This window comes from Acinetobacter terrae, assembly GCF_013004375.1.
Lineage (GTDB): Bacteria > Pseudomonadota > Gammaproteobacteria > Pseudomonadales > Moraxellaceae > Acinetobacter > Acinetobacter terrae.
On the sequence record NZ_JABERI010000002.1, the window covers coordinates 1 to 57,671 of the forward strand.

General features: G+C 40.7%; 56 protein-coding genes and 1 pseudogene (1 of these 57 running past the window's edge). 28 read left to right on the forward strand and 29 right to left on the reverse strand.

The genetic code is table 11. The features are described 5' to 3' along the window. The 3 genes from HLH14_RS01810 to dxs all read right to left on the reverse strand — a co-directional run. Positions 1-1,585: DEAD/DEAH box helicase (locus HLH14_RS01810; protein ID WP_171532516.1), on the reverse strand; the 1,585-nt coding region annotated here is incomplete at its 3' end. A gap of 546 nt (positions 1,586-2,131) precedes the next feature. Beyond that, the gene (locus HLH14_RS01815) at positions 2,132-2,962 is read right to left on the reverse strand and encodes an inositol monophosphatase family protein (protein WP_171532517.1); all 831 of its coding nucleotides are present in this window, start codon (positions 2,960-2,962) and stop codon (positions 2,132-2,134) included. A gap of 113 nt (positions 2,963-3,075) precedes the next feature. Next, on the reverse strand, positions 3,076-4,986 hold the full coding sequence (gene dxs / locus HLH14_RS01820) for a 1-deoxy-D-xylulose-5-phosphate synthase (protein WP_171532518.1): 1,911 nt from the start codon (positions 4,984-4,986) through the stop codon (positions 3,076-3,078). Positions 4,987-5,299: 313 nt separating this feature from the next. Here dxs and ribA point away from each other — a divergent pair, with 313 nt between their 5' ends. Continuing rightward, positions 5,300-5,902, forward strand: a complete 603-nt coding sequence (gene ribA / locus HLH14_RS01825; protein ID WP_086194145.1) for a GTP cyclohydrolase II — start codon at positions 5,300-5,302, stop codon at positions 5,900-5,902. A gap of 117 nt (positions 5,903-6,019) precedes the next feature. Here the strand turns inward: ribA and hemN are convergent, their stop codons facing one another. Further along, positions 6,020-7,393: an oxygen-independent coproporphyrinogen III oxidase gene (hemN, locus tag HLH14_RS01830; protein WP_171532519.1), complete on the reverse strand. Its 1,374-nt coding sequence runs from the start codon at positions 7,391-7,393 to the stop codon at positions 6,020-6,022. A gap of 243 nt (positions 7,394-7,636) precedes the next feature. Here hemN and hemF point away from each other — a divergent pair, with 243 nt between their 5' ends. From hemF to HLH14_RS15885, 6 genes are all read left to right on the forward strand, one after another. Next, positions 7,637-8,578: an oxygen-dependent coproporphyrinogen oxidase gene (gene hemF / locus HLH14_RS01835; protein ID WP_171532520.1), complete on the forward strand. Its 942-nt coding sequence runs from the start codon at positions 7,637-7,639 to the stop codon at positions 8,576-8,578. A 301-nt stretch (positions 8,579-8,879) separates the two neighbouring features. Then, the gene (locus HLH14_RS01840) at positions 8,880-9,086 is read left to right on the forward strand and encodes a hypothetical protein (protein ID WP_067726711.1); all 207 of its coding nucleotides are present in this window, start codon (positions 8,880-8,882) and stop codon (positions 9,084-9,086) included. Between the two features lie 146 nt (positions 9,087-9,232). Continuing rightward, entirely contained in the window at positions 9,233-10,021 is a 789-nt protein-coding gene (gene aroE / locus HLH14_RS01845) for a shikimate dehydrogenase (protein WP_171532521.1), read from the forward strand. 391 nt (positions 10,022-10,412) lie between these two features. After that, positions 10,413-12,236 (forward strand): acyl-CoA dehydrogenase C-terminal domain-containing protein, encoded by a 1,824-nt coding sequence (locus HLH14_RS01850; protein WP_171532522.1) that lies wholly within the window; start codon positions 10,413-10,415, stop codon positions 12,234-12,236. Between the two features lie 126 nt (positions 12,237-12,362). Further along, the gene (locus HLH14_RS01855) at positions 12,363-13,322 is read left to right on the forward strand and encodes a phage baseplate protein (protein WP_171532523.1); all 960 of its coding nucleotides are present in this window, start codon (positions 12,363-12,365) and stop codon (positions 13,320-13,322) included. Positions 13,323-13,558: 236 nt separating this feature from the next. After that, positions 13,559-13,981 (forward strand): hypothetical protein, encoded by a 423-nt coding sequence (locus tag HLH14_RS15885; protein ID WP_235940447.1) that lies wholly within the window; start codon positions 13,559-13,561, stop codon positions 13,979-13,981. Positions 13,982-14,436: 455 nt separating this feature from the next. On the opposite strand, the gene hemW is transcribed toward HLH14_RS15885, so the two are convergent. Next, a complete protein-coding gene (hemW, locus tag HLH14_RS01865) occupies positions 14,437-15,591 on the reverse strand; it encodes a radical SAM family heme chaperone HemW (protein ID WP_171532524.1) in 1,155 nt (384 codons plus the stop codon). Between the two features lie 124 nt (positions 15,592-15,715). On the opposite strand from hemW, the gene HLH14_RS01870 reads away from it, so the two are divergent. From HLH14_RS01870 to HLH14_RS01885, 4 genes are all read left to right on the forward strand, one after another. Further along, a complete protein-coding gene (locus HLH14_RS01870; protein WP_171532525.1) occupies positions 15,716-16,177 on the forward strand; it encodes a DMT family transporter in 462 nt (153 codons plus the stop codon). Between the two features lie 36 nt (positions 16,178-16,213). Then, positions 16,214-17,569 (forward strand): MATE family efflux transporter, encoded by a 1,356-nt coding sequence (locus HLH14_RS01875; RefSeq protein WP_328703806.1) that lies wholly within the window; start codon positions 16,214-16,216, stop codon positions 17,567-17,569. Between the two features lie 223 nt (positions 17,570-17,792). Continuing rightward, positions 17,793-19,091 (forward strand): ABC1 kinase family protein, encoded by a 1,299-nt coding sequence (locus HLH14_RS01880; protein ID WP_171532526.1) that lies wholly within the window; start codon positions 17,793-17,795, stop codon positions 19,089-19,091. Between the two features lie 120 nt (positions 19,092-19,211). Further along, positions 19,212-19,466 carry a type B 50S ribosomal protein L31 gene (locus tag HLH14_RS01885; protein ID WP_171532527.1) on the forward strand — a complete coding sequence of 85 codons (255 nt, stop codon included), beginning with the start codon at positions 19,212-19,214 and terminating at the stop codon, positions 19,464-19,466. A 119-nt stretch (positions 19,467-19,585) separates the two neighbouring features. On the opposite strand, the gene crcB is transcribed toward HLH14_RS01885, so the two are convergent. After that, the gene (gene crcB / locus HLH14_RS01890; protein ID WP_171532528.1) at positions 19,586-19,966 is read right to left on the reverse strand and encodes a fluoride efflux transporter CrcB; all 381 of its coding nucleotides are present in this window, start codon (positions 19,964-19,966) and stop codon (positions 19,586-19,588) included. Between the two features lie 178 nt (positions 19,967-20,144). Here crcB and HLH14_RS01895 point away from each other — a divergent pair, with 178 nt between their 5' ends. Next, on the forward strand, positions 20,145-20,477 hold the full coding sequence (locus HLH14_RS01895; RefSeq protein ID WP_171532529.1) for a HopJ type III effector protein: 333 nt from the start codon (positions 20,145-20,147) through the stop codon (positions 20,475-20,477). Between the two features lie 133 nt (positions 20,478-20,610). Here the strand turns inward: HLH14_RS01895 and HLH14_RS01900 are convergent, their stop codons facing one another. Then, complete coding sequence (locus HLH14_RS01900) at positions 20,611-21,171, reverse strand: hypothetical protein (protein ID WP_171532530.1); 561 nt, start codon at positions 21,169-21,171, stop codon at positions 20,611-20,613. A 173-nt stretch (positions 21,172-21,344) separates the two neighbouring features. Here HLH14_RS01900 and HLH14_RS01905 point away from each other — a divergent pair, with 173 nt between their 5' ends. Next, positions 21,345-21,968, forward strand: coding sequence for a class I SAM-dependent methyltransferase (locus HLH14_RS01905; protein ID WP_171532531.1), 624 nt, complete (start codon positions 21,345-21,347; stop codon positions 21,966-21,968). A gap of 86 nt (positions 21,969-22,054) precedes the next feature. Here the strand turns inward: HLH14_RS01905 and HLH14_RS01910 are convergent, their stop codons facing one another. Then, entirely contained in the window at positions 22,055-22,522 is a 468-nt protein-coding gene (locus HLH14_RS01910; RefSeq protein WP_067726735.1) for a Holliday junction resolvase-like protein, read from the reverse strand. Positions 22,523-22,642: 120 nt separating this feature from the next. On the opposite strand from HLH14_RS01910, the gene HLH14_RS01915 reads away from it, so the two are divergent. From HLH14_RS01915 to HLH14_RS01935, 5 genes are all read left to right on the forward strand, one after another. Next, positions 22,643-23,287 (forward strand): ParA family protein, encoded by a 645-nt coding sequence (locus HLH14_RS01915; RefSeq protein ID WP_067726737.1) that lies wholly within the window; start codon positions 22,643-22,645, stop codon positions 23,285-23,287. Between the two features lie 139 nt (positions 23,288-23,426). Further along, positions 23,427-24,557, forward strand: a complete 1,131-nt coding sequence (locus HLH14_RS01920; protein ID WP_171532600.1) for an AI-2E family transporter — start codon at positions 23,427-23,429, stop codon at positions 24,555-24,557. 109 nt (positions 24,558-24,666) lie between these two features. After that, on the forward strand, positions 24,667-25,218 hold the full coding sequence (sodC, locus tag HLH14_RS01925; protein WP_171532532.1) for a superoxide dismutase family protein: 552 nt from the start codon (positions 24,667-24,669) through the stop codon (positions 25,216-25,218). A gap of 166 nt (positions 25,219-25,384) precedes the next feature. After that, positions 25,385-27,535, forward strand: a complete 2,151-nt coding sequence (gene yccS / locus HLH14_RS01930) for a YccS family putative transporter (protein WP_171532533.1) — start codon at positions 25,385-25,387, stop codon at positions 27,533-27,535. Between the two features lie 122 nt (positions 27,536-27,657). Continuing rightward, entirely contained in the window at positions 27,658-27,954 is a 297-nt protein-coding gene (locus HLH14_RS01935; protein ID WP_171532601.1) for a DUF3817 domain-containing protein, read from the forward strand. 115 nt (positions 27,955-28,069) lie between these two features. Here HLH14_RS01935 and craA read toward each other — a convergent pair whose 3' ends face one another. The 5 genes from craA to HLH14_RS01955 all read right to left on the reverse strand — a co-directional run bounded on the left by craA (position 28,070) and on the right by HLH14_RS01955 (position 32,945). After that, positions 28,070-29,299 carry a chloramphenicol efflux MFS transporter CraA gene (gene craA / locus HLH14_RS01940; protein ID WP_171532534.1) on the reverse strand — a complete coding sequence of 410 codons (1,230 nt, stop codon included), beginning with the start codon at positions 29,297-29,299 and terminating at the stop codon, positions 28,070-28,072. Between the two features lie 253 nt (positions 29,300-29,552). Continuing rightward, positions 29,553-30,596, reverse strand: coding sequence for an AbiH family protein (locus HLH14_RS01945; RefSeq protein WP_235940448.1), 1,044 nt, complete (start codon positions 30,594-30,596; stop codon positions 29,553-29,555). Positions 30,597-30,620: 24 nt separating this feature from the next. Then, positions 30,621-30,953, reverse strand: coding sequence for an AbiH family protein (locus HLH14_RS15890; protein WP_235940449.1), 333 nt, complete (start codon positions 30,951-30,953; stop codon positions 30,621-30,623). 93 nt (positions 30,954-31,046) lie between these two features. Further along, positions 31,047-31,424, reverse strand: a complete 378-nt coding sequence (locus HLH14_RS01950) for a hypothetical protein (RefSeq protein ID WP_067726749.1) — start codon at positions 31,422-31,424, stop codon at positions 31,047-31,049. Positions 31,425-31,535: 111 nt separating this feature from the next. Beyond that, positions 31,536-32,945: an FAD-binding oxidoreductase gene (locus tag HLH14_RS01955; RefSeq protein WP_171532535.1), complete on the reverse strand. Its 1,410-nt coding sequence runs from the start codon at positions 32,943-32,945 to the stop codon at positions 31,536-31,538. 355 nt (positions 32,946-33,300) lie between these two features. Between HLH14_RS01955 and serA the strand changes: the two genes are divergently transcribed. From serA to HLH14_RS01970, 3 genes are all read left to right on the forward strand, one after another. Then, positions 33,301-34,533, forward strand: a complete 1,233-nt coding sequence (serA, locus tag HLH14_RS01960; RefSeq protein ID WP_067726753.1) for a phosphoglycerate dehydrogenase — start codon at positions 33,301-33,303, stop codon at positions 34,531-34,533. Positions 34,534-34,639: 106 nt separating this feature from the next. Then, positions 34,640-35,521, forward strand: coding sequence for an EamA family transporter (locus tag HLH14_RS01965; RefSeq protein WP_171532536.1), 882 nt, complete (start codon positions 34,640-34,642; stop codon positions 35,519-35,521). A gap of 178 nt (positions 35,522-35,699) precedes the next feature. Next, entirely contained in the window at positions 35,700-36,575 is an 876-nt protein-coding gene (locus HLH14_RS01970) for an EamA family transporter (protein ID WP_171532537.1), read from the forward strand. Between the two features lie 358 nt (positions 36,576-36,933). Here the strand turns inward: HLH14_RS01970 and HLH14_RS01975 are convergent, their stop codons facing one another. The 3 genes from HLH14_RS01975 to truB all read right to left on the reverse strand — a co-directional run bounded on the left by HLH14_RS01975 (position 36,934) and on the right by truB (position 39,243). Then, positions 36,934-37,392, reverse strand: coding sequence for a hemerythrin domain-containing protein (locus tag HLH14_RS01975; RefSeq protein ID WP_171532538.1), 459 nt, complete (start codon positions 37,390-37,392; stop codon positions 36,934-36,936). 158 nt (positions 37,393-37,550) lie between these two features. Then, complete coding sequence (locus tag HLH14_RS01980; protein ID WP_171528341.1) at positions 37,551-38,318, reverse strand: sulfite exporter TauE/SafE family protein; 768 nt, start codon at positions 38,316-38,318, stop codon at positions 37,551-37,553. Positions 38,319-38,334: 16 nt separating this feature from the next. Next, on the reverse strand, positions 38,335-39,243 hold the full coding sequence (truB, locus tag HLH14_RS01985; protein WP_171532539.1) for a tRNA pseudouridine(55) synthase TruB: 909 nt from the start codon (positions 39,241-39,243) through the stop codon (positions 38,335-38,337). A gap of 150 nt (positions 39,244-39,393) precedes the next feature. Between truB and HLH14_RS01990 the strand changes: the two genes are divergently transcribed. From HLH14_RS01990 to HLH14_RS02005, 4 genes are all read left to right on the forward strand, one after another. Continuing rightward, a complete protein-coding gene (locus HLH14_RS01990) occupies positions 39,394-40,422 on the forward strand; it encodes a lipase secretion chaperone (RefSeq protein ID WP_171532540.1) in 1,029 nt (342 codons plus the stop codon). Positions 40,423-40,542: 120 nt separating this feature from the next. After that, a complete protein-coding gene (locus HLH14_RS01995; RefSeq protein WP_171532541.1) occupies positions 40,543-41,523 on the forward strand; it encodes a lipase family alpha/beta hydrolase in 981 nt (326 codons plus the stop codon). Between the two features lie 182 nt (positions 41,524-41,705). Continuing rightward, positions 41,706-42,671, forward strand: coding sequence for a lipase family alpha/beta hydrolase (locus HLH14_RS02000; RefSeq protein ID WP_171532542.1), 966 nt, complete (start codon positions 41,706-41,708; stop codon positions 42,669-42,671). Positions 42,672-42,886: 215 nt separating this feature from the next. Further along, a complete protein-coding gene (locus HLH14_RS02005) occupies positions 42,887-43,858 on the forward strand; it encodes an esterase/lipase family protein (protein ID WP_171532543.1) in 972 nt (323 codons plus the stop codon). Between the two features lie 71 nt (positions 43,859-43,929). Here HLH14_RS02005 and rplS read toward each other — a convergent pair whose 3' ends face one another. From rplS to ispH, 13 genes and pseudogenes are all read right to left on the reverse strand, one after another. Next, positions 43,930-44,304: a 50S ribosomal protein L19 gene (gene rplS / locus HLH14_RS02010; protein ID WP_067726772.1), complete on the reverse strand. Its 375-nt coding sequence runs from the start codon at positions 44,302-44,304 to the stop codon at positions 43,930-43,932. A 150-nt stretch (positions 44,305-44,454) separates the two neighbouring features. Beyond that, entirely contained in the window at positions 44,455-45,195 is a 741-nt protein-coding gene (gene trmD / locus HLH14_RS02015) for a tRNA (guanosine(37)-N1)-methyltransferase TrmD (RefSeq protein ID WP_171532544.1), read from the reverse strand. Positions 45,196-45,237: 42 nt separating this feature from the next. After that, entirely contained in the window at positions 45,238-45,786 is a 549-nt protein-coding gene (rimM, locus tag HLH14_RS02020; protein ID WP_171532545.1) for a ribosome maturation factor RimM, read from the reverse strand. 31 nt (positions 45,787-45,817) lie between these two features. Next, positions 45,818-46,075, reverse strand: coding sequence for a 30S ribosomal protein S16 (gene rpsP / locus HLH14_RS02025; protein WP_067726777.1), 258 nt, complete (start codon positions 46,073-46,075; stop codon positions 45,818-45,820). Positions 46,076-46,219: 144 nt separating this feature from the next. After that, complete coding sequence (locus HLH14_RS02030; RefSeq protein WP_171532546.1) at positions 46,220-46,639, reverse strand: type IV pilin protein; 420 nt, start codon at positions 46,637-46,639, stop codon at positions 46,220-46,222. Then, positions 46,639-47,130, reverse strand: a complete 492-nt coding sequence (locus tag HLH14_RS02035; protein ID WP_235940455.1) for a pili assembly chaperone — start codon at positions 47,128-47,130, stop codon at positions 46,639-46,641. The genes HLH14_RS02030 and HLH14_RS02035 overlap by 1 nt, the downstream gene beginning before the upstream one ends. Next, positions 47,130-47,229, reverse strand: a pseudogene (locus HLH14_RS16240) (type IV pilin protein); the annotation flags it as partial. The gene HLH14_RS02035 and the pseudogene HLH14_RS16240, both read right to left, overlap by 1 nt. Before the next feature lie 8 nt (positions 47,230-47,237). Further along, positions 47,238-50,603, reverse strand: a complete 3,366-nt coding sequence (locus HLH14_RS02040; RefSeq protein WP_413228124.1) for a pilus assembly protein — start codon at positions 50,601-50,603, stop codon at positions 47,238-47,240. A gap of 553 nt (positions 50,604-51,156) precedes the next feature. Next, positions 51,157-51,843 (reverse strand): pilus assembly protein PilX, encoded by a 687-nt coding sequence (locus tag HLH14_RS02045; protein ID WP_171532549.1) that lies wholly within the window; start codon positions 51,841-51,843, stop codon positions 51,157-51,159. Continuing rightward, a complete protein-coding gene (locus tag HLH14_RS02050; RefSeq protein ID WP_171532550.1) occupies positions 51,843-52,832 on the reverse strand; it encodes a PilW family protein in 990 nt (329 codons plus the stop codon). Before HLH14_RS02050 ends, HLH14_RS02045 begins: the two co-directional genes overlap by 1 nt. Further along, positions 52,822-53,307: a type IV pilus modification protein PilV gene (gene pilV, locus HLH14_RS02055; protein ID WP_171532551.1), complete on the reverse strand. Its 486-nt coding sequence runs from the start codon at positions 53,305-53,307 to the stop codon at positions 52,822-52,824. The genes HLH14_RS02050 and pilV overlap by 11 nt, the downstream gene beginning before the upstream one ends. Before the next feature lie 19 nt (positions 53,308-53,326). Then, positions 53,327-53,758, reverse strand: coding sequence for a pilus assembly FimT family protein (locus HLH14_RS02060; protein WP_171532552.1), 432 nt, complete (start codon positions 53,756-53,758; stop codon positions 53,327-53,329). Positions 53,759-53,920: 162 nt separating this feature from the next. Next, positions 53,921-54,871, reverse strand: a complete 951-nt coding sequence (gene ispH / locus HLH14_RS02065) for a 4-hydroxy-3-methylbut-2-enyl diphosphate reductase (protein WP_171532553.1) — start codon at positions 54,869-54,871, stop codon at positions 53,921-53,923. A 134-nt stretch (positions 54,872-55,005) separates the two neighbouring features. Between ispH and gmk the strand changes: the two genes are divergently transcribed. From gmk to HLH14_RS02080, 3 genes are all read left to right on the forward strand, one after another. Continuing rightward, positions 55,006-55,629 carry a guanylate kinase gene (gene gmk, locus HLH14_RS02070; RefSeq protein WP_067726793.1) on the forward strand — a complete coding sequence of 208 codons (624 nt, stop codon included), beginning with the start codon at positions 55,006-55,008 and terminating at the stop codon, positions 55,627-55,629. A 76-nt stretch (positions 55,630-55,705) separates the two neighbouring features. After that, positions 55,706-55,987, forward strand: a complete 282-nt coding sequence (gene rpoZ, locus HLH14_RS02075; protein ID WP_004650579.1) for a DNA-directed RNA polymerase subunit omega — start codon at positions 55,706-55,708, stop codon at positions 55,985-55,987. Between the two features lie 220 nt (positions 55,988-56,207). Further along, positions 56,208-57,671: the 5' portion of a RelA/SpoT family protein gene (locus HLH14_RS02080; RefSeq protein ID WP_171532554.1), read on the forward strand. It continues 642 nt past the right edge of the window; the window shows 1,464 of its 2,106 coding nt (coding positions 1-1,464); it begins with the start codon at positions 56,208-56,210; its stop codon lies off the right edge, out of view.

Sequence of the window (57,671 nt, forward strand, 5' to 3'; positions counted from 1 at the left end):
GAGCTGGAGCTGGACGATCACCAAAATCACGTTTTGGACGATCATCAAACGAACGTTGTGGACGATCACCGAAACCGCCTTCACGACGAGCTGGAGCTGGACGATCACCGAAATCACGTTTTGGACGATCATCGAAAGAACGTTGTGGACGATCACCAAAACCGCCTTCACGACGTGGAGCTGGACGATCACCGAAATCACGCTTAGGACGATCATCGCCATAAGAAGGACGTTCGCCACGTGGTTTGTCATCAAAGCTACGTTGTGGACGATCACCGCCACGACCGCCATCACGACCACCGCTGAAACCGCCGCCGCTACGACCGCCGCCATCACGACCACGACCACCGCCGAAACCGCCACGACCACGACCACCGCCATCACGACCGCCGCCATCACGAGCACCGCGTGCAGGAGGTGGAGATGGCTCAAGACCTTCAATTTCAGACACGTTCAAACGTGCATCTAGGAAGTCTTCAAGCGCACGGATTTTACCGCGTTCACGGTAAGTCGCTAAAGTAATTGCATTACCTGTACGACCGGCACGACCTGTACGACCGATACGGTGTACATAGTCTTCGTTTTTCATCGGTAAACCGAAGTTGATTACGTGTGAAATTGTTGGTACGTCAAGACCACGCGCCGCTACGTCTGTAGCAACAAGGATTTTTGCACGACCTTCACGGATGCTGCGTAAACGACGGTTACGAACAGTCTGTGGCATAGCACCATGAAGTGCTACAACTGATAGACCTGCTTCAGCAAGTTCTTCAGCCAGCATATCTGTATCTTCTTGAGTGCTTGCAAACACAACTGCTTGATCTACTGATTCATCAGATAACCAGTGAGTAAGCAATTTTTTCTTGTGTTCAAAACCATCAGTCCAATGCAATGTTTGAGTGATGTCTGTATTTGTAGAGTGACCAGTTTCGATCGCAATACGCATAGGATCATTCATCATGCGTTCTGCAAGCGTAATGATACGCGGTGCAAAAGTTGCAGAGAACATTAATGTTTGTTTACGGTTAGCTGCTAATTCACCAATTGCTTCTAGGTCTTCAGAGAAACCCAAGTCAAGCATACGGTCAGCTTCGTCGACGATTAACGCGTCAACCATGTCAAGTTTAAGTTGACGACGGTTTACAAGATCAAGTAAACGACCTGGAGTCGCAACTACAACTTGTGCACCTTTTAATTGTTGAATTTGTTTACCGAAAGGCATACCACCCATGATCGCAGCAACACGAACACCTTTCATATGACGAACCAATGCAATCGCATCTTGACATACTTGTTGTGCTAATTCACGAGTAGGAGAAATCACAAGGATATTCGGTTGAGTCACCGCTTTCATGCGGTCTTTAAATGATATAAGCGAATCTTGATTTGCTAAACCATTTAAAGTAGGTAACAAGAATGCAGCAGTTTTACCAGAACCTGTTTGGCTTGATACTAAAAGGTCTTTACCTTCTAGTGCAGCTGGAATTGCTTGTTCTTGTACAGGAGTTGGCGTAGTAAAGCCTAAACCTTCGATAGCTAGTGTTAAAGACTCATCGAGGGAAAAATCAGCAAAAGTTTTGCTCATAGAGAGTGTTCACCCTGAAGTGGGTGCTCCATTTAATAAATTACAATATGGACATCGGCAAAAAGCGGCACAGCAAATAGAGCTGAAAAAATAAGGATTCAGCAGCGATCCGAATAACGTCGATGTGGATATAACGCACGTATATGATTACGGCCGCAAACCTGAAGGAATCGCTTAAGCGATTGGGGCGCGAAGGATATGTCCTCTCTATGGACAGGACGCGCATACAATGATTAGAAGATAATGTTCAGGTAAAGAACGGAAATTTAAGTGCGTGGCGGCATAATAACAGAATAATTTTAAAAAGTAATCATTTTTTTCGATTGAATTATGCATTGGTACTGTTTTTTTCAGTAACAGTCTATTTTACAACTTAATTTTGTTTATTTTTTAATCGTAAATTTCTCAGTAATCATACCGTTTTTAATAAAGTCTCTTTAAAAGCGATCAAAACCAGCGTTAAAGATGAATATCAACTTTGCCTGACAATAAAAAAGCCCTCACATGGAGAGCTTTTCTTTGTCATATCACTCGATTAAATCGGTATTACTTTGCGGCTTCACCCCAAGCTGGAACGACAGCTTGCATTAAAGGTTTTAGCATTTTCATAGAGCAAGCAATTACTTGACCATTGTCCATAGAATCGGCACCACCACGTGCATCCACTACAGTACCACCTGCTTCTTTTACGAGTAACTCGCCTGCAGCGATGTCCCAAGGCTTCAAACCAAGTTCGAAGTAACCATCAAAACGACCGGCAGCAACATAAGCCAAGTCTAACGCAGCAGAACCTGAACGACGGAATTGTGCACCCGCTTCAGTCACGTTTAATAATGAATCAAAATGGTTTTTCGCATAAGAAACCACTTCACCGTTACGTTTATTACGGTAAGCATGGCCTACAGCCAAGAACGTCTTGTCTAGGTTGTCTTTAATATTTACGCGAATACGACGTTGATTCATCATGGCACCGCGGCCACGACTTGCAGAGAAAAGCTCGTCTTTCACAGGGTCATAAATAACACCGTGTTGAGTTACGCCTTTATGTTGAACTGCAATTGAGATACAGAAATGTGGAAAACCGTTAATGAAGTTTAAAGTACCGTCCAAAGGATCGATCACCCAACACCAATCAGCGTCGTGACCTTGACCTTCTTGCATACCAAACTCTTCACCAAGGAAGCTGTGGTTTTTATAGCTTTTACGTAGAGTATCGATAGTCAACTGTTCCAAATAACGATCTACACGCGTTACCGGACCATCAATCCCTTTTTCTTCGACTTGTAGATCGAGTTTATGACGATTTTGATGCGCTTTTAAAAGCTCTTGACCAACTAATTGAGCCGCACGCGCAGCCATAACCACCATAGGTTCCATTGAACACCCACTACAAATTTAAAGAAACTGATAAAGAATAATGCATAAAAGCCCGCACATTTTAGCAAATATGAGGGCTTTTAGGGGAAAAAATGTTTCTAAAATTTAATTCATCATGATGAAACGGTTTGCACAAGCTTTAGCCAGGCTAATTCAATTGATTTTTCAATGCCTTTGGCATCAAGTCCAGCCTGTTGCAACATTTGTGCATGTGAAGCTTGATGCATGAAAATATCAGGTAAACCTAAATTTAAAGTCGGTTTAACAATTTGTGCTTGAGCCAGATATTCATTTACCGCACTACCCGCACCTGCCATAACCGCATGTTCTTCGACTGTCACAAATAAACTGGTGGTACTCGCTAATGCTGCAATCATCTGTTCATCTAAAGGTTTCACAAAGCGCATGTTGACGACACGAACGCCCACATCATGTACTTGTGCCAATGCTTGTGCTGCTTCAATCGCAACCGTTACACGACTGCCAAATGCCAGAATACTAATTTGTTCATCTTGTTGTTCATTAAAACTGGCCACAATTTCCGCTTTACCAATCTCTAAAGCAGTCAATTGTTGTTGTATTTCAACACCGACACCATTGCCACGCGGATAACGCACAGCCGCAGGACCATTGTATTGATAAGCTGTATGTAACATCTGGCGACATTCATTTTCATCTTTAGGCGCCATAACCACCATATTCGGTACAGTGCGCATAAAAGCGTAGTCATAAGCACCTGCATGGGTTGGGCCATCTTCACCGACCAAACCGGCACGGTCGATGCCAAAGGTCACATCCAGATTTTGCAAGGCAACATCGTGAATCAGTTGATCATAACCACGTTGCAAGAAGGTCGAGTAAATGGCAACAACCGGTTTTAAGCCTTCACATGCCATACCGGCAGCCAAAGTCACAGCATGTTGTTCAGCAATCGCCACATCAAAAAAGCGCTCAGGGAACTGCTTGGCGAACTGTACCATGCCCGAGCCTTCACACATTGCCGGTGTAATTGCGAGTAAGCGGTCATCTTGTGCTGCTTCGTCACACAGCCATTGCCCAAATACATCCGAATATTTAGGGGCTGTATTTAATACAGGCGTTGAATTTATTTTGCTGATCGCATGATATTTAATTTGATCTGCTTCCGCTGGTGCAAAGCCTTTACCTTTTTTGGTATAGACATGAATTAAACGTGGCCCTTTACGTTTTTTCAGTGCATCAAAGACTTGTACCAGTTGATTGACATCATGACCATCGAAAGGACCAAAGTAGTCAAAACCAATGGCTTTAAATAAGTTGTCTGCAGCATCTGTTGCTGCACTATGTAAACGGGAATTATAGGTCCATGCAGGATGCGGCTGAATATAAGCGTCACCCTCATCGGACACATTTACCGAATGACCACGTTCCCAAATGGCAGCCAAATGCTTGGCAAAACCGCCGGTACTGCATGAAATAGACATGTCGTTATCATTCAGCACCACGATTAAATCGGCATTGTGTGCCACCGCATCATTCATGGCTTCAAAAGCCATACCTGCGGTCATTGCGCCATCACCGATAATCGAAACCACTTCACAGGGGTCTTTTTGATAACGACGAGCCAGTGCCATACCCAGTCCAGCTGAAATTGCTGTTGAGGAATGGCCTACACCAAAGGTATCAAAAACTGATTCTTCACGAGATGGGAAAGCTGCCAAGCCATCTTTGGCGCGAATGGTGATCAATTGCTCACGGCGACCGGTTAAGGCTTTATGCGGGTAAGCCTGATGACCAACATCCCAAATAAGGCGGTCATGCGGGGTATTAAAACAATAGTGCAAAGCCACCGTCAGTTCGATCACACCCAGATTGGCACCAAAATGCCCGCCACTTTGTCCTGCTGCATACAAAATGTACTGACGTAACTCATCCGCCACTTTTTCTAATTGGCTGCGCTCGAGCAATCTTAATTGTTGCGGATGATCAATCGTATCCAGCAACGGTGTTACAGGGCGATGAGTCGGTATTTCTGTATACAACATAAATGGCAAAGCCTTCTAAAGCCTGGCAAATCCTAAGCTAGGTAAATGGGTTATTCGAGCACAAGTAAGTGTCGAATTGTATCACCTTTAAATCAGCCACATTTCTAGCGATGCAGTTTAGAGGCAGATCTCTACACTGGGTGTTTGTTCATGAGCGAGATTATCCTGAATAATCTTACTATTTATCAACCATTATCGTTCGCTTTATACAAAAAAGAAAATCTTCTGCATAATTTCATCATAGCAATTCTACCAATGTCCAAGCATTACGCTATACTTTAGCCAATTAATGAACTATTTGACGGGTTAAGCAGTGCCTATAGAATTTGTCGCAACTTCAAGATTACCAACCGCTTTTGGTGAATTTAAAATCACTGTATTTCAAGATCCTCAAACCGGTGAAGAACATGTCGCACTTTCTAAAGGACTCGATACCCCACCGACCGATCCGGTACTGGTTCGGATTCACTCTGAATGTTTAACCGGTGATGCCTTTGCCTCACTGAAGTGTGATTGTGGACCACAACTGCAGGCCACCATGAAACTCATTAATGAAGTCGGTCAAGGCGTGATTTTATACTTGCGCCAAGAAGGTCGTGGCATTGGACTGACCAATAAAATTCGCGCCTATGCCCTGCAAGATCAGGGGCATGATACCGTGGATGCCAATCTGATGTTGAATTTACCTGCAGATGCGCGACGTTATGACATGTGCACGATCATGCTTGATCATTTAAAGATCAAACAAGTTAAACTTGTCACCAACAATCCTTCAAAAATTGCAGCATTAGAAGAACTGGGTATTGATGTGGTAGATCGTGTTCCCCTCACTGTCGGCTTAAATCCGTTCAATGCAGAATATCTAAAAACCAAACATGAACGCATGGCGCATATGTATAAAAAAGGCGATTTTTAAAAATCTGTTTTTCTACAAATCCACCCCAACCCTCCTTTAGTAAAGGAGGGAGTTCCGCCCCTCTTTGTTTAAGATAAGTGAAGTCTCCCTTTATCAAAGGGAGGTTTGGAGGGATTATTAAATCGTCATCGAGAAAATCCGGTTTTCAGGCTTTTTACGCTTTAAGTGCAAATCAAACGCCATACAGATATTGCGTACAAAGGGTTTGCCTTTTTCTAAAATTGTGACTGATCGGTTTTCGATTTTAATCAATTCATCCTGTTGCATTTCTTCAAGTTGCATCAACACTTCATCAATTTCAGGAAATTGCATCTCGGCATCCAACCATGAAGTTGTAAACGTACACATCAAGTTCAGGATATGTTTACGAATCATTAAATCTTCTGTGTTGAGCACATGTCCTCTATACACCGGAATTTCATTATTTTCCAATCGTGCATAATAATCTTCCAGTTTCTTTTCATTCTGGGCAAAGCTATACCAGCTGTCGCTAATCGATGATATACCCAAGCCAATCATCACTTGCGTTTTTGACGCGGTATAGCCCATAAAGTTGCGATGCAAAGTCCCTTGTTGAAAAGACTGATACATGCCATCTTTTTCCAAGGCAAAATGATCCATGCCAATTTCATGATAACCGTGTGCGAGTAATTTCTTTTTACCCTCCTCATAGCATTGGCGCTTCAACTCATCTTTAGGTACATCGCCATCTTTAAAACCACGCTGACCATTGCCCTTAATCCAGGGCACATGTGCATAGCTATAAAAGGCCAAACGGTCAGGCATTAAACGGTTGGTCTGGTCGATGGTATTCAGCACATCATCCAGATTCTGGAACGGCAAACCAAATACCAGATCATGCGAAATCGACTCATAGCCAATCTCTCTCGCCCATTGGGTGACCCGTTCTACATGTTCAAACGGCTGAATGCGGTGAATGGCTTTTTGCACTTTTTCGTTATAGTCCTGCACCCCATAACTGACCCGACGAAAGCCCAAATCATACAGGGCTTGTAAATGCTCTTTGGTCGTATTGTTGGGATGTCCTTCAAAGCTAAATTCGTGCTGTGCTGCAATCTCGGCTTTAGACAGAATGCCTTGAATCAGTTGTTGTAAATGTTGCACTGAAAAAAACGTCGGCGTTCCCCCGCCCAAGTGAATTTCCTTGATGACCGGTTTGTCTTGCAACAACTGGCAATATAAATCCCATTCTTTCACCACTGCCTGTATATAAGGCTGTTCCACCTCATGGCGTTTAGTGACCCGTTTATGACAGCCGCAGAAGGTGCATAAACTTTCACAAAATGGCAGATGGATATAAAGACTAATCCCCTCGCTTTGATTAGATTCATCAAAAGATCGTTTTAATGTTTCTTTCCAAAGCTGCAAAGAAAACAAATCCTCTTGCCAATATGGCACCGTTGGATAACTGGTATAGCGTGGCCCCGGAACATTATATTTTTGAATTAAAGAACTTGCCAGCTTTGACATCAAGATTGCCCCATTTGAATTAACCACGCTGACCGAAGATAAACGGTCGGCTTTTCCTTATTGTGCTGAGCTTGATCAATGAATTCAACCCAGCCTTTTAGTCGGAATATCTTGAATTCATTTTCCATTTTGAAAAAGCATTACCGCTTTTCCCAGTGAGATCAATTGGTAAAAATCCCTTAATTTTTTTATGATTTTATGTTTTGATGTATGCATTCTCTATCTTTCCCCATGAGGGTTCTGATGCAGCATCCTAATTCCGCTGATATTCAACGCGTTCGCGAATTTCTCCTCGATTTACAGGCACGTATTTGTGCAGGTCTAGAACAACGAGAATTAGAGAGCGGTGGCACTGCTCATTTTGAGATTGATGATTGGGAACGCCCGGAAGGTGGCGGCGGCCGTTCACGTGTTTTGCAAAATGGCACCGTGATTGAAAAAGGTGGTGTGATGTTTTCTCACATCAACATTTCAAAATTACCGGCGTCTGCAACTGAGCGTCATCCCCAAATTGCAGGTGCCAAAGCGCAGGCCATGGGTGTGTCGTTGGTGATTCATCCAAAAAATCCCAATGTTCCAACTTCACATGCCAACGTGCGTTTGTTTGTTGCAGAGTCTGAAGGACAAGATCCAGTATGGTGGTTTGGAGGCGGTTTTGACTTAACCCCCTTCTATCCGGATGATCAAGATGTATTGGCCTGGCACCAAAAAGCCCATGATCTTTGTGCGCCATTTGGTGACACGGTTTATGCGGAACACAAAAAATGGTGTGATGACTACTTCTATTTAAAACATCGTGATGAACAACGTGGCGTGGGTGGATTGTTCTTTGACGATTTAAATCAGTGGGACTTTGAAACCTGCTTTAAATACATTCAAGCAGTCGGTAATGGTTATTTGGAAGCGATCTTGCCAATTTTCCAGCGCCATCAAAATCAACCTTATACCAAAGCGCAACGTGATTTCCAGCTCTACCGTCGTGGGCGTTATGTGGAATATAATTTGGTTTATGACCGTGGCACTCTATTTGGTCTACAAACCGGTGGTCGGATTGAATCGATTTTAGTCAGTATGCCGCCGCTTGCTGCTTGGTCGTATCGTCCGGAATGGGAAGAAAATTCTGCTGAAAAACGCTTAACTGACTATTATTTAAAACCACAGGATTGGTTGACTGAACTTCAATAATTAAAAATATATTTAAAATCTTTAATCCCTTTTTCCATTTTGGATGAAGGGATTTTTTATATTCATTATTTTCTTTGTACATAAAATTAGATACTTAGAACAATAAAAAATTAAATCCATATTTTCATGTCATAAAAAATTCATCATATTTTACTTATAATAATTCTACTGACATATTTCCTTACAGCACTAGACTCTGTAGATTTTACAAAATCGTTTAGACTAAGAAATTCAATTTACTATTCACACATATTTAAAAAGCACATATCAATTAAAAAAATCGTGCTTTAGGAAGCCAACAATGTTAGATAAAATTTTAAATCACAAAGTGATTTTATTTTGGTCCATATTCACCCTAATCCTATGTTCCATCGCCATCACATTCTCATCAGACAATAGCCTTTCTGATAGTTTATCGATTACATTTAGTGTCTTTGCAGGGTTTGCCTTGTTTTTTACCGCAGCAATGTGGCTAGAAGATATGGTTCACGAAATCTGTAATCCTTAATATTATTTCAATCCGCTTTAATTCTCTGAACCTCACTAAATTGCTTTTTATGCCTGCTTAACTTTTCTTTTTTCCCTTCTTCTGACTTTAGCCTTGTTTAAAAATCACGTATATTGAATGCCATTTCCGCACATGGACTTTGTGAAATGAGCAAACAATTCGCGGTGGTTGGGCATCCAATCGAACAGTCACGTTCGCCAGAACTTCATCATGCTTTTGCCAAAAAAACAGGCATTGACCTGAATTACAGCAAGCGTCTTGCGCCTCTTGATGGTTTTGAAGCCAATATCAAGGCGTTCTTTGCCGAGGGTGGCATCGGCATGAACGTGACCGTGCCTTTTAAGGAACAAGCGTTTGCACAGTGCCAAGTCCTGACGGAACGTGCCAAAATTGCCAAAGCGGTAAATACGTTGTGGATGCAAGATGGCAAGCTGCATGGTGATAACACCGATGGTCAAGGCTTAGTGGATGCGATTAAAGCCCTGGATTGGAAGCTGGACAATACCGATATTTTGATTATTGGTGCAGGTGGGGCAACACGTGGTGTGGTCTACCCTTTAGTTCAGGCTGGCGTGAAAAAAATCGTGATTGCCAATCGTACCCTTGCCCGTGCTGAACAACTGGTTGCCGATTTAAAAGATGCCGTTCCCCAAGCAACACTTGCTGCAATCTCTTTAGATGATTTGGCGGGTGAGTTTGATCTTGTGATTAATGCGACATCTGCCAGCCTAAGTGGCGATGCTCTGGTTTTACCTGAATCTTTACAATTTAAACATGCCTATGAAATGACCTATGGCAAACCATCGAGCTTTTTAGATCAAGCCAAAGCTCGCGGCATTCCGACTTCAGAAGGTTATGGCATGCTGGTGGGGCAAGCGATTGAGTCATTCTCAATCTGGAATGGGGTAAAGCCAGCACTGAAAGATTTTCTTTAACTGTTTGAAATAAAGCGATTGAAAAGAAGTAAATCCTTGCTTCTTTTCAATATTACCCACAAAAAAATGTTTTTAAACTGGCTTTTATGACATCATGATTCATTCATTGAAGTTCCTGAAAATTATTCAAATATTCACTTATCCAAAACTCAACACATACACTAACATCTTAATTTAATTATTATTTACAATATTTTTTTGCATGAAATACATTAAAAATGTAAACCCAACAATATAATCAGTTACATTAATAGCTAAATTCATCCACTTATAATTCGCCTTTCTGACATTTTTCCCAGGCTACACCATCAATGTATTTTGATGAACAATGTGAATAATCAAACTATCGATTCGGATAATCCAAAACTATTTCTAAATTAGGATTAACACTATGCCAACTTATAAAGCTCCTTTACACGACATTCGCTTTTTAATGAATGAAGTTTTTGATTACCCAGAACATTACAAAACTTTATCCAATGGCGAAGCTGCCGATCCTGACACTGTAGACATGATTCTTGAAGGTGCAGCAGATTTTTGTGAAAACGTCCTCTCTCCTTTAAACCAGTCTGGTGATGAAGAAGGCTGTCATTTTGAAAATGGCGAAGTTAAAACTCCTAAAGGCTTTAAAGAAGCCTATGACCAATTCGTGCAAGGTGGCTGGCAAGGTCTGTCTTATCCTGAAGAGTTTGGTGGTCAAGGCTTACCGATGTCGCTTAACCTGATCAAATCTGAAATGATGGGTACGGCAAACTGGTCATTTACCATGTATCCAGGTTTGAGCATGGGCTGTATGAATACCATCATGCAGTTCGGGACTGAAGAACAAAAAAATACCTACATGCCGCATTTAACTGCGGGAACCTGGTCGGGCACCATGTGCTTGACTGAACCACAATGTGGTACTGACTTGGGTCAGGTAAAATCTAAAGCTGAACCGCAAGCTGATGGCACCTATAAAATCACCGGGACCAAAATCTTCATCTCTGCAGGTGAACATGACCTGACTGAAAATATTGTCCATATTGTGCTGGCTCGCCTTCCAGATGCACCTGCAGGTACGCGCGGTATTTCATTATTTATCGTACCGAAATTTATCCCGACTGCCGAGGGTGGCGTGGGTGAACGTAATCCTGTGACTTGTGGTTCAATCGAACATAAAATGGGGATCCGTGCTTCAGCAACAGCCGTATTAAACTTTGATGCTGCGACAGGTTACCTGATTGGTGAACCGCACAAAGGTTTACATGCCATGTTTACCTTTATGAACACTGCACGTATTGGTACAGCGGTTCAAGGTATTGCCCATGCAGAATTGTCTTTCCAGGGTGCATTACCGTATGCCAAAGAGCGTATGTCTATGCGCGCTTTATCAGGCAAGAAAGACCCTGAACAAGTTGCAGATGCAATCATTCACCATGCTGACGTGCGCCGTATGTTGCTGACTCAAAAAGCCATTGCTGAAGGTGGTCGTGCCATGATTTATCATGCTGCACAGCTTGCCGACAAAATGACCGATGCGCTGACTCAAGGCGACCAAGCGAAGTTTGAAGAATATGATGACAAGCTTGGTTTCTACACGCCAATCTTGAAAGGTTTCTTGACTGAATTGGGTCTTGAAGCGGCTAACCACGGTATGCAAGTGTTCGGTGGTCATGGTTATATTAAAGAACATGGCATGGAACAAATTGCACGTGATGCACGTATTGCGACCCTGTACGAAGGTACAACCGGTGTTCAGGCACTCGACCTGATTGGTCGTAAGGTTCTGCTTTCTTCTAAAGGCAAAGTGGTACGTGATTATACTGCTGAAATCTTGCGTTTCTGCGGTCGTCATGCACCTAACAAATACATGCGCCGTTTTGCATGGGACTTAACCAAGATTTGTGCACAATGGAACGCTTTAACTGTACGCCTCATGCTTGCAGCACGTAAAGACCGTGACATCGTTTCTTCAGCTTCTGTAGATTTCTTGATGTTCTCTGGCTATGCGATGATGGCTTACTATTGGGCGCAACAAGCTGCTGTCGCTTCTGAAAAATTGGAATCGGGTAACGGTGCAGAAGTTCCTGAATTCTATAAAGCAAAAATCAAAGTTGCCGATTTCTACTTCGAGCGTATATTGCCTCGTACCCAAGGTCATGCAGAAGCCATGGTGAATCCATCGAAAACCATGATTTCTTTAGCACCTGAACACTTTAGTTTTGACTACTAAGCTGTAAAGTTTGAGTCAAAATAAAAGAGCACTTCGGTGCTCTTTTTTATGCGCTACAATAATCCCAATGCAAGCTCAATTTCCAAAAGCATAGAATAATAAAAAATCAATCCAGTGGCCTTTTAGATGAAAAAATTATTTTCGTTTCTGAGTCGCTTTTATCAGACTTATAGTGCAACTGCTCCTCTAAATGCCCTTCATCTTGAGCAAAATCTTGATTCCCCTGATCCTGCCAACTTGGGTGATGCTGCCCAGCCGATTACCCTGATCAGAACAGGACTGGGCAATTTTCATATTCTTCAAGGATTAGCGCTTGATCACCGACACAATTTTTTGTACACCACGCATGTCGAGGGTCAACCTGAACAAGGCGTGATTAATAGATTTAAGTTGCACCACTCAAATTTATGGTCTGCGCAAGATGCGCAAAAATCCTCCTCGCTTATTGGTCATCAAGGCATTTCAGTCGATCCATACAGTGACTTTATTTTTGCTTCTGCGGGAGCCGGCATTCCCAATAAAGGTTGGTATATTCTCAAATTTCAATATATGCCCAATGCTGCGCCCAGTAATATCCAAATCATTCAGGTATTTGATAAACGATATAGCAAGATCACCAACACCATGCCTTCGATCACACCGGATGGAAAATATCTGCTGGTGCGAGGCAATAACCATAAAATGAATGTCATCCGTGTTTTTAAATTAGATCTCATCACCCAAAAAAACTTAACAGATATTCGTTTCTTGTATGAAGATGAATGGCCTATTGATTCAGGCTTCACTCATGACAAATCTGCATTCCAAGGCCTCACTACCGATGGGGTTTATGTATATTTGTTAAGCGGAAATAAAAATAAAGGCCCTAAAAGAATTTATGTTTATGACTTAACCGGCAAACTGATTCAAAAAATGGATCATGTGACACTTGGTCATTTTGATTCCTTATCGAATCATGCCATCCAATATTGGGAGCCAGAAGGCCTAACGGTAGATAGTCAAAACCATCAGCTCTACATTTTATATACCATAGGAAACACTGGACAATTCTTGGGCCGTATTTATCGAATGAAAATTAATACATAAAAAATAAATTTGATAAAAGCTGAATTTTTCAATCGACTCATCATTCAGAAATAATTTAACTACTCGAGCATTTAGACATAAATTAAAGATCACAAAGGTTTCTTTAAAAATAAGCACCATGACAATGGTCCGCACCCCAAATTGCCACCGATGCCACCTAAACATTGTTAATAAAAAGAGCGCTAAAGCGCTATTTTTATTAAACTTAGAACATTAAAATTTCATGCTTTTATAAGATGACCTTAAAGAATTCAAAAAAAATCCTAGAAATTTCTCAGCGCGCTTTAATTTGCTTCGAAAATAACTTTCCTAGATTCTCTAATATCAATGTCTTTCCTAAGAATTATTGTGAAGAATCTTCTTTAATTTTAAATAGATTATTAAATAATGAAGGAATAACGGATTTTAAACTAATGAAAGGTACCAATGATAAAAATCAACATCATTACTGGTTAGAAAACCAAAAATATGTAATTGATTTAACAGCACATCAATTCGAAGAAACAGCACATCCCTTTATTTTAGTTTTAAAAAATGAATATTCATTAAGAATAGTTTTTCATCAAAATATTCATGAAATAACCAAATTCCCTTATTGGGAGTTTCTTGAAAATCTATACTCTAAAATCAAAGATACTTTTTATAATGAATATAAATAGATACGCGTAATTGCCATTCACAACCTGCTCTAAATTTGAAAAAAATGTTTTTGCGAGGGAATAGCTCAATTAAAGAAGTAGAACAGGTTTTGTGAATGGCGGAAGTTTTTTGTTCTTTTTTAAAAAAGAACCAGACGAAATCCTTTTATACGATGTACAAATGGTAAGACTCCGCTGTGAACCTTTTACTTCAGGTAGTTTTATAGCTGAAGCTCATTCATTACTTTAGTTTCGTCATGAGCAGCAAAGCTGCTGCACAAGAACAAAACCACCTTACGAACACTTGAAACATGTTTCAAATGTTCTCATCGCAAAACTCGTCAAATACCGTCTAATTATTCTGTTCTTCTCAGAAACATTAAACTTTTAATCTTGCGGTGCAATGCACCTCATACCTCAAACAGTTGCGGATGACTTCACCCTGTATCCAAAGTTTTAAAGTTTCACCTTCATTCTTAAAGAAACTCTTCCAATACCGAATTTAAAAACACATGCCCTTGCTCTGTACAAGACAGACGGGTTTGATCTTCAACCATCAACTTACGTGTACGTAATGAGTTTAAAAGTTCATTTAAATCAGCCAAGTCTAAACCTGTACGTTCGTGATAAAGTTTTGCTTCTACACCCTCATTTAAACGCAGGGCATTCATCATAAATTCAAACGGCATGTCTTCATTTTCAATCTTTTTAAATTGAAGATGCTCTGCTGGAACTTTGGCTAAATAGTCTTTCGGCAAACGGGTTTTCTGGAAACGATAGACACCATCAGGTTGGGTGACTTTACCGTGAGCACCTGCGCCAATCGCCAAATAATCGCCAAACTGCCAGTAATTTAAATTATGTGCAGATGGCTTTTCTTTACGCCAAGCCGATACTTCATAGTTCACAAAACCTTGGGCCTTTAAATAGGCTTCGCCCTGTTCCTGAATATCTTCCAACACATCTTCAACAGGTAAAATAGGTTGGGTACGGAAAAATACCGTATTCGGTTCAATGGTCAGCTGATACCATGACACATGGGTTGCGCCATTTTCTACCGCCAGTTTTAAATCCAGTAACGCCTGCTCTAAAGTCTGTTCTGGCAAGCCATGCATCAAATCGACATTGATGCGTTCAAAACCTGCATCGCGGGCTAAATGAATGGCATTGATTGCATCATCATTACTGTGAATACGACCTAATTTTTTCAGGTGATCCGTATTAAAACTTTGCACACCAATGGAAAGACGGTTAATCCCTGCCTCTAAATAACCTGCAAATGGATCGTGCTCCACCGTTCCCGGATTGGCTTCCAAAGTAATTTCACAGCCATCTTCAAACGGAATAATACTTTTCAGTTGCTCGAACAGCCAAACATAACCTTTGGCAGAAATTAACGAGGGTGTACCGCCACCAATAAATACGCTATGAATCTGGCGGCCTTGAGCAAAATCGAGCTGTGTTTTAAAGTCTTCAACCAAAGCCTGTAAATATTCCTGCTCTAAATCTAAAGACAGTTTTCCATCCGGTACTGCATGCGAATTAAAGTCGCAATACGGACACTTCCGCACACACCACGGCATGTGAATATATAAAGACATTGGAACAAGTGCAGGATTTAAATCAGCCAAGGAATAAGCTCAAAACAACAAAACAGGAAGATGAATATTTTAACATGACTGCATCAAGACTCTGAGAAATTCTCCGTGTTATTGTTTTAGACTAAGAAAAACTCAACAAGAATAAATGCTTAATATGATGAAAATATCAGCCCAGTTACTCTTGCTGATGCCCTTAGCCATGGGTATTGGTATTGCCATGACTTTTCAAACTGCAATTAATAGCCAGTTAAGAGAATCTCTATATTCACCTTTGCAAGCCGCCCTTTTATCCTTTTTGGTTGGTACAATAGTGCTCGCTGTGTTGGTGTTTTTTCAAAATGTTGATAAACCTAATCTTACAACTTTGACTCAACTGCCGTGGTTTATGTGGTTGGGTGGGTTTTTAGGGGTTTATGCGATTAGCTTCAGCATTTATACCGCGCCCAAACTGGGGTTTCTCACGCTCACAGGACTGATTGTTTTTGGACAGGTCGTCACCTCAATGTTCCTAGATCATTTTGGTTTATTGGGTACAGAAAAAACAGCGATCAATTGGCAACGTCTATTCGGTGGCGTAGTGATTTTTATTGGTGTGCTTCTCACTTTACAACGCTAACACCTCATTATTCTAAGCACATGATGAGTAATTTTTGTGTCTAATGTCTCGTCGCTTACAACGACCCGTTATGAATTAAAACAACTCTTCCATTTGATGATTCCAATTTTGGTGACTCAATTTTCCCAAGCAGGTTTGGGTCTGATTGATACCATTATGGCGGGGCATCTTTCCCCAACTGACCTTGCTGCCATTGCAGTCGGGGTGGGTTTGTGGATTCCAGTGATGCTGTTATTCAGTGGTATCATGATTGCAACGACTCCTTTGGTTGCCGAAGCCAACGGCGCGCGTACTCCAGAAAAAATTGCTACCATTGCACGGCAGTCACTCTGGGTTGCCTTTGTTTTAGGGATTATTGCCGCACTGATTTTACAGGTCATGCCGTTTTTATTGCCTGTTTTGGGCGTACCTGAAGCGTTACTGCCTAAAGCAAGTTTATTCTTGCATGCCATTGGTTTAGGTATGCCAGCAGTCACCATGTATGCAGCGCTACGCGGCTACTCTGAAGCACTGGGCTATCCACGTCCTGTCACAGCGATTAGTCTGGGCGCATTGGTTGCATTGGTTCCACTGAACTTTATTTTTATGTATGGCTTAGGTCCAATTCCTGAACTGGGCAGCGCAGGCTGTGGTTTTGCGACTGCTATTTTGCAATGGCTGATGTTCATTGCTTTGGCGATGTATGTGTTTAAAGGCAAGGCTTACCGTAAAACCCAAGTCTTTGCCGCATGGGAAAAAATTGATCCGTATTGGGTAAAACGTATTTTACAGCTCGGTTTCCCGATTGGTTTAGCGATCTTTTTTGAAGTCAGTATTTTCAGTACCGCCGCGATTGTTTTAAGTCCTTTGGGCGAAACCTTGGTAGCAGCACACCAGATTGCCATTTCCGTGACCTCACAGTTATTTATGATTCCAATGTCACTCGCGATCGCACTCACCATTCGTATTGGGACTTATTATGGTGAACAGAACTGGCTGGCGATGCGTAAAGTTCAGTATCTGGGATTATTGACCGGCACGGTTTTAGCAATCGCCACCATGGCGCTGATCTGGTTCTTCCGTCCTGAAATTGTCTCGATTTACACTTCAGATTATGAGGTGGCACAAGTGGCGATGTATCTGTTGTTATTCGCAATTGCCTATCAGTTGATGGATGCATGGCAAGTCAGTGCAGCAGGTTGCCTGCGTGGTATGCAAGATACCAAAGGTCCAATGTGGATCACCATGATCGCCTATTGGGTGATTGCTTTCCCTGTTGGGGTCTACTTGGCACGCTTTACAGAAATGAAAGCGGCTGGGGTTTGGGTCGGCTTGATTGTTGGTTTAACTGTTGCCTGTGTGCTGTTATTGACCCGTTTATTTATGATTAATAACCGGATCAAAACTGCTTAAATATCCCGATCTCATTCCTTTTCTCATGAAAAAGGAATGAGATGAACAACAAGATGAGTAAGAAACAATCACAATCACTTCATTAATTTAAGCTGCAAAAAATACTTTTAATTTTTAAAATCGAACAGTAAAAATGCAGCTTTTAACAATTTAAAGTAGGCAATATTAAGTTTAACGCCTATGATCATTGAAACACATCTTTGATGATCTTGAGGAATATCGCATGGCAAAAACGGCTAGCACACCCGGTCGTCGTTTTATGAAACTTGCCACTATGACGGCGAGCATCGCAACTAAAACCGTCTCAAATAAGATCAAAAATTTTAATGCCGATGAAGAACAAAAAAATGCCTCGCGCAGTAAACTTTTTCAAGATATAGGTCTACAAATTGCGGATACCCTTGGGGAAATGAAAGGTGCGGTCATGAAAGTGGGGCAAATTGCTTCACAATATAAAGACATCTTTCCGCCTGAAGTCGCTCGCGCCATTAGCAAGTTACAGCGCCAAGCCCCTGCGATGCCTTTTGCTGAAATTAAAGCTCAAGTCGAAAAAGAGCTGGGTAAACCGCTCAATCAAATCTTTAAACACTTCGATGAACAGCCTTTTGCCGCCGCTTCGATAGGACAAGTGCACAAAGCTTTTCTGCCGAATGGTCAGCAAGTTGTGGTTAAGGTGCAATATCCGGGTGTCGATGAAGCCTGCGAAAGTGATCTGAAACAAGTGCGTTTGGCTTTACGTTTAATGGGTGTGCTAAAAGTCGATCGTAAATTACAAGATCGACTGTTCAAGGAAATTCAGGAAAGTCTGGACAATGAATTGAATTATGAGATTGAAGCGCAAAATTTAGAAGTCGCGCGTACATTCCATAAAACCCTAGACAATAAAATTATTATTCCGCAAGTTTATAAAGACTATTCTTCACGACACATTTTAACCCTGAGCCTAGAACAGGGTGAAAGTATTGAAACTGCCAGCACCTGGTCTCAAGCAACTCGTAATGAACTGGGGCGCCGTTTATTCCGTGCCATTGGGCAAGAGATTTTCTATTTAAAACGCTTCCATTGCGACCCGCATCCGGGAAACTTTGCTTTCCGTGAAGATGGTACGGTGATTATTTACGATTACGGCGGTGTAAAAACATTATCCAGTGCAACTGTACAGCACTTTAAACATTTGGTTCAGTCTGCCCGTGAAGGCAATATTGCCGAGATGGAGCAACAGCTGGATGCCTTACATGCCATTTCCGAACAAGGGAAATTCCCGGCTGAACTCTATAATCAATGGTTAGAAGTCCTCATGCGCCCCCTCACCACCATGTATGATTTTGAAGAAAATTCAGCACATCATGATGGCATGGAGTTGCTTAAACCTTCATTGAAGTATTGGGATGTATTTAAGCCTTCACCAGAAACATTGATGGTAAATCGTACCGTGTCTGGACATTACTGGAACATGATTCATTTAAAAATGCATGACAATCTTAATGACCTGTTTGATGAACTGGTGCCACCGCGCCAATAAACTATTAATAAAACCCAAATACAGCTCCTGATTTGGGTTTTATTTGCCAAAATATTTTATTTGATAAAAGATATGTTATGTTATAACATATCTATGTTAACAATGATTTTGGAGTCCATCATGCGCGCTAACATCCATCCAGAATATCGTGAAGTGCTGTTCCATGACACCAATGCGGATGCCTATTTCATTATTGGCAGTACCTTGCAAACCCAGCAAACTAAAAGCTATCAAGGTCAGGACTATCCTTATGTGACTTTAGATGTCTCAAGTGCATCCCATCCGTTTTATACAGGTGAGCAACGTCAAGCGAGCAATGAAGGTCGCGTGGCAAGTTTCAATAAACGTTTTGCGCGTTTCAAACGCTCACATTAACTTCATATTATTTTAAGATTTCAACGTTAGTCTTAAAACTTGAAAAGCCCAAGCATTCTCCTCCAGCTTGGGCTTCTTTTTTATCTATTGTATTTTTTAGCTCAAACAGTATTCAGGTTTTATTTGCTGTGTAATAACCATTGAAACAGATAAAAACCCAATGCCAAAAATATTACACCTATAATCACACTTGAAATTACATAGCCCAAAGCGAGTGTGGTCTGACCATGTTTTAACAGCTGAAAGGTTTCCAGACCAAAACTCGAAAATGTGGTAAAGCCCCCTAAAATACCGACCATCAAGAACAAGCGCGCTTCATTTTGCAAGCTCGGAAATTTTTGGCTATAAGCAAAAAAAATACCGGCGAGCAAGCAGCCAGAGATATTCACCCACCATGTAGTCCATGGGAATACGCTTGTCGGTTTAAGCAAAAACACCCCTGCGCCATAACGCAAACTTGCGCCAATTGCACCACCCATCGCCACCAATAACCAGCTCATTTATTTCGTCCAATACAGGTCGTGTACAACATGTCTTTTATCCACAACCTTGTCATGATTAAGCCCATACTTTTGCATGAATCTGTATTTTTTACAAAGAAATAATGCTGAATAAAACACGTAAAAATTGTTATAGTCTTGCGGTTAAATTCACTATTTCTATGGATTGATGAAAATTATGGCTCAAGATTTATTGGCACAACTTCAAGCAGGCGAAGCGAAATTTGCAGATGTGATTGCGTATATTGAAGCACGTTATAATCACACGCCAACTGCATTTAAAAATGGCCAACAAGCCAATGCTGCCACTGAAAATCAAGGCAGTGCAAAAGTGTTTTCTTTTGCTCAACTGAATGGTTTAGATCAAGCGCAAACTTTAAGTTTATTCGCGGAACATTATGCTGCGGTGCTAGCGACACCTGAAGCAACGGATCACCAAAATATTCGCCAGTTTATGCAAAATGGTTGGGATGGCATTCAGTTTGAAGCTCAAGCCTTAACTGCAAAATAAGTTTCTTATATAAAAAAGCCCACTTTATTAAAGTGGGCTTTTTACTCATCCCTTAGAAAAAGGTAGGTCGGGTGGAATTTAAAAATTATTTAAATCAAAAAGCGTCCTTTTCCAAACAGGGACTTTAAAAGGATTAACCTTTTACTTTTTCAATCCATTCAATTGAACTGACGCGGAATAACTCGCAGGCACCATCGCCGGTATCTGTTGGAGTTAATGATGAAGTCCAGACCAAATCTTTATCTTTAATTTCAACCAACTCACCTTTTAAACGCACCAGATCACCACGTTTTACATTTTTAATTTGTTTGGCAATGTGTGGGTTTGCAGGAATGATGTGCATATTCGACACCATCTGCATGGCTTGCTCTTTTGGCACAGGCAGACGATCGATCTTCCAGTTTAGATAACGGTCATATTGATTGACGGATATATGTCGTGCAATTTCAGGTTCAGCAAATAAGCCCCAACTCACAGCATAATCAATCGGCGAAAATTTAGCCTGCTCATCACTGGTATAAATTTTCGATCCTAAAATACGAAAATCACCTCTAAAAGCTTGCAGCTTTTTAATCGACTGGTCTTTAGAAACAGGTGCCAAACCTTTAGAAATATTATGATCGACAGATGCGCTGGCGCTCACTTGTAACATGCAAGTTGCAAGTAAAGCACTGAATAATAATTGTCTAGTCATCTGCGTACCTCAAAAACGAATTTCTTTATTTTCAACTCTTATCTTAAGTCATGAAACTTAAATCACCATATGGACTTGGTAACAATATAGATATATTCAGTCACTTTTTTGTCTTATTAATTGACTGAAATATCCATTAAGCTAAATACATATCAAGAAAAATTAAGCGATCGATGATTTATAAATTTTATCAACAGCATATTTTCCCGCATTTACTCAATCAAGTGATGCAAACGCCTAGCCTGATGGAGCAACGTCGAGAATTACTGTTACCGATTTCAGGTGAAGTTCTAGAAATTGGCTTTGGTCCCGGAGTGAATCTGCCTTTTTATCAAAATATCGATACGCTATATGCACTCGAACCGAATGCAGATATTTATCAACTGGCAAGCAAGCGCGTGCATGAAAGTGCGATACATGTCCAGCATGTTCAGGCCAGTGCAGAAAAGCTGCCTTTTGCGGATAATAGCATCGAGCATATTGTCAGTACCTGGACTTTATGCAGTATTGAACATTTACCACAGGCTTTAAATGAGTTGCATCGTGTCATCAAACCGACCGGTACTTTGCATTTGGTCGAGCATGTTCAATATCAGGACAACCCTACCCTTAAGCATTTACAGAATTTACTGACTCCGATCCAAAAGCGTTTGGCCGATGGCTGTCACTTAAACCGTAATATTGAACAAGCCCTGTTAGATGCAAATTTCAGCTTTAAAGAACAACATTATTTTGATGCGGCTGGTATTCCCAAAATTGGCAGTCGCATGTTCTTTGCCCGTGCTCAAAAAGCATAGAAGTTAAATTCACCCAGCCTCAAACCCTTTGCTCAATAAGTCTGTTGCCCAGATTAAATCTGGGCAAATTGTTTAGCTACACCATATTAATCATTAAAGTCGATACGAACGGTTTCAAAACGCACCCGTCCATCACGAATGGCTTGGGCAATGGCTTGTTGTCCTTTAGTGAGTCGTGCCCCACCACTTTTAATATCAATCAGCACCACTTCAATATCTTCAGCTCGCCCTTCCCCATCGCGTAAGTCGGTATAACCATCAAATACCACGTAATCGACCGGATCTCCCAAGAATTTGGCATCACTGGGCAAGTATTGAAACTCGGGCATAATCGGCGCCATCTGCTCTGCCATTTTGCCTTTTAACACCGCACGACTGGTATTGACACTACGCTTTTGCGCACTGATTAAAGCCTGTTGATGCTCTAACTCTAGCTCGGCAATATATTGTTCATATTCCGCTTTGACCCGTCCATTACGGGTATTGCTTAAAATCAGGGTGGTTAACACCACCCCTATACACGCACCAATCAACATTGCCATCCAGATGGACATTATTTTTTCCTAATCCAAAAAAGTACCGCCACATGTATCTTTAAGACTTTTGTCATGTGTCATATTCGTCGCATCAAACAATGATATGCTAGGGCGGAGCAGAATAAAATCGTCAGGGTCATGAAAACAATCTTAATTGCAAATCAAAAAGGTGGATGTGGCAAAACCATTACCGCAATCAGCCTCGCTGCCGCTTTAGCACAAAAAGGTTATCGGGTTGCACTTGCCGATGCCGACAACCAAAAATCAACTTTGCAATGGCTTAAACACCGCCCTGAAGATGCTGCCCCGATTCAAAGCCTGGACTGGCGTCCGGGAAAATCGATTGATAATGTACCTAAAAATTTAGAATATCTGATTATTGATGCGCCTGGGGCACTTTCTGGTGAACATGCGGAACAACTGATTGGTGAAGCGCATGCAATTATTACCCCATTACAACCTTCATTTTTCGATATCGACAGCACGCGCCGTTTCTTAAAACATTTACAAGACATCAAACGTATTCGTAAAGGTAAAGTACAAATTTTGCTTTTAGCTAATCGCGTTAAAGCCAATAGTGCCAGCGCTAAAGAAATTCAGGATTTTTTCAACAAAATTGAACAGCAACCTGTCGCCTGGATTTCTGAACGCACGGCTTATAGTCAGCTGGCGATGCAAGGTCTAACCGTGTTTGATAAAACGCAAAAAAATTATTTAAGCATGCAAAATCAGTGGCAGCCGGTTTTAAATGCCATTATTGATGATCCGACTAAATGGTTTTAGCCTCATATAGGCTATGTCTTCATGCCTAGAAACTGGATTTGTTTATTCATTATTCACTAGAACTTACTCGGCTTTCATTTTCGCGAGCTTTTTTTTCAGTTAAGATGGCATGGACCTTAGAAACAAATCAGTGAATGCAGTGCAACAGTACGCGCCAACATTACAAAAAGTATTATTATTTGGATTATTTTTCATCCTCCTTTTTTTGAGCTGGAACGTTCTCAAATATTTTATTGTGCCTGTACTTTGGGCAGCCATTATTGCTTATATGACCTGGCCCTGGTATCAATGGATTTATCGCAAGTCTGGCTCACGTGCCACGCTGAGTGCGACCATCATGATCAGCCTAATCATTTTGCTGATTGGTATTCCGCTGACCTTTGGCATTTTCATGCTGCAACATGAAGGTCGAAATTTATATTATGAATTGCAAAAACAGGTGTTCTCGGGTCATTTAAATGTTCCGCAATTTATTCGCGACTTACCGTTTATAGGCAAGGAAATTAACCGTACTTTACATGACATCAATACTGACCCGAACAGTATTGTGCAAACCGTTTCCAGTTGGATTCAGGGTCATCTCAATTACGGGCGTTTCGTTTTAAATGAAATTGGTAAAAATATCGTCAAGCTATGTTTTGCCGTATTGTCACTGTTCTTTTTTTACCGTGACGGTCAAATCATTCTGAACCAAGTCAGCAAAGCCTTGGAAATGATTATTGGCCCACGGATTCATCATTATTTAGATACCATTTCTGAAACGACACGTGCTGTAGTGTATGGGGTCGGTTTAACCGCGGTGGCGCAAGCAATATTAGCCGGTTTAAGTTATTTTGTTGCCGGTGTACCCAACCCGATGGTACTGACCATTGTAACCTTCTTATTGGCACTGATTCCGTTTGGAACACCAATTGCTTACGGTTCAGTTGCATTATGGCTGTTCTCACAAGGGCAAACCATGGAAGCCATTGGAGTGATGGTCTGGGGTGTCTGTATTGTCAGTACTTCGGATAATGTGATTCGTCCACTGGTGATTTCAGGTGCCACCCAAATTCCGTTCCTGCTGATTATGTTCGGGGTTCTAGGTGGTATTGCGAGTTTTGGTCTGGTCGGTCTGTTTATTGGTCCGGTGATTCTTGCAGTGTTGCTGGCGATTTGGCGTGAATGGCTACATGAAACCAATGAATTTGGTCCGTTCATGATGCCGAAATCGACCATGGCTTATGATCTTGATGATGATAAAAACGAATCAAATCCAGATAAAAGCTAAGCTTCAAGTTTAAGAAACTCATACATTCAAATACTTAATCAACATTGAATTACATCCGATGCCTTGTTTGAATGGTCAAGGTCATAATAAAACAAAAGGATGTAACTCAATGTTGTCTTCACTGTTCAAATTAACGACGCTCTGTGCCATTGCTGGCTTTGCCCTGGTCGGATGTACTCACTCGCCCAGTTCATCTTCAAGCAATGAAAATCAAGTCACTGTTCATGCTGTATCCGCTCAAGGGGTAGGTAAAGCAATTGGTACCATCCAGTTCAAAGACAGCCCAGCCGGTTTAGTGATTGTTACTCATTTATCTGAACTGCCACCTGGACCTCACGGTTTCCATATCCATGAAAAAGGTTCCTGTGACCCTGCTGAAAAAGATGGAAAAATCGGTGCGGCAATTGCTGCAGGTGGTCATTTCAACCCGAATCACGCACCGCATCACGGCACTCCAATTACCGGTCATTTAGGGGATTTACCTGTATTAAATGTTGATGCCCAAGGTAATGCAAAGGTCTCTTTAGTAGCACCACGTTTAAAACTGGCCAATATTCAAGGTTTGGCAGTGATGGTGCATGCCGGTGGTGATAACTATTCCGACCAACCGAAACCTTTAGGTGGTGGCGGAGATCGTATTGCCTGTGGCTTAATTCGATAATTATTCCTTCAAAAATATAAATAAAAAGCAGACACAAGGTCTGCTTTTTAGCTGCATAAATTGTGAAATAAATCAAACAAGTTCCGCAATTAAAAACGATCATAAATTGACACGACAAATAAAAAAGTTCACGCTGTATCCACAATAATTTCTCTTTAGAAGAATCGTGAATAGCCTGAAAGATTTGCTTCAACGCTTTAAATCCAATTCCATTCTGATCTATTGCTTCCAAATTTTTATTGTCCTGACTGGAACCACATTAGGCTTACTGTTTTTAGGTTATGAAGCTTTAATTGTTCCAGTAACCTTGGGTGCTATTGCCACTGCCCTGACCGATTTTGATGATCGCCTGAGTATTCGCTTACGCAATCTGGTCTATGTCTGCATTCTGTTTTTTGGCGTCAGTAGCATTCTTGAATTTCTCTATCCTTATAAACTGCTTTTTATTCTGTATTTATCGTTGTCGAGTGCCGCATTTATTTTAATGGGTGCACTGGGTCAGCGTTATGCCACCATTTCCTTTGGCACCATTTTATTGTCCATTTACACCATGTTTGGACTGGGTGAATACAGCGAATGGTATCAGCAGCCGAGCTATTTTGTACTGGGTGCGGTGTGGTATGGACTGACTTCAATCATCTTTTATTTACTCAAACCGACTCAAGCAGTCCAAGACAATTTAGCGGCCAATTTCAATGCCATTGCCGCATTACTGTTGGCTAAAGCCCGTCTGTTTGACCCGGATAATACCGACAATATTGAGCCGCTACTGTATGAACTTTCATTAAAAAACAGTGAAGTGGTACAAAGCCTGAATACCACCAAGGCATCTTTACTCACCCGTTTAAAAGCCTCTCGTGCCAATAAAAATACCATTTACTGGCTAAATCTTTATTTTTTAGCGCAAGACATTCACGAACAGGCAACATCCAATTATCTACATTATGAAAATATTCATAAAAATTTTAGCCGTACCGACCTGATTTTCCGGATTCAAAAGAATGTAAAACTGCATGCTTTATCGTGTCAGAAACTGGCGCACGATATTCTGACCCATCAAACCTATCAGTCCAATCCAGATACAGATATTGCGATTGCCAATTTAGAAAACTCGATTAATTTATGGATTGAAGAAAATCCGCAGAATCTGGAAGTGAAAAACCTGCTGCTGATTTTGCGCAATTTGAAAAAAATTCAGGAACAATTTTTAAATTTAAGTCATGAGCAAAATAATTATCGTCAAAACTATCTCCAGCATCAGGAAAATATAAATCTGCTGGATGATGATATTCATGATGTGCCCGATTTATGGCTCAAACTAAAACAACATCTCACGCCTAATTCAGCGCTATTTCGTCATGCGGTACGGATTGCCTTTGTTTTTGCCGTGGGTTATGCCATCTCATTAATGCCATTCGCCAAAAATGGTTACTGGATTTTATTGACCAGTTTATTTGTCTGTCAGATCAGTTATTTCGCTACTAAAAGCCGCTTAAAACTGCGTACTTTAGGCACCATTTTAGGCGTTATTTTGGGCATTCCAGTTTTATATTTTGTTCCGAGTATTGAAGGACAACTGGTTCTGACCATTATTTCTGGCGTGTATTTTTTCTATCTACGCTCCAAAAAATATGCCATGGCAACACTGATGGCAACCTTAATGGTTCTGCTAATCTTTAATTTAAAAGGTGCAGGCTATGCCATTATTTTACCGCGCATTGTCGATACCCTTTTAGGCTGCTTAATTGCATGGTTTGCGGTCAGTTTTATCTGGCCAGACTGGAATTTCCGTAATATTTCCAGCACCATCAAGAAAAGTAACCAAGCGACTTTGGACTATTTCGATGCGGTGGTGAAGCAATACCAATTCGGTAAAAATAACAGTCTGGATTACCGTCAAGCACGTCGCACCGCGCACAACGCGCAAATTGAACTGTCGAGCATGATTTCCAGTTTAAGTACTGAACCGAATCCTGACCAAGCGTTGATTCATTCTGCCTTTCGCTATCTGGTTTATAGCCATAGCCAATTGAGCTATGTTTCGGCTTTGGGCAGTCACCGTGAACAGGTTCAAGATGCTCAAGTGCTGGATTTAATGCTGTGGTGTAAAGACACTTTATTCGCCGTACTATTACAGCAACAGCCTTTAGCTGAAGATAAAATCCAGGCCAAGCTTCAGGAAATTAAACAGATGAGTACGCAAGAAAATCTGTCTCAAGATTTATTGCTAGTACTGAAACAGATCAGCTTATTACTGGAAACGCTACCTGAATTGCTTAATTTACACAGCCAACTGCTGAAGCAGGAAATTAAATAACCCGAGTTAAATGGTTGGTTATAAGTATTTGATATATTTTAAAATATATTTAATCTTTTCATTCACCGCTGCTGCAATATTGAGTAAACTCATGCTTCATTCTCATTGATTTAAGCATGACCATGAATATTCAAACTTTACGTGTTGTCGGTCTTTTGGAAGGTATTTCCTTTCTGCTGCTTTTGTTCATCGCGATGCCGATGAAATATATGTTGGACAATCCAATTTTGGTGAAATATGTCGGCATGGGGCACGGCGTACTGTTCATGCTGTTTTTAATCGTGTTATTTACAGTATGTGAAAAACAGAAATGGTCGATTTATATGTTTATTCTGGGGTTAATCGCATCAATTTTACCGTTTGGCACTTTTGTTTTCGATCGCAAATTAAAGGCTTTTGAGCAACTGATCACTGAATAAAATATTACTTTTCATCTTTAACCCTCATCTCCTTTTTAGCAGATGAGGGTTAAATACAAAGTGCCTTTCTGCAAACTCTCTCACCATGAGACAGTAAAACCCATCTCGCAGATTATTAAAACCTTCCCTGCTCTACACGTTCTTTTAAAATTTCTTTGAGCATCGTTCGAGGGAAACTAAACCAAAGCGCGATTAAAACAAAACACGCGAGGCTATATGCCCACAAATGGTATTGCTCATACATGATCCGAACCAGTTCAATAATAAAAAAGAAACTAAACATCAACAGCATCGAAACAGCTGCTGCGACTGTTCCTTTAGATATTTCTGAAGACATCAGCGCAAAACGGTAAAGCACCGAAAAACTAATCCCCTCACCAAAGCTAAGTAAGGTCATGCCTGCAATTAGGCACCAGATCAGATAATCCTGCCAAATTACACCTGCAATTAAAACGACTGTTCCGAGCAACATAATCGGCAAACCGATCAGCACTGATTTACCCAAAGCCAGCTTGTCGATAATTTTAATCAGCACAATATTGCCGAGGATTAATCCTCCCAATACCGGAAATTGCGCCAAGCCATATTGCATGCTGCTAAAGCCCAACTCTTCCACCAATATCACAGGTGAAAGTGCAATCCACAGCATCAGCGGCATACTGACCATCGGCAATGCCAAAGTCATACCTAAAAAGCGTTTGTTTTTATAGACTTGTTTAAAGTCATCCAGAATATAACTGATAGGCTGTCTGGGAATGCTTAATTTCGTGTCCGGCATTTTGGCTTTTAGACCAAACCAGCTTAAAAAGGCCAAAAATGCGATACCCACAAAACCCCAATGCCAAGAGATATGATCAATCAGAAATGCACCGACCACAGGACCCAGTAATGGCGCAAGCAATGAAATATTTGCCATCAGCGCCATGACTTTAATCGCATCACGTTCTTCAAAGGTTTCCTGAATCGCAGCATAACCGACTGCGGAAATAACTGTTAAGCCAATCCCTTGTAAAAAGCGCAGGGCTAAAAAGCTTTCAATATTTTGGGTGAGTAAAATCAGTAAGCAGCACAGCACAAAAAATATGACGCCAGCGAGTAATACTTTTTTTCGTCCAAGTCGGTCGGACAATGGACCCAGCAACCAAGCCACACATGCCCCACCCAACAGGTAAAAGGACATGGAAGATGGTGCCCATGAACTGCTTACGCCAAAGTCTTTGGTAATGGCGAGCATGGCAGGTTGGACTAAGTCGTTGCCGATATAGACGGAAAATTCAAACAGAACCAATGCCAATGGGAACATAAGCGTGGCACGGTTTAAGGTGGCGGTTTGAACTTTTTGCATTGTTTTTCTACATATGGTTATAGGCTTGCGGAGCTAAACACTATTTTTAGGGAGATCAGTATTCGCCCAATGACAAGCATTGAGTATTTAAATTAAATTTTGAAAAATATATAAAGCAATAAAAGGTTCAAACAATGATTTTTAAATCATGTTTCATTCATAAAACAATTAGATTTCAAAGATGGATACTCAAACAAATACACCTACTTGATTGAGTAGGTGTAGTTTAACAGACACCATAAAAAGTTAGAAATTAAGCTGGTTCTAATTTTGAAAGTTCTATAGGCTCGATTCCATTGATATCAGCAATATTCGGATTCTCTTCAAATTTAAGCCATTCTTTTTTCATCCATTTTTCAACTTTTTCTTTTCCTAAAATATGAATCAAATTTGCAAGCAAATCAAAATTAGCTTGTTTATTAAAATAATAGATTACAATTCTTACATTTTGATCGTATGGCTCATTAAAAGAAAATAATTCTTTAATATAAATATTATCTGAATAATCTAAAGAATGCCCCCAGACAAAAAAGATCAAATTTAAACTATTATCTTCCAAGACTTTTTGAATTTTCTGCCCAATCAATTTAACAGATCCTGTTCCATTTGCTGAACGATTTAACCAAAAATCTTTAGTCAGCTCTACTTCCTGCTGAACTTTCTCATTAGCTATTAGAAATTCTTCAATAAAATTATAATCAGTATTTAAAATGAGCTTTTGACAATATTTAGTAAAACCCCATAAATCAAATTTACGTAAAAATTGAATATTTAGATCTGATACACCCAATACAATTTCATTTTGATCACCAATCTTTCCATGTAAAAAGTAAGAATCAATATTCGACTTATATAATCTTGAAAAAGTAGAAGTATAATTAAAGGAATAGACTTGGTTTATATTATCCAAGATAGGAACATATAAATTTTCATTTATATTTTTAAAATTATTTATAATATTTAAATAATTAGTAAAAATAACTCCAAAATCCAATAAAGATTTATTTAAAAAACTTGTAACATCTTTGTATGAATATTCATCATACCCTTTAAATTTCTTTATAAATTTTTCAGAATTATTCTCAAAACTTTTATTCCAACTACTATTGTAGTCAACTATTTTTCCACCATAGGTAGTATCTACAAATCTATATTCCACATCTAATATTTTTAGTAAATCCAATATTCTTATATTTTTTTGGCTCAAGTAATATTCTTTTCCTTCTCTCTTTTTCAATAAAGACAAAATATTATCTAAGGAATTATTCTTTTCTAAATGTAGTTCTATTTCCTCCATAAAATTACATACTACTTCTAGTGCTTATTCTATTTTTAGTTCAAAATCAATCCAAGTTTTAACCTCTTTAACATGATCGGAAAAATACTGATACCAAACATTTTCTTCTAATTGCTTTTTTAGCTTTTCAATTCGTTCTCCAGAAATTTTAATTTCGTCAGTTTTATACATCGCTTTGGTATAACCAAAAAAATAATCTTCTTTTTCATATAACGAACCAAAAAGATCATCAAATCCCATATCTTCTTTTGGCTCATCCCAATTTTCAATAGCCTGCATTGCTACCATAAAATGGTCATACTTTGTCGGCAAGTAATGTGACAAATCAAAGCCATTGCCGACAATTAAAATATTCATTTTTATTTATCCCCAAACGCAAAAAAGCGCATCAATCGATACGCTTTTTATGAGGCATTACAGCCTAATTTTCAACTATAAATCAAATATTTATTAAGAGCATTTTGCTTTTTGAAAAGACTTGGTATTTTTGCTGCGCATACATTGATACTCAGTTTGCGTACCTGTTTTCTTCCAGTCACCATCTACATTTTTAAAACTGTACGTGGTACGAATCGAACGAACCGAATCATCTTTTAAACCCGTTTCAGTCACTTTTACCTGTGCAGCAGTGGGTGACTCGGCACTGTTAAAATATTGACGAATCTCAACCGTTGCCGAGTTCTTACGCAAATCAGGTCTTTCTTTTAAGACTTGTTGCAAAGGCGTACCGGATGAACCAAGATTCACTTTAGACGCTAATTTTTGTGTCGTTGCACAGCCCGACATTAACCCTAAACAAATGACTGAGGCAGAGAGTAGACGTAACATTGGGAAATTTCCCCCATAAAAAAAAAGGCACTGCATCTATGATGCCATGCCTTTTTTTCTGACTCGATAACAGTTATGTAGTCATCGGTAAAACAACTTACAGGTCAAATATTAAAGATCGAATAATTTACCTGGGTTCATAATACCGTTTGGATCGAATACCTGTTTCAAGGCTTTCATGTAGCCAATTTCTTCTTCAGAACGGGTGTAATTTAGGTAAGGCTTTTTAGTCATACCGACACCGTGTTCCGCAGAAATCGAACCGTCATATTTTTTCACGGTTTCGAACACATATTTATTCACCACCTGACATTTGGCAAAGAATTCATCTTTACTTAAATCAGCAGGTTTCAAGATATTTAAGTGCAAGTTACCGTCACCAATATGACCGAACCAGCAAATTTCAAAGTCAGGGTAATTCGCTTCCACAATTGCATCAATTTCTTTAATAAATGCAGGAACGTGAGTAATTAACACTGAAATGTCATTTTTGTATGGTGTGAACGGCGCGATAGATTCAGAGATATCTTCACGTAAACGCCATAAGCTATGCACTTGATCCAGGTTTTGGCTCATTACGCCATCAAGCACCCAACCTTCTTCCATGCAATGCTCGAAGATTTCCATCGCAGCATCCATGATTGGTTCATACGGCGCTTCAAATTCAAGCAAGACATAGAAAGGACAAGCTGTTTCAAATGGACGTTGCACATGACCATGATCCAGCACTTTCTGCATGGCCAATTCACCAAAGAATTCGAATGCAGTTAAATCAATTTTCTTCTGGAATGCGTGAAGTACCGGCATGATTGCATCAAAGTCAGGTACACCCAATACCATCACTTGTAGGTCATGCGGTTGACGCTCAAGCTTGATTTCAGCTTCAGTGACTAAACCTAAAGTACCTTCACCGCCAATAAACAAATGCTGTAACGCATAACCTGTTGCATTTTTAATCATGCCTTTGTTCAAGCGCAGGATATCACCTTTACCCGTCACAACCGTCAAACCCAGTACCCAGTTACGGGTCATGCCGTATTTAATAACTTTAATACCGCCAGCGTTGGTACCAATGTTGCCGCCAATTTGTGAAGAACCTGAAGATGCAAAATCGACCGGGTAATACATACCCTGTTCTTCAGCATAATTCTGCAATTGTTCAGTCACTACACCCGCTTGCACACGTACCATACGGTCTGCAGGGAAGAACTCAATAATCTGGTTCATCTTGTCCATGCTAACGACAATTTCACCGTTCGATGCCACAGCACCGGCAGATAAACCGGTACGACCGCCAGATGGCGTGATGGCAATATTGTGTTCATTCGCAAATTTAACAATCGCCTGCACCTGTTCTGTGCTAGATGGAAAAACGATGACTGATGGATTTGGATCAAAATGCTTGGTGTAGTCTCTGCCCCAGGCATCGAGACTAGCAGCATCTGTTTTAATGCGGTTTTCACCGACAATGGCTGTCAATTGGTTTAATAACTCAGGTGTTAAAGCGACTGGAGCATTCATCGTTTGCAGACCTAGCAAGAAATATACAAGTGGTGGATGGTCTATAGATCATTCATTTGTAAAAAGATTAACAATGTAATGGTGTCTTAGACTGGCGTGACCATAAAAGCAACAGCATGGCTGTGGCGGTTTTCACTGCGCAGCATTATAAGGCATTTTCCAATGAAACCCTGCGGAAATAAGCATTTTGACAATCTCACCTTAAATATTACAGCTTTAGTTAGACCAAAATCTGCAGTGAACGGCGTATGTATGGCAAAAATACCTATGCTCTCCGTCATAAAGGAAATGTATATAGACCCTTCTCGTATGTTATCATATCGCGACTAAATTTGGCCTTTGTAGCGGAGCCGTAATGAGCCAACATCTTTCTCTACCTAAAGATAAAATTCGTTTCTTGTTGTTAGAAGGCGTTCACCAAAACGCAGTCGACACATTAAATGCTGCTGGATACACCAACATCGATTACCGTAAAACTGCGCTTGAGGGTGAAGCGTTGAAAGAAGCGGTTAAAGATGCTCACTTCATCGGTATTCGTTCACGTACTCAACTCACTGAAGAAGTATTTGAAGCAGCCAACAAGCTTATCGCTGTTGGCTGTTTTTGTATCGGTACCAATCAGGTAAATCTTGATGCTGCGATGGTTCGTGGTATTCCAGTATTTAACGCACCGTATTCAAATACCCGTTCAGTTGCTGAACTTGTACTTGCTGAAGCAATTCTTTTACTTCGTGGTGTTCCTGCGAAATCTGCTTCTACTCACCGTGGTGGCTGGAACAAATCTGCAGTTGGTTCATTCGAAACTCGCGGTAAAACTTTAGGTATCGTGGGTTACGGCTCAATCGGTTCTCAACTTTCAGTTCTTGCTGAAAGCATGGGTATGCACGTTATCTATTATGATGCAGTAACCAAACTTCCTATGGGTAATGCACGTCAAGTGGGTTCTCTTGCCGAGTTACTTGCAAACGCTGACGTTGTATCTCTACACGTTCCAGACGTTCCGTCAACTCGCAACTTCTTTGGCAAAGATCAATTTGCACAAATGAAAGAAGGTTCGATCTTCATCAATGCTGCACGTGGTACATGTGTGCTGATTGAAGATCTTGCTGATGCGATTAAATCGGGTCACATTGCCGGCGCTGCAATTGACGTATTCCCTAAAGAACCTAAAGCAAACGGTGAAGAATTTGTTTCTCCACTTCGTGGCTTGGACAATGTGATTTTGACTCCTCACGTTGGTGGTTCGACTATGGAAGCACAAGCAAACATCGGTTTAGAAGTTGCAGAGAAATTTGTTGCTTACTCAGATAAAGGTATGACTTTATCTGCTGTGAACTTCCCGGAAATCGCATTGCCGTTAACTGAAGGTAAACACCGTTTACTTCACATTCACAAAAACATTCCTGGCGTTCTTTCTAAAATCAACAACCTGTTTGCTGAACACGGCATCAACATCTCTGGTCAATCATTGATGACTAAAGGTGATGTGGGTTACTTGGTGATGGACGTTGACGCAACTGCTTCTAAAGAAGCGCTGGATACACTTCAAGACGTTGAAGGTACGATCCGAGTTCGCGTATTGTTCTAATTTAAGATTTTAAAAAAACCACAGCATTCGTGCTGTGGTTTTTTATTTTTTACAGCTTTTATTGCTGATCTCCCGCTATTCGAGAAATCGAAAAAAAATTTAGTGAATGTTGAATTTTAAAAATACGCCACATGTTCAGGCACTGCTGTTATTGCTGATTGCAATGATCAGCGTTCAGAGCAGTGGTTCGCTTGCCAAAATCCTGTTCGATCAGTTTCCGATACTGACCGTTGCAGCCATGCGTCTGCTACTTGGCTCTATTATTTTGGCGCTTATTTTTAAAATTTGGCAGATTGATTTTAGACAGGTGAAATGGAAAGCCATTATCAGCTACGGTATCGCTTTAGCCGGTATGAATGCCATGTTTTACCTGTCGATTAATCGCCTTCCCCTCGGCATTGCCGTTTCTTTTGAATTCATTGGTCCACTCAGCGTAGCGCTGTATTACGCACGGCAAAAATTCGATTTTGTCTGGGTTGGACTGGCCATACTTGGCCTGATTTTATTGTTTCCGTTTGATCAGGTTTCACAAAATCTGGATTTAATCGGGATTGCTTTTGCATTGGGTGCAGGCGCTTGCTGGGCGCTGTATATTGTAGCCGGACAAAAACCTTCGGGTATCTCAGGTAATCATACCGTATGCTTGGGCATGTTTATCGGCATGCTGTGTTTGATGCCAATCGCCCTATTTTCAGGAATGTCAGCTAACGTTTTTGAACCTTCAAACTTGGTTTATTTTATTACCTTGGCTGTGCTTGCCAGTGCCCTGCCTTTTACTTTGGAAATGATTGCACTGCGTAATTTGACTGCGCTGAGTTTCGGCACACTGATGAGCGTGGAACCGGCAATTGCAGCATTATCAGGGTTTATATTTCTAGGCGAACAGTTGTTATGGAATCAATGGCTAGCACTTGCGACCATTATTGCAGCCTCCATTGGTTGCACCTATACCACGCAACAAGCCAAGAACAGGGATAAAGAAAAATAGAAAATACATCATTTAAATTTAAATCAATGAGGCTGAATTTACACGCTGATTTTTTAAATTCAAATCTTTAAATTTAAACAGTTTAAGATCTTTCAATTCCTCAAAAATTAAACAGTATTGCTATACTGGCGTCATCTTTCCCAGTGGATTCACCTGCCTCGGTGATCCTGCGTGTAGCATGCCTAACTCTCAACTTACTGCTGTCCTGTTCATGGTTTTATCCATGGTTGCGTATCAGATCAGTGCCTCATTTGCCAAACAACTGTTTGAAGTGCTTGATCCACTCACTGTGGTCACATTAAGACTGAGCTTTGCGTCCATTTTAATTGTGCTGATGTTCCGTTCCTGGAAAATCATCAAACGTTTACCGTATTTGAAATGGAAAGACTTGCTGTTTTATAGTGGCTCAGTCTGCTTAATGAATGTGTTGTTTTATGCATCCTTGGGCAAATTACCCCAAGGGATTGCCGTCGGTTTAGAATTCTTGGGACCATTGACACTGGCGCTGCTTTCGATCAAACAAAAAACTGATTATCTCTGGGTGTGTCTGGCTATTTTAGGGGTTGCCTTGATGGTGCCATGGCAAGATGCATCAGCCGATAACTTCTCTTATCTAGGGGCTGCTTTTGCTTTGGGTGCGGGAATCTGCTGGGCGATTTATATTTATTTTGGGCAACGTGTGGTTCGTCAAAATATTGGCATGCATGCGCTGAGTATTGCGATTGTGCTGTCCGCCTTGGTGATGTTGCCGATCAGTGCAGTGCATAATCCTACGGCACTGATTCAAACTCAATATTGGGGACAAGCCTTGGTCATCGCCCTGCTTGCAACCGCGATTCCCTATGCTTTAGACCTGATGGCACTAAAGCGATTAAGCAAACTCAGTTACGGTACACTTTCCAGTTTATCCCCTGCACTGGGTGCTTTGGCAGGTTGGTTATTATTGAAAGAGCAAATCACCCTTCTACAAAGTATTGCCTTGCTTTGCATCATGATTGCTTCGGTGGGTGTCACATTCAGAGCGAGTAAAAATAAAAAACCGCAACCTGAATAATCAATAGACTTCTTTCGTAATTCGTTTTTTGATCAAGACAAGCAGTTTGTAAGACCAAAATTAAAAAATAAATTCTAGGAAGTATTGGAGTCATGAGTGTGGCATGGATGCCACACGTTTCCCATCACGACAAGGATGTCGTGTATGGGGAACCAAAGGTTTTTGTCTACTTTTGGCCTTTCAAAAGTAGAGATAATGCCTACGCAAAGATATGAAAATTGAATCAATAAATTGAGGCAGTGCTAATTTTAAATAATCAAATATTGAACATTTTTTGATTTATGCAAATTATCTAATAGATCAACATAAAAAAGATGGCTTCAAACCATCTTTTTTGTTTAGGATTTTTTAGGGAGATTTAAGTCAAACTGTCTTTATTTAACTTTTTATACTTGTTGTATTCAGCCAAATATTGCTTGGCTAAACTTTCCTTTTGTTCATCTTCCAAAATTTTACCGGCTTGCTGAAAAAAACCATGTTCTTCTTCATGCAAATGATGATGTACCTTTTCAGAAAGTTTTTTTGCAATCGCCAGCCAACCATGATTACTCATATCCGTTTCGGTTAATTGCTCAAGTAACTCATCGATTTCATGATGTTCAGACAATGCATGGCGGGTAATGTTTAAGCCTGAATCGGTCATCATCAAAGGAATATAAAAATAACGGTCTTCGCCCACGGCATGGGCAAATAATTCATTTTTTAGCAACTCAAACAGCTCGTGACGCTCTTCGGTATTTCCTGAGGTCTGGATTAATTTTTCAGACAGTTCTCGTTGTATTTCATGACTTGCACGTAAAGCTTCGAAAATATTCATCTACATCACCCTGCTATTCTTTAGAGACCCGATATGTTGAAAGGACTGTTTATGGATATTGTGAAGATATTCTGTTTGATGATCTTAAAAGCGAATGCCCGGCATGTGGGTGACGAGATGAAGCAATTTGTATAATAAAGTTTAATATTGAGCAGAATTTACGGGAAAAAAGTTTGATAAGCTAAACGGCAAATCAATAGGCTCACCAAAATTAGAAACAGAATCCGGATAAAACCGCTGCCATATTTTAAGGCGGCACGTACACCGACCAATGAACCGAGTACATTGGCTACAGCCATCATCAAACCGATCTGGAACAGCACATGTCCGGTGGGTGCAAAGAAGCTTAAAGCCGCCAGGTTGGTGGTCAAATTCGCGACTTTAGACAATGCCGAGGCATGAATAAAATCGGCTTTTAAATAACGAATAAAGAAGAAAATAAAGAAGCTGCCGGTCCCGGGACCAAAAATACCGTCATAAAAACCAATCAGCAAACTGCCGACTGCAGCCAGCATCAGGATTTTTGGTGTCAGTTCCTGACGAATATGCACCTGACCAAACTGTTTTTTGCTAAAGGTATAAATTGCGATCACAATCAGCATGATCAGGACAAAGGGTCTGAGGACTTCCTTTGGAATCATCGCGACACAGGCAGCACCTGCAAACGAGCTGATAAAAGCACAGCTGGCAATCACCGCCAGCAATTTCCAGCGCAGTTTGACTTTGCGGACAAAGCTCCACGCTGCCGATGCCGTACCACAAATCGAAGACAACTTATTGGTACCAAACACAGTCGCAGGACTGAGTTGTGGCATCGCATTCATAATGGCAGGAATCTGGATCAGACCACCGCCACCCACAGCCGCATCAATCGCCCCCGCACAAAAAGCAAAGACCAACAGGCTGATTAAAATTTCAATTTCCATAAATGGTCTTCAAAGTCTATTCGAGATTCAGTACACGTTTCGGTACCAGACGCTTACGGTCAGTAATCTCTGCCAAGCCCAGACATTTTTCACCATCAAAAACCAGAACCTGTGCTTCCGCCTCATGTTCAATATTACTTTCCATACCGCGGCTAAAGTATTCCGCACGCCCTTCCGGCACCTGCACTTTTGGAAAATGATCGACTGGCGCATAAGCAGGCAGCAACAAAGCTTCACGCTCCTGCTCAGTCAAGCTTTCCAGATACTCAATCGTATATTCGGGAATCAGGTCAAACTGACCCGTTTTAATGCGGTGCAGATACGTCAGATGTCCAAAAGTACCTAGGGCTTTGGCAATATCTTCACCCAATACCCGAATATAAGTGCCTTTAGAACAGGTAATATCTAAAGTCAGGCTATTTTCAGTAAAGGACAATAACTCAATTGCCTCAATAGTGATGGGGCGTGCTTCACGTTCAATTTCAATGCCTTGACGCGCCAGCTCATATAACGGACGCCCTTCTTTCTTCAAAGCGGAATACATCGGCGGAACTTGCTGAATATCCCCTGTAAAGCTTGTCAAAACCTGTTGGATCTTTTCTTCAGTCAGCGCAGGAACAGCTTGTTCTAACAACAGCTCACCTTCGACATCACCCGTCGTTGTGCTATGACCTAAATGGATGGTGGTCTGGTAACGCTTGATCGAATCTAACAAATAGTGAGAAAATTTAGTCGCTTCACCTAAACAAATCGGCAACAATCCGGAAGCCAAAGGGTCTAAAGCACCGGTATGACCGCCTTTTTGTGCTCGATATAAGCCACGCACTCGCTGTAAAGCGCCATTAGAACTAATACCCAAAGGCTTATTAAGTAAAAACACACCGCTAATATGCCGGCGTTGAATTTTAGGTGAAGTCTTTTTCATAGCGAAAGATCAGGCAAGTTGAAACGGATGACATGGTAACAACCGCTCACCATTCTTTACAACTTTTCTACGTTGCATTTACGTCTTTAATGGCAAATTTAAGTTCTATTTTTAGACTTATAAAAACAAAACAACAAGGTTGCATAGGAAATGCAGAAATATAAGTTATGGATTATTCTGGCTCTTATTATTGTGGGTATCGGCGCACTATTATTTTGGTTAGCGCCCTCGCAATCGAGTGCAGAAAAAACACGTTCAGCACAAACTTTTGATCCTCAAGGGAATAGCTTAACTGAAAACATGCCCGAAAACGTAGTTCACGGCGGGGCTTTTATGAGTAAAAGCCAACAGGACACTGAAGTGAACTGTCAGTTGCGCCTCGATAACGCCAACCGTTTAATTGTGAATGAGCAAACACGCAACTGTTTTGAATATTTCATTACCCAGTATGGGGAAAAAGATATCAAGCAGATTAAAAATGATTTTAAGGCTTATATCCAGCAAAGCTATAAAGCACCTGCCATCGCACAAATTTTAGATTTATGGAATCGCTATATCGATTACCGTGAAAAACTCGGTGATCTACAAGCGCCGAATATAAATAAAGAAGATCCCAAATATTATCAAAGCATCTTTGCCAATATGAAAAATCTGCGCAAACAGCTTTTTTCAGATTACGAAATTGAAGGTTTATTTGGTACCGAAGATACTTACCATGAATACACCTTAAGTCGCATGATGGTGATGGATGACAAGAGCTTAAGCGAAGCGCAGAAAGCACAAAAACTAAAAGATTTGTTCAATCAATTACCCGAAGACTGGAAAGAAAATTTAGAGCAGCTCAACAAACTCGAAGACTTACGCAAACTTACCGCAGACATTAAAGCACGTGGTGGTTCTGCAGAGGAAATTCATCAGATGCGGATGAATTTGGTCGGTCCTGAAGCCACACAGCGTTTAGAAAGCTTAGATGGACAACGCCGTGACTGGAAAAACAAGGTCGATGGCTATCTGAAAGAACGCGACAACATTATGAAAAGTGGTATGAGTGATGATGCCAAACAAAAAGCCGTTCAACAATTACGGACGCAGCACTTCAATAAACCAGAAGAACAACTTCGGGTAGGAACTTTTGAATCAGTGCATGATCAGGGAGGAAAATTACCATATGGCGAGTAATCGCAATGTAGCCCCATCAGGTGACTAGATTGATCATCTGATTTATGCAACCGCTATGAATAAAGAGCTAAAAAATGCTTCATAGCGGTTTAAAAAAACAAAAAAAGTGAGATAAATACAATGAAATGGAACTCTAAGGCACTCGTGTGCGCAATATTATCGAGCGCGGCAATTGCATTGCCTCAAATGGCTTCAGCAGGTCAAGCGTCACAAATCACGGATAAAGCGACATCAAGCTATGCAAAAACCAAATATCCACTGGTATTTGCACATGGTATGGGCGGATGGATTCGCGCAGGGACAGATGAACTTGGCGTCGATTATTGGTATCAAATATTGCCCGATTTGGCACGTAACGGCGCAAATGTTTGGGCAACGCGTGTCACACCCTTTAATAGCTCTGAAGTTCGTGGTGAGCAACTATTGCAGCAAGTGGATGAGATTTTAGCGCTTACTGGCGCGAAAAAAGTCAATTTATTGGGTCATAGTCACGGCGGTCACAGTATTGCCTATGTTTCAAACGTTGCACCGTATCAAGTCGCTTCATCTACTGCCATTTCTAGCCCGCTCAAAGGTTCCAAAGTTGCGGATTATATTATTGCCGCTGAAGGTACGACCTTAGAAGGTCCTCTAGTTAGTGTCGTAAACTTTGCTTCTAAAATGCTGGTGTGGGCACAAGGGCTCGATCCAAATTCCTTCCCACATGACTCATTGGGTGCGGGTAAAAGTTTAAGTGTGGCCGGTTCAACCGACTTCCAAAAACGCTATCCACTGGGTATGCCAAAGACAACCTGTGGCGAAGGTTCTGCCACTGAAAAAGGTATTTCTTTTTATTCATTCTCCGGTACAGGCACTGTCACCAACCCACTCGATCCAGATATGTTATTGGGTGTTACCGCAAAGCTGACCGATCCTAAAGGGGATAATGATGGATTGGTTTCTCGTTGTAGTGCCAAATATGGCAAAACCATTCGTGACAACTATAACTGGAACCATCTGGATGCAATTAACCAGTTCTTTGGCTTAACTGCATTCTTGGCGCCTGATCCTGTTTCAGTTTACCGTCAACATGCCAACCGTTTAAAATTACAAGGTTTATAACAATTATATTCATAAGAGATACATTCTCTTATGAATATTAACATTCCAATCATTTGTTACATCAATAATCCACATTGATCGAGAACTTCTCGTTATTTCATTCTTCCCTATTGAATAATCATGATGACAATGGAAATTGTCTAAAAACAAAAGCATTAATAAATAAAAAATGAGGAATTTCTATGAAATATGGATTATTAATTGCCGGCTTAATGTCGCTCAGTGCTTTTAGCCAAGTACAAGCAGGTAATGCCACCCAAGTCACGGGAAAAGCAACATCAAGCTATGCAAAAACCAAATACCCGATTGTTTTTAGTCATGGGATGGCAGGTTTCATTACCGTGGGTACAGACCAGTTTGGTCTTGATTACTGGTATCAAATTCTGCCGGACTTGGCTCGTAACGGCGCCAATGTTTGGGCAACGCGTGTATCACCGTTCAACTCATCCGAGATTCGTGGTGAACAATTATTAGAACAAGTACTGGAAATTCGTGCCATTACCGGTGCTGACAAAGTAAATCTTATTGGACATTCACATGGTGGGCCAACGATTCGCTACGTTGGCAATGTAATACCAGACAAAGTCGCCTCATTGACTGCTGTCGGCGCACCAAACAAAGGCTCTCCTGTGGCAGATTTAATCTTATCTGCTGAAGGTACAGCGATTGAAGGCCCTCTCGTAGGCGCAATCAATTTTGTTTCTAAAGCCATTACTTGGGCACAAGGGCTAGACCCAAAAAGCTTCCCGCATGATTCGTTTGCAGGTGGAAAAAGCTTAACCCTTGCCGGTTCTGCAAAATTTAACAGCCAATATCCACTTGGTATGCCAACTACGACTTGTGGAGAAGGCATGCTGAAAGAAAAAGGAGTTTTTAACTATTCCTTTACCGGTGTAGGTACAGTGACCAATTTACTGGATCCTGACGGTGCTTTAAAGGTCACCAGTTTATTGATTAATGGCGGTAAAGAAAATGATGGCCTGGTATCCCGTTGCAGCGCCAAATTTGGCAAGACCATCCGTGATGACTATAACTGGAACCATTTAGATGAAGTGAATCAGGTACTCGGTCTGAAAGCGTTGTTTGCACCAGATCCAGTCGATGTCTATCGTCAGCATGCCAACCGTTTAAAACTACAAGGCTTATAAGTTTCATCTTGCTAAAAAGAGCGAAGAATCGCTCTTTTTTATCTCAGCAACCATCTAAAATCTCTATCTGTTGATCTTCAATCGTGATGATTTCAAAACTCACCACTCATCCTGTATTGCTTTATTTATAAACTAAAAATTGTTAATTTACCTCATATTGACAATATGAATTGTCTAAAAAATAAAAGTGTTAAAAAAATAATCAAGGATATTCAATGCAACTTAAACACATCGTCCTCGCTGCACTGAGCAGTGTTGCATTCGTGCATTTACCTGCGCAAGCTGCCGGCTTAACCCAATATCAGGCAAAAGCTGTATCGAATTATGCAACTACCCAATACCCGTTAGTGATGGCACATGGTTTCGGCTTAGGCTTCTCGCGTATTGGTACACAAATGTTGGGCTTAGATTATTGGTATCAAATTTTGCCAGACTTGGCACGTAATGGCGCGACGGTTTTTGCAGCGGAAATGTCTGCAGTGGAATCGACGGAAGTTCGTGGCGAACAGCTGTTACAACAAGTTGATGAAGTCATGGCCCTCACCGGCAAGGAAAAAGTGAATTTGATTGGTCATAGCCACGGCGGTCCGACCATTCAATATATTGAAGGTGTTGCACCCGAGAAAGTTGCCTCCATGACGGCGGTCGCAGGAGCCATGAAAGGCACCAAACTGGCCGATGTGATGGTAGAAAGTAAATTTCTCGATCCCATTGCAGAAGTAATTTTTGGTTTGCTCGGTAAAAGTATCGCGCTGATCCAGTCGAATCCAAAACTTAGCGTTGATTATGAAGGCTCGATGCAATCTCTAAGCACCACAGGTATTATTGCATTTAATGTGAAATATGGTTCAGCAGCCATTCCCAAAGATTGTAATAGTCAGGGGCAAAAACAGACTGCTGATGGTATTTATCATTATTCATGGATGGGCAATCAACAAATCACCAATCCTTTAGATGTGATTGATACCTCAATTGTCGCGCTAGGTACAACTTTATTAAAAAGCAAAGATCATGATGGTCTTGTCTCACTGTGTAGTGGTCGTTATGGCCAAGTGATTCGTCAAGATTATAAACATAATCACTTTGATGAAATTAACCATTTCTTTGGCATTCAAGGCATATTCGCCCAAGACCCTGTGGCAATTTACCGACAACATGCCAACCGTTTAAAATTGCAAGGTTTATAAAGCTAAAAAAAAATCAGACATAAAAAAATGCGCCAAAAGGCGCATTTTTTAACTCGAGAGAAAACTTAAAATTAAGCTTTAACTTTACGAGCTGGTAATTTTTCACGAATACGTGCAGCTTTACCAGACAATTCGCGTAGGTAGTAAAGTTTAGCACGACGAACGTCACCACGACGTTTCACTTGGATACCAGCAACAACTGGAGAATGTGTTTGGAAAACACGTTCAACACCAACACCGCTAGAAATTTTACGTACTGTGAACGCAGAGTTCAAACCACGGTTTTTGATTGCGATTACAACGCCTTCAAAAGCCTGAAGACGTTCACGGTCGCCTTCTTTTACTTTTACTTGAACAACTACAGTATCACCAGGTGCAAAAGCAGGGATATCAGTTTTTAATTGAGCGTTTTCAATAATTTGAACTAAAGGATGTTTACCACTCATGTGGGAATCTCCAATATGCGGGACAGAAGAGGTCTGTTACCGCTGGGGACAGAGGCTAAAGCGCATATCAACCCGTTTATCTTTCCCTTTATCACCTAAGTCTTCACTTCGGTCGATAAAGAGCCTATTTAAAAATACTTAAAGTCGACTTTAAGTATTCAAATCTTTTAGCCATTTCTTTTGCTGCTTGGTCAACTCAACTTTTTCTACAAGCTCAGGCCTGCGATCAAGTGTCCGTTGATAACGCTGCAAAAACCGCCATTTTTCGATATTGGCATGATGCCCAGACTTTAACACCTCAGGCACATCCAAACCTTCAAACTGGTCAGGCTTGGTATATTGTGGGCAGTCTAAAAGACCATCCACAAAAGAATCTTGAACGTGTGATTGCTCATCAGACATGGCACCCGGAAGTCTCCGAATAATACTGTCCAATAAAACCATCGCAGGCAGTTCACCGCCAGATAAAACGTAATCGCCAATCGACCATTCCTGATCAACATAGTGCTGGATAAAACGTTCATCGACCCCTTCATAACGTCCACACAATACAATCAGCCCGTCATATTCGACAAATTGCTGTACCGCAGCTTCGTTTAAGGTTTTGCCTTGTGGAGACATATACACCACAGGCGCTTGAACACATCCCGCTTGCGCTGCAAGATTTTTGGCATGTTGGATTGCTTGAGACAAAGGCTCAGCCATCATCACCATACCCGGACCACCACCAAATGGACGTTCATCCACTCGTTTGTAGTTGCCCGTTGCAAAATCACGTGGATTAATACAAGTGACTTGTACTATTTCACGCTTTGCTGCACGCCCGCTAATACCATAGGCTGTAATCGCTTCAAACATTTCAGGAAAAAGCGTAATGACTGCAAAAAACATCGCAGACTCCTCTATTTTCCTGCTGCGTTCATCCTTAAAGGATTAATAATCTACGCCCCAATTTACGTAGATACGACCAGCTTCAAGATCAACTCGCTGTACCACATCTTTATGCCATGGAATCATACGCTCTTCAGCATCAACGCTGTCTGGTGTTGCGTGAACCACCATCACATCATTGGCACCGGTCTCAAACAGTTCATGGATTTTACCGAGATTTACTTCTTGTTCAGCATCATCCAAACCTAACACTGTTAAGCCTTTCAAATCTGTCCAGTAAAACTCGTCCATTCCTGCTTTCGGAAGTTGCGATTTTGAAATCCACACATTGGTGCCAACCAGGCTATCCGCTGCCGTGCGATCGCTCACACCTTTCAACGAAACAACCAAGCCTTTACCATGCGGTTTCCAGCGTTTTACATCTATTGTTTGCCAACCTTCTTTGGTCTCAATGTACCAAGGAAGATAGTCAAAGATGTTGCTCATGGGGTCTGTATTGGAATAGACCCAGAGCCACCCATTTAATCCATATGCTGAACGTAACTGTCCAATCTGAATACGATCTTCGGGAACATTCTGTGTTGGTGTCATGGGTTATACCTACTACTTAATTCGCAATAAATTATGCAGTAGCTGCAGCTTTCTTAGCTTGAGCAGCTAAAGAAGCAACACGTTCAGACGGTTGAGCGCCTTGAGCAACCCAATGAGCAAAACGATCAGCATCTAAACGAAGTTTTTCTGCTTGACCTTGAGCTGTAGGGTTAAAGAAACCAATACGTTCGATGAAACGACCGTCACGCGCATTGCGGCTATCAGTTACAATAACTTGATAGAACGGACGTTTTTTAGCACCACCGCGTGCTAGACGAATTACGACCATGATACAACCTTATAGTTTTTACGGATTATCCCTGTGCCGACCATCGGCAGCATTTCAAACCCCTTTCATAGAGGGCAATATTTTACGTCATATTTACTTTGAAAGAAAGATCAAATTTAAAGTTGTCCACAGTTTGAATTTATTTTAGCGGCCGTCCCAGTTTGAGGTGGCTGAAGGAATACAAGTTGAACCTTTTATCCAACATCTATGACCTTGGCTGTCGAGAACCAAAGAACCATTACCTACCTGAGTAGTGCCTCTAGGTTCTGCAGTTAAAGTCCATATTTGTCCTGCTGATGCTAAAGTTATCCTATAAGCTGCACCAGAAGCAGGGTAATCTTTAGTTAACGTACCATTATCCAGCTTCGCACTCGTATAATTATGATTAATCACATAATAACTTTGTAATCGCTGCGCAATTCCCATCATTTCTGTTTGCACATCGGCACGATTAGTACGAACCTTATATTGTGTATAGGATGGATAGGCAATCGCTGCAAGAATAGCAATGATAGCTACGACAATCATAAGCTCAATTAAAGTAAATCCTTTATTTTTATACATTACCAAGCCTCACTATACCCACCACAGTCCGTATAACCTGTAACAACGTTTTTTACTTTGGTCATACAACGTACTCCCTGATTATTTAAAAGCAGGTCATAATTACGTGGCTGCTTCGGTTCTGACCCATCTTTAGCCCGCTCTACCGATATCACCCAGCTTAAACCGTTCACACCTGCAGAATCAGATGTCTCAGTTCCATCGTTATTTTTAGCAATTGTTAAAGGTTTATGTCCTGTGCCACCATCAACCAAAGTTAAAGTATATTTAGACGCTGATGTTGCAGAATCTAATGGCAAAGATAACTGACCAGTGGTTTTATTGTAATAAGTAGCTGCTGTCGGATTGCCCTCATCATCAGTACTTTCGTAAGCATAAAGATAACTGGCATCGAAACCTTTGTAACTAAAGTTTTTTGCTTTAAACCGCTCCAGCTCAGCAGTAATGCGTAATGCTTCCTGCCGTGCGACCGCCAGATCCCGCCGTTCCATATATTGCTGATATGAAGGAAACGCAATTGCTGCAAAAATTGCAACAATCATGACTACAATCATCAACTCAATTAGAGTAAAGCCGCGTATTTTTTTCATGACTCCCCCTATCGAGTTTCATACCAGCGTAACTGTCTAAGTTTCGCTGTGGTCGTAAACTCTTGACATTCCGGCTTATTTTTATTTTCCGCAGTTTTACAATTCAAAGTATCAGGACGTGGTACTACCAACTTACTAGTATTACTGCCAAGTGATTGGCCAATACCACTCCCTAAGATACCAGCCCCTAACTTAACGCTATTCGGAGTATTAGTAGTTGCAGTATTGAAAGAACATTTTCCTGACGGTAAACAGAATTGATATACATAAGAGTCCCCTTTTACGCCTGCACCACACGTACCACCAATGCCTGTACCATCACGATGATAAACACTCACATAGAGCATCCCATCCACGGCATACAACTCATTCATGCCTTTATAGACACCAGCTGTGCTTGAATAGATATACTTCCAGCCATTATTTCCAGTGATTGCGACACCAGTACTTATGTTTGAATTTAACGAAGTTAACGAAACATTTTTTGTTTTTAATGCTGTGGCTCCTGAATCAACCAATGTATATAAATCCGTTCTTGCCACATCTTTGTCATAAACCACAAATACGCCATCAGCAGCACTTACAGTTGAGCCAGCCTGGTTACCACCTGTTACCGCTGTCCCTACTAATGGTGAACTACGGTTACCTGAACTAAAGGCAACCGCTGCAACATAGCCATTATTTTCATGAATAGAAACACTTGGCATTTCATAAAAACGAGGACTTGCACCACCCTCTGCATGTTCATTAAACAAACGAACCACACGTTTGGAAAAATTCGCTTTTTTAGCATCTGCATCAACACCAGTTGCAGCATTATTTAAATCGACACGAAAGCCCTGTCCGCCTAAGTCACCAAAATACAGGTTATCCACAAGTCCATCATTATCACGGTCAATCGCATTAACTTGACTGACGACGCTATATTTCATGTTAATCGTAGATGCGCTGGCATCAGTAAATGCTTCTGCTCCTTTAGCTGCTGTAGCATTGGCACTAGTCCACCAAAGTAAAGCACCTGTGTTGGCATCAAACATATATACGCCAGCACCACCGCCTGTGGTGGTACTTTGATCATAGAATGCATTTTCATAGCCTGCATCATAACCACCACCCACAAACATCACCAGTTTTTTAGTACCGCCAAATTTGACATAAGCAAGTGTAGGTTTAGACCAGCTTTGTCCCATATAACTTAACGCATTGTTCGTATCTGCTGTAGTAGTTGGATTTCCATTTGCATCAGTGGTAACAGCAGCATCAGGATTAATATGAAATTTCAAACTTGGGCTATCTAAATCAGATAAATCCAGCGCGTAGTAACTACGCCCCCCCATACGCAGACCACCGTACACCCACTGCAAACCTTTAAGCGTAAGATCTGCATTTGAAGTACCGTCACTGGTACGATCAGAGCTATTAACCGTTAATGTCCCATCTGCTTTTGACACATACTGGGTATATGCTGTCCAAGGTGCATCTACACCGTAGAATAAATTCGCTGAACCACCGGTACTACTGGTTTCAGATAAGAACGCTGCTTTTTGATTTTGCATCATTTCATTTGGTGCAAAAGCAAATTTCTCCACCCCTGTGTCAGCATCAACTACATGCAATAAACCCTGTGTACTACCAAAGAGTAGATAATCATCACGATCTGTAGTATCTAATGCTCCTACGGAGCCAACAGTAATTTTACCTCTTTGTGTAAGTAAAATCGGAGTTGAATGCATGACAGCACCAACTTGACGCAATTCTTGTTTTGCTGCAAGACTCTCTAAAGTTACACTCGTTTCTGTTGCACCAACGTTATAACCTAGTAAATTCAACCAATAGTTTTTATCAGGATCATTTACAAATAATGCTGTGCTACCAGTACCAAATAAAGTTGTAACATTGATTTTTTTCAATGCATCCGCTTCACTTGCTATATAAGGTGCTGCATCAGTAATTTGTCGATTGGTATAGATGGTACGGTTAGTAACTTGTTCATTTTCAATTTTTGTAGTTAAACCTAAAGGCAACTTTCCTTTCAAGCCCCCTGACCATAGACCATTGGCAGTTGCATCCAACGAACCATCTGTTTTAATTAAGGGTATAGTTTTAGTACTATTGTAAAGCTCACCATTATAGACATGGTATTTATTCAAATTACCCGCCCAGAGCTGGGTAGTTTCCTGTGGTTTTGGAATAAATGAAGCATAATAACCATATGGCTGGATACGCAACGGGTTTAAAGCATCCTGTGGTAGGGTTGGTGAACCTGTGGTAACAGGGTCAAATTCAGGTTTCACCTCATCAACAAAATTTAAAATACTTTGTGCAACCTCACCTGGCTCTGAAGCCGAATACCATCCACCACGACCATAAACACCCCATAATGCGGTATTGGCAATATCTGCACGACTAGCTCCACCGGTTGTATTACCATAAGTATTACTAATACTAGAAAAACGATTTAATATGTTTGCTACATCGGTATTGGTAGAAGTTAACTGGCCAACTTTTGTTTTTTCCGCTCCAGTATACGCATCCAATCCGCTATAGAATTTACCAAAACCAACTACTGCTGTTTTAATTTTGGCACGATTGGTAGCACCGGTTAATAAAGTGTTGGCAAAATTTGCAATGCAACGCCAAACCTTTTCATTGTCCGGATTAGCAGTTTTTGCTTTAAACTCGTAGGTCGAATTTTCACTACTAACATTAGAATCCCATGAAGAAGGGCAACTGAAACCGCTCACAGTAGTCGACATTTCTGTTTCAGGATCAGCAACACTAGTCGTACTAGGACCCCCATCTGTTAAAACATAAACTCCATTACCATTACATGTTGAAGTATCTGTACCGATCGTATTTAATAATGATCTGGCTCCAATCGCATACGCCCTACCTGTTGGCGTATAATCGGGAGCATCCATATTTACAATTTTTTGTAATATACATGAACGTTGGGTTATACCAGATACAGAACCACATTCCGTTTCAAAAGTAGTTCTCGCACTGCCAGTTAAACTACTGGAAGTAGTGTCCAAACGGCGAGCTGAAACTAAAACCGCTCCAGTTTTAGAGCTAGTCCCTGAAGTTCCTCCAGTAAACCGCGTTAGACCTATAACAATGTCATTTCCTAATTGAGGAACACCATTTAGCCCTTGTAATACGGTAAATAGACCATCTTTGAGTTTGGTAATACGGTCGTAATATTTTTGAGTTTGTGTTGTGTTTTGTGCTAGTGCACCATAATAATTAAAACCATTTGCTGATTCCAAAAAAGTATTTGCACCAGAAGGTGGTGAGGTCAATAATGTACCTGTAGGACAGTCACTTTGCTGTGTGTACGGTGAATTACAAGTATAATAGTTGGTTGTAGTTATGGTTTCTGTTTTAAAAATATAGGTCTTTGTTCCCCTATTACAACGATTTTGACTATCACTTGTATTAAAATAATAAGTTGTATTTCCCGATACTTCTGAGCATTCATAAGAACCAAGTGAAGCCTCCGTACCAACACAATTCGTAGCTGTAGTCACATTACTTTGGCACTTATATGTTTTTGATGTTGAAATAGTTTGTGCTTTATAATTGTAAATTTTAGGTGAAGTTTCAACTGTAGTATTAGCAGTACAATAATAGCGTGTATAAGAGGGAGTTGTGGTGGAGGCTTCTGAATTAGAGGTTGGCACTGTTACCGCACTATCTGCCACAGGAGCATCACATGCAAATTTAAAAGTATTTGTGGCTTTCATACTGGCCGACGTATCCAGTACAAACATAATTCGTGTTTGACCACCTGTGGAATTACTATAGATATCAATATCACTGGCTTGTACAGACACACTATGACAGACAGCCAAGGTCATAAACATTGACACCGTCGCTAAGAGTCCTTTTTTTTGATTTAACTTTTTCATTTTTAAATCCTTTTAGTTACGATACCAACTTCGGCTGACCGCCAACTGTATAATCCGAATGCTGCATGTTATAAGGAATATTCAACCCCTCAAAACAAGCCCCCACTGCCGAAGCACGCTGCTTAAAACAGGATTCTATTTGTGTAGATGTCGCACCTGCAAAACTTGGCAATACTGAAATTACAGTCGCTCCAATATTATTGGTTGTTACAGGCACATTACTTTGCCCAAGACTTGTCCCTTTCGGCGCGCCACCAAATGGTGTAGACGTTGTAACATTTTTGGTTAAATATACTTGTGACAACACCGCAGAACGCCCCATTGCGAATTGATTGGCTTTACAAAAGCCATCCACACCCATCTTGGTGGTTGAACCATCCGCTGTAATCGCACTAGCTTTAGATAATTTAAAAAAAGAATTTTCAGATGCACGATAACAAAATACCAATTCATCATTGGCATTTGCGGAAGAGTTGAAATAAGCAAACATCCCATCTAATGCCAACTGCCTTGCCACTTGCTCAGGGTTCTCGACATTAAATAAAGCGGAGTCAGAATTCCCCATCAATAAAGCATTGACCTGACTATTTGTCGCAATTTTCAATCCTAAAATTCCAGATTTCACAGCAATTGTGCCCAGTAATGTCACAAGCACCAAAATAATCAAAACAGTAATAAGAGTTGCACCTTGTTGTTGTTTCATTACGATGCTCCCAATGTATTCCGAATCGCTACAACCTGATTCACAGCCTGACGCAAATATTTTTTATTAATAATGTCTTTTCCAGAGCTACCATCCAAAGCCACATCCGCACCTGCAAGGTTAAAGGTCGTTTGGGTATTTAAACTTGCATCAGCCCCAATCGTCCCTGTCGAACGAGATAAAATACCCACTTCCATTGAAGTCACTTGCAGATAAGTTTTTGCACAAATATCTTCAACAATTGGTGTCGCACATGCATCACGAATATCATCCATTTCATCGATGTACTCATCAATGGTCATATATCGAAACTCACCAGCAGGATTCTTTACTCCTAGACGTATTTTAAATGCATCTACGCGCTGCATCATTTGCTGGGCATTATTGGAACCATGTACATCTAAACCGAGAATTGTGGTTGGCGCACTTTTAGGATATGAGCCCGCATCACAATATAATGAGTAAGCCGTTGGTTCACCTGGAATTTGCTGTGGACTAGCCGCCAAATAATAGCGCTGTACAATCACTAGATTTGAAGCAGGCGCAGCAGCAGTTCCCACTGTTGCTCCCTCACAGTTAATAATGCTTTCGGTTTCAGGTGTATATTGAATAGTTAAACGGTCACTTGTACCTGTTGTATTATCGGTATCTTCGTCTTGTAAGCTGACCAATTCAGTTTCCAAATTCGTGCTTGTTTGTAAAGCTGCAGGCAAATTTTCCTTTTTAAAAATAATTCCTGAACCTAAAACAATATTATTTACCTTTTGTGCAGATACAGTATTCAAATTGGTATGACGTAGATCATGCGCAACCAAAGACAAACCAAAATTGGCATTTTGTTGTAATTCACTCATGCCTGATTGCAATCCTAAAGAACGCGAACTACTTAAGAACACGGCCAGCCCAGCCGCAACAATAAGTAAACCTAAGGTTAAAGCAACCATCAGTTCAATCAGAGTAAAGCCTGAGGTATAATGCTTATGAACCATAGTTATATACCTCAATAATGATACATTTGGCATTTGGGACATAAGCAGTGCCATTGGTACAGTTTGGACTGCCCGTACCATTTGTTGCCGTTGTACCCTCCCAAGCAACATAGATGCATTTACGAACTAGAGTAGAACCTTGACAATTGAGTACATCCATACTCATGCCCAAATTACTTGCTCGGCTTTCAACTTGTCTAAAATCATATTTCGCCATTTTTGCAGCATCACAAAAGCTTGTTGCACAGTCATCTGTAGCACTATTTTTAGCATAATCAGCCAACCCGCCTCGATTCACCCGCATCCTCTCTGCCAAATCTCTAGCCACATTAGAAGCTTGCACATTCATTCCAGCCTCTACACTAGCCCCCATAGCCCTTACTTGTAATGCTACAAAACCCAACACAGCAACACTTAAAAGCACCAGTGCGACTAGCACCTCTACGAGCCCAACCCCTTTTTGAGTATTTTTCATTTTTAATTATTCCTTATTCTCAGGTTGGGCAACTTATTGCCACTTTGTTATAAACTACCGTTCCGCCTTTTTGCACATACACATAAGATTTTAAGTTTGTATTACTAATATGTTTAAAAATAAAACACTGACCGTTGGTTGTTATGATCGATTGCCCTAAACGGTTAAAAGTGACACTCGCATCACCACTCTCTTTCGTCACATGGGTTGGTGACCATTTTTTATAAAATGTCGCAACACTACTGTCCAATGCTACAATCCGTTCACCCTGTTTGAAAATCGCTTCCGAACGTGTTTCTGCCAACAAATTTACAAAATCACGAGTATCACTTATCAGTTGGTTTTTTCGAATCGTTTGGGTAAAAGAAGGAGCAGCCATAGTTGCAATAATTGCTAATACAGCTATCGTTATCATTAATTCAATTAAGGTAAATCCTTTATTTTTTTGCATACTCCCCCCGGATAACAAAACTTTACCCCATTAAAAATAATATCTAATTAACTTACAGAACTGACACAAATAGAGATAAAAGGTATAAAAAAACAGATAACTGTCAAAATACAATTATCTGTCAAAATTTTAAAAATTTCAGAATGTTAAATCATTCACGCTTTATGCTTGAGTTACAGGAATACGTAACTCTTTGGGCAAACTAAAGGTAATATTTTCTTCACGTCCTGCGAGCTCTTCTGGTGCTTTTGCACCCCAATCCTGTAAACGCTGAATCACCTGTTTGATTAAAATTTCAGGTGCAGATGCGCCAGCAGTGACCCCAATTTTGGTATTTTCATTAAACCAATTTTGATCAAGCTGATCTGCATTATCGACTAAATAAGCCTGTTTCCCCATACGCTCAGCCAATTCACGTAAACGATTTGAGTTAGATGAATTGGGAGAACCAACCACTAAAACCACATCGCACTGCATAGCCAAATCACGTACTGCATCTTGACGGTTTTGGGTGGCATAACATATATCATCTTTGCGCGGACCCTGAATTTCAGGAAATTTTGTACGTAAAGCATCAATCACTTTCGCCGTATCATCAATTGATAATGTTGTTTGAGTAACAAAAGCCACTTTTTCAGGATTATGGACGACTAAAGCTGCAACATCTTGTTCATCTTCAACCAAGTAAATTTCACCGCCATTTTTTTTGTCATATTGCCCCATGGTTCCTTCAACCTCAGGATGACCTTCATGACCAATTAAAATGGCTTCAGTTCCTTCACGGGCATATTTAGTCACTTCAATATGCACTTTGGTCACCAATGGGCAAGTTGCATCAAAGACTTTTAAACCACGACGTTCAGCCTCAATTTGTACTGCTTTAGAGACACCATGAGCACTAAAAATAACGATATTATCATCGGGTACTTCATCCAGTTCATCGACAAAAATTGCACCGCGCTGACGTAAATCATCGACCACAAATTTGTTGTGCACCACTTCATGACGGACATAAATCGGAGGATTAAAACATTCAAGTGCCCGATTAACGATCGCAATTGCTCGGTCGACGCCTGCACAAAAACCACGTGGATTGGCCAATACAATTTCCATAAGACCCTCAATGTTCACTTGAATTTAGACTGAATAATTTGAAATAAATGCAAACAACCTGCGTTCAGCTATTTAGTTTGCTGGCTGTCTGCTCTAAAATAGAGAAGATATTTTATCATATCAGGAAAAATATCATGTCGGGTCTCTTGTTTGTCGTTTCTGCTGCATCTGGAACAGGCAAAACATCTCTCGTTAAAGCCCTACTTGAGCGTGTGAATAATTTACACGTTTCTGTCTCTCACACAACTCGTGGTCAACGCCCTGGTGAACTCGAAGGTGTGCATTATCATTTTTCGAAAAAAGAAGATTTTCTTGCTTTAGTTGGGCAAGGTGGTTTTATTGAGTATGCCGAAGTTTTTGGTAACTATTACGGTACCGCTCAAGCCACAGTAAAACAACAATTGGCTAAAGGTCATGATGTTTTACTTGAAATCGATTGGCAAGGTGCAGAACAAGTTCGTAAACTTTTCCCTGAATCTAAACAAATTTTTATTTTACCGCCAAGCCAGTTTGATTTACGTCAACGTCTATCAAATCGCGGCACAGACTCTGTTGAAGTGATTGAACATCGTTTAAGTTGTGCTGTGGAAGATATGCAGCAATATACCAATTTTGACTATGTCATTATTAATGATGACTTTAATAAAGCATTACATGACTTGGAATGCGTAATTATTGCCAATCGTTTGGTTATATCTCAACAAGCGGATCGTCATCAGGAATTGATTGAAAAATTAATTACTCCCGTTGAATTGTGATTAAAACTTGAGTCTACAGGCAAAGCCTTTTATACTACTCAGTCTATTCAAATTTAATATTCAAACGAGAATTCTTATGGCACGCGTAACCGTTGAAGATTGTTTAGACCATGTAGACAACCGCTTTGAGCTTGTACTAGTGGCAAGCAAACGCGCGCGTCAATTGGCACGTCAAGGTATCGAACCAACTGTAGAGTGGGATAACGACAAACCGACTGTGGTTGCTTTACGTGAAATTGCAGCGGGTCATGTATCTAAAGATATTTTGAAACAACGTGATCAAGATTATCAAACGTCTAGTCTTGACCTTGCACTTTCTGCAAACAACTTGAATTTAGATGGCTTTTCTTTCCAATAAGAAAAAAAATCTTAAAAAAGCCTAGTTTTTAACTAGGCTTTTTTTATTGGATAACTTTTATATTTGCTCAATAACCGTTATAACATAAGTATAAAGATACATTATTCAATAGGTATCTTTTTGCTTTTTTTTAAATGAAAAATTTGACAAGTCATGCAATATGTTTTTCATTAAAGGTCTAGCGATTTAAACTGTAAAACTGAAGTAATAAAGGTGTTATATGCCAGGCCCACAGGTCAGCCAAGCCAGACAACAGCTCAAAATTATTATCGACGCTTACTTAAGTGCAAGCGATGTCGAGCGCGTGCTTGTGGCTTGCGATTATGCCGATATTGCACATGATGGGATCACCCGAAAAAGTGGTGAACCTTACATCCTGCATCCTATCGCGGTGAGTAGTATTCTTTCGCATATGCGCCTGGATGCAGAAACCCTGATGGCTGCCCTTTTACATGATGTAATTGAAGATACTGACTTCAATAAAGAAGATATTGCTGAAAAATTTGGACGTACCGTTGCAGAACTGGTCGATGGCGTCACCAAACTCAGTCATTCCAGTGATAAAGAATATAATAAAGCCGCATCCTTCCGTAAAATCCTGCAAGCCACACTACAAGACCCACGTGTCATTATTATTAAACTCGCAGACCGTTATCATAATATGACCACACTGGGTTCATTACGCCCAGATAAACGTCGGCGTATTGCCCAAGAAACCTTCGATATTTTCGTTCCGATGGCACGTATTGTCGGCATGAATGAGATGGCCGACAATTTAGAACATTTGTGCTATCAAAATCTCGATCTCGATATGTTTAATAATGTGCAAGAGGCACTATTTCAAACCAAACCCAAACGCTGTGAATATCAAAGCATTTGGGAAAAAAATCTCACCGAACTGTTGCAGCAGCATCAAATTTCAGGTCGTATTAAAAAGAAAAATAACAATATCGAATTACTGCGCCACTTTGTTAAAAATGATATCAATCTACAAGAACTCACGCATAGCCATGCTTTTGAAATTGTTTTACAAAGCATTGCTGACTGTGACCGTCTGGCAGAAATTCTGCGGGAAAATTTCCAAATTTTACATTATGAAGATCATATTCGCCGTCCACTTCCAGGCGGCAATCAATCGCTGATGATGCGTTTAAAAGGCGAAAAAACCACTTTATCTCTAACCATTCAAACTGAGCTGATGCGCAAGGCTGCCCGTTTTGGTGTGGTTCTGGGTGAAAATGCACCACAAGCCTGTCGTTCAGCCATTCAAGCATCAATGCAGAATCTCAATGTCCTGATTGATGGTGCATGTGCGAAGACTACATTTAGCGACCTGTTAGATTATTTACATCAAGAAAAAATTTGGGTTTATACCCCACATGGCAATTTGCATGAACTCCCTCAAGGGGCAACAGCAGTCGATTTTGCTTATTCAGCCAGTCTATTTTTAGGCAACCATGCTGTAGGTGCAAAAGTAAATGGTGAAACCAAGCCACTTTCAACCCCACTGATCAGTGGACAAGTGGTTGAGATTATTACTGATGTCCTCGCGACACCAAACCCAGACTGGCTCAGTTTTATTAATACCCAAAAAGCACGTCGCGCCTTACAAAATATTTTACGCGATCAAGATATTGAAGAGCAGCAACTGGTCGGTCAGCAAGCGCTGAATCGTGCGCTTAAA

Coding starts and splice junctions, on each gene's coding strand:
- HLH14_RS01815 (WP_171532517.1), bottom strand. CDS start 2,962: ATGGAACCTATGGTGGTTATGGCTGCGCGTGCGGCTCAATTAGTTGGT.
- dxs (WP_171532518.1), bottom strand. CDS start 4,986: ATGTTGTATACAGAAATACCGACTCATCGCCCTGTAACACCGTTGCTG.
- hemN (WP_171532519.1), bottom strand. CDS start 7,393: ATGTCAAAGCTGGCAAGTTCTTTAATTCAAAAATATAATGTTCCGGGG.
- hemF (WP_171532520.1), top strand. CDS start 7,637: ATGCAGCATCCTAATTCCGCTGATATTCAACGCGTTCGCGAATTTCTC.
- HLH14_RS01840 (WP_067726711.1), top strand. CDS start 8,880: ATGTTAGATAAAATTTTAAATCACAAAGTGATTTTATTTTGGTCCATA.
- aroE (WP_171532521.1), top strand. CDS start 9,233: ATGAGCAAACAATTCGCGGTGGTTGGGCATCCAATCGAACAGTCACGT.
- HLH14_RS01850 (WP_171532522.1), top strand. CDS start 10,413: ATGCCAACTTATAAAGCTCCTTTACACGACATTCGCTTTTTAATGAAT.
- HLH14_RS01855 (WP_171532523.1), top strand. CDS start 12,363: ATGAAAAAATTATTTTCGTTTCTGAGTCGCTTTTATCAGACTTATAGT.
- HLH14_RS15885 (WP_235940447.1), top strand. CDS start 13,559: ATGACCTTAAAGAATTCAAAAAAAATCCTAGAAATTTCTCAGCGCGCT.
- HLH14_RS01870 (WP_171532525.1), top strand. CDS start 15,716: ATGATGAAAATATCAGCCCAGTTACTCTTGCTGATGCCCTTAGCCATG.
- HLH14_RS01880 (WP_171532526.1), top strand. CDS start 17,793: ATGGCAAAAACGGCTAGCACACCCGGTCGTCGTTTTATGAAACTTGCC.
- HLH14_RS01885 (WP_171532527.1), top strand. CDS start 19,212: ATGCGCGCTAACATCCATCCAGAATATCGTGAAGTGCTGTTCCATGAC.
- crcB (WP_171532528.1), bottom strand. CDS start 19,966: ATGAGCTGGTTATTGGTGGCGATGGGTGGTGCAATTGGCGCAAGTTTG.
- HLH14_RS01895 (WP_171532529.1), top strand. CDS start 20,145: ATGGCTCAAGATTTATTGGCACAACTTCAAGCAGGCGAAGCGAAATTT.
- HLH14_RS01900 (WP_171532530.1), bottom strand. CDS start 21,171: ATGACTAGACAATTATTATTCAGTGCTTTACTTGCAACTTGCATGTTA.
- HLH14_RS01905 (WP_171532531.1), top strand. CDS start 21,345: ATGATTTATAAATTTTATCAACAGCATATTTTCCCGCATTTACTCAAT.
- HLH14_RS01910 (WP_067726735.1), bottom strand. CDS start 22,522: ATGTCCATCTGGATGGCAATGTTGATTGGTGCGTGTATAGGGGTGGTG.
- HLH14_RS01915 (WP_067726737.1), top strand. CDS start 22,643: ATGAAAACAATCTTAATTGCAAATCAAAAAGGTGGATGTGGCAAAACC.
- sodC (WP_171532532.1), top strand. CDS start 24,667: ATGTTGTCTTCACTGTTCAAATTAACGACGCTCTGTGCCATTGCTGGC.
- HLH14_RS01935 (WP_171532601.1), top strand. CDS start 27,658: ATGAATATTCAAACTTTACGTGTTGTCGGTCTTTTGGAAGGTATTTCC.
- craA (WP_171532534.1), bottom strand. CDS start 29,299: ATGCAAAAAGTTCAAACCGCCACCTTAAACCGTGCCACGCTTATGTTC.
- HLH14_RS01945 (WP_235940448.1), bottom strand. CDS start 30,596: ATGGAGGAAATAGAACTACATTTAGAAAAGAATAATTCCTTAGATAAT.
- HLH14_RS15890 (WP_235940449.1), bottom strand. CDS start 30,953: ATGAATATTTTAATTGTCGGCAATGGCTTTGATTTGTCACATTACTTG.
- HLH14_RS01950 (WP_067726749.1), bottom strand. CDS start 31,424: ATGTTACGTCTACTCTCTGCCTCAGTCATTTGTTTAGGGTTAATGTCG.
- HLH14_RS01955 (WP_171532535.1), bottom strand. CDS start 32,945: ATGAATGCTCCAGTCGCTTTAACACCTGAGTTATTAAACCAATTGACA.
- serA (WP_067726753.1), top strand. CDS start 33,301: ATGAGCCAACATCTTTCTCTACCTAAAGATAAAATTCGTTTCTTGTTG.
- HLH14_RS01965 (WP_171532536.1), top strand. CDS start 34,640: ATGTTGAATTTTAAAAATACGCCACATGTTCAGGCACTGCTGTTATTG.
- HLH14_RS01970 (WP_171532537.1), top strand. CDS start 35,700: ATGCCTAACTCTCAACTTACTGCTGTCCTGTTCATGGTTTTATCCATG.
- HLH14_RS01975 (WP_171532538.1), bottom strand. CDS start 37,392: ATGAATATTTTCGAAGCTTTACGTGCAAGTCATGAAATACAACGAGAA.
- HLH14_RS01980 (WP_171528341.1), bottom strand. CDS start 38,318: ATGGAAATTGAAATTTTAATCAGCCTGTTGGTCTTTGCTTTTTGTGCG.
- truB (WP_171532539.1), bottom strand. CDS start 39,243: ATGAAAAAGACTTCACCTAAAATTCAACGCCGGCATATTAGCGGTGTG.
- HLH14_RS01990 (WP_171532540.1), top strand. CDS start 39,394: ATGCAGAAATATAAGTTATGGATTATTCTGGCTCTTATTATTGTGGGT.
- HLH14_RS01995 (WP_171532541.1), top strand. CDS start 40,543: ATGAAATGGAACTCTAAGGCACTCGTGTGCGCAATATTATCGAGCGCG.
- HLH14_RS02000 (WP_171532542.1), top strand. CDS start 41,706: ATGAAATATGGATTATTAATTGCCGGCTTAATGTCGCTCAGTGCTTTT.
- HLH14_RS02005 (WP_171532543.1), top strand. CDS start 42,887: ATGCAACTTAAACACATCGTCCTCGCTGCACTGAGCAGTGTTGCATTC.
- rplS (WP_067726772.1), bottom strand. CDS start 44,304: ATGAGTGGTAAACATCCTTTAGTTCAAATTATTGAAAACGCTCAATTA.
- trmD (WP_171532544.1), bottom strand. CDS start 45,195: ATGTTTTTTGCAGTCATTACGCTTTTTCCTGAAATGTTTGAAGCGATT.
- rimM (WP_171532545.1), bottom strand. CDS start 45,786: ATGACACCAACACAGAATGTTCCCGAAGATCGTATTCAGATTGGACAG.
- rpsP (WP_067726777.1), bottom strand. CDS start 46,075: ATGGTCGTAATTCGTCTAGCACGCGGTGGTGCTAAAAAACGTCCGTTC.
- HLH14_RS02030 (WP_171532546.1), bottom strand. CDS start 46,639: ATGTATAAAAATAAAGGATTTACTTTAATTGAGCTTATGATTGTCGTA.
- HLH14_RS02035 (WP_235940455.1), bottom strand. CDS start 47,130: ATGGAACGGCGGGATCTGGCGGTCGCACGGCAGGAAGCATTACGCATT.
- HLH14_RS02045 (WP_171532549.1), bottom strand. CDS start 51,843: ATGAAACAACAACAAGGTGCAACTCTTATTACTGTTTTGATTATTTTG.
- HLH14_RS02050 (WP_171532550.1), bottom strand. CDS start 52,832: ATGGTTCATAAGCATTATACCTCAGGCTTTACTCTGATTGAACTGATG.
- pilV (WP_171532551.1), bottom strand. CDS start 53,307: ATGAAAAATACTCAAAAAGGGGTTGGGCTCGTAGAGGTGCTAGTCGCA.
- HLH14_RS02060 (WP_171532552.1), bottom strand. CDS start 53,758: ATGCAAAAAAATAAAGGATTTACCTTAATTGAATTAATGATAACGATA.
- ispH (WP_171532553.1), bottom strand. CDS start 54,871: ATGGAAATTGTATTGGCCAATCCACGTGGTTTTTGTGCAGGCGTCGAC.
- gmk (WP_067726793.1), top strand. CDS start 55,006: ATGTCGGGTCTCTTGTTTGTCGTTTCTGCTGCATCTGGAACAGGCAAA.
- rpoZ (WP_004650579.1), top strand. CDS start 55,706: ATGGCACGCGTAACCGTTGAAGATTGTTTAGACCATGTAGACAACCGC.